32 protein-coding genes are annotated in these 41,591 nt (G+C 50.2%); 23 read left to right on the top strand and 9 right to left on the bottom strand.

Features of this window, described 5'->3' with window-relative positions; genetic code table 11:
- Nucleotides 1-121: 121 nt before the first annotated feature.
- From FC99_RS02675 to FC99_RS02655, 5 genes are all read left to right on the top strand, one after another.
- Entirely contained in the window at nucleotides 122-1,204 is a 1,083-nt protein-coding gene (locus FC99_RS02675) for a hypothetical protein (RefSeq protein ID WP_048734640.1), read from the top strand.
- 85 nt (nucleotides 1,205-1,289) lie between these two features.
- Nucleotides 1,290-2,387 carry a hypothetical protein gene (locus FC99_RS02670; RefSeq protein ID WP_048734642.1) on the top strand — a complete coding sequence of 366 codons (1,098 nt, stop codon included), beginning with the start codon at nucleotides 1,290-1,292 and terminating at the stop codon, nucleotides 2,385-2,387.
- Between the two features lie 230 nt (nucleotides 2,388-2,617).
- Nucleotides 2,618-2,947: a PadR family transcriptional regulator gene (locus FC99_RS02665; RefSeq protein WP_048734645.1), complete on the top strand. Its 330-nt coding sequence runs from the start codon at nucleotides 2,618-2,620 to the stop codon at nucleotides 2,945-2,947.
- A complete protein-coding gene (locus FC99_RS02660; protein ID WP_048734648.1) occupies nucleotides 2,940-3,275 on the top strand; it encodes a DUF1048 domain-containing protein in 336 nt (111 codons plus the stop codon). The genes FC99_RS02665 and FC99_RS02660 overlap by 8 nt, the downstream gene beginning before the upstream one ends.
- Before the next feature lie 159 nt (nucleotides 3,276-3,434).
- Nucleotides 3,435-4,640: a helix-turn-helix domain-containing protein gene (locus tag FC99_RS02655; protein WP_235805852.1), complete on the top strand. Its 1,206-nt coding sequence runs from the start codon at nucleotides 3,435-3,437 to the stop codon at nucleotides 4,638-4,640.
- A gap of 88 nt (nucleotides 4,641-4,728) precedes the next feature.
- On the opposite strand, the gene yicI is transcribed toward FC99_RS02655, so the two are convergent.
- Nucleotides 4,729-7,017, bottom strand: coding sequence for an alpha-xylosidase (gene yicI / locus FC99_RS02650; RefSeq protein WP_048734655.1), 2,289 nt, complete (start codon nucleotides 7,015-7,017; stop codon nucleotides 4,729-4,731).
- Nucleotides 7,018-8,218: 1,201 nt separating this feature from the next.
- On the opposite strand from yicI, the gene FC99_RS02645 reads away from it, so the two are divergent.
- From FC99_RS02645 to FC99_RS02625, 5 genes are all read left to right on the top strand, one after another.
- Nucleotides 8,219-9,505 carry a PTS transporter subunit EIIC gene (locus FC99_RS02645; protein WP_235805851.1) on the top strand — a complete coding sequence of 429 codons (1,287 nt, stop codon included), beginning with the start codon at nucleotides 8,219-8,221 and terminating at the stop codon, nucleotides 9,503-9,505.
- A complete protein-coding gene (locus tag FC99_RS02640; protein ID WP_048734657.1) occupies nucleotides 9,495-10,400 on the top strand; it encodes an alpha/beta hydrolase in 906 nt (301 codons plus the stop codon). Before FC99_RS02645 ends, FC99_RS02640 begins: the two co-directional genes overlap by 11 nt.
- A gap of 11 nt (nucleotides 10,401-10,411) precedes the next feature.
- Nucleotides 10,412-11,278: a LysR family transcriptional regulator gene (locus FC99_RS02635; RefSeq protein ID WP_235805850.1), complete on the top strand. Its 867-nt coding sequence runs from the start codon at nucleotides 10,412-10,414 to the stop codon at nucleotides 11,276-11,278.
- 347 nt (nucleotides 11,279-11,625) lie between these two features.
- Nucleotides 11,626-12,471, top strand: a complete 846-nt coding sequence (locus FC99_RS02630; RefSeq protein ID WP_048734659.1) for a sulfite exporter TauE/SafE family protein — start codon at nucleotides 11,626-11,628, stop codon at nucleotides 12,469-12,471.
- A complete protein-coding gene (locus tag FC99_RS02625; protein ID WP_048734662.1) occupies nucleotides 12,471-12,845 on the top strand; it encodes a DUF1634 domain-containing protein in 375 nt (124 codons plus the stop codon). Before FC99_RS02630 ends, FC99_RS02625 begins: the two co-directional genes overlap by 1 nt.
- A gap of 350 nt (nucleotides 12,846-13,195) precedes the next feature.
- Here FC99_RS02625 and FC99_RS02620 read toward each other — a convergent pair whose 3' ends face one another.
- Nucleotides 13,196-13,954 carry an NADP-dependent (R)-specific alcohol dehydrogenase gene (locus FC99_RS02620; protein ID WP_048734663.1) on the bottom strand — a complete coding sequence of 253 codons (759 nt, stop codon included), beginning with the start codon at nucleotides 13,952-13,954 and terminating at the stop codon, nucleotides 13,196-13,198.
- Between the two features lie 211 nt (nucleotides 13,955-14,165).
- Here FC99_RS02620 and FC99_RS02615 point away from each other — a divergent pair, with 211 nt between their 5' ends.
- A complete protein-coding gene (locus FC99_RS02615) occupies nucleotides 14,166-15,389 on the top strand; it encodes a multidrug efflux MFS transporter (RefSeq protein ID WP_048734665.1) in 1,224 nt (407 codons plus the stop codon).
- A 10-nt stretch (nucleotides 15,390-15,399) separates the two neighbouring features.
- Nucleotides 15,400-16,074, top strand: a complete 675-nt coding sequence (locus tag FC99_RS02610) for a GTP pyrophosphokinase (RefSeq protein WP_048734669.1) — start codon at nucleotides 15,400-15,402, stop codon at nucleotides 16,072-16,074.
- A 636-nt stretch (nucleotides 16,075-16,710) separates the two neighbouring features.
- Here the strand turns inward: FC99_RS02610 and FC99_RS02605 are convergent.
- On the bottom strand, nucleotides 16,711-16,908 hold the full coding sequence (locus FC99_RS02605) for a YjzD family protein (protein WP_048734671.1): 198 nt from the start codon (nucleotides 16,906-16,908) through the stop codon (nucleotides 16,711-16,713).
- 367 nt (nucleotides 16,909-17,275) lie between these two features.
- On the opposite strand from FC99_RS02605, the gene FC99_RS02600 reads away from it, so the two are divergent.
- Complete coding sequence (locus FC99_RS02600; RefSeq protein WP_048734674.1) at nucleotides 17,276-18,472, top strand: cation:proton antiporter; 1,197 nt, start codon at nucleotides 17,276-17,278, stop codon at nucleotides 18,470-18,472.
- A gap of 102 nt (nucleotides 18,473-18,574) precedes the next feature.
- The gene (locus FC99_RS02595; RefSeq protein ID WP_048734675.1) at nucleotides 18,575-18,760 is read left to right on the top strand and encodes a hypothetical protein; all 186 of its coding nucleotides are present in this window, start codon (nucleotides 18,575-18,577) and stop codon (nucleotides 18,758-18,760) included.
- 578 nt (nucleotides 18,761-19,338) lie between these two features.
- On the opposite strand, the gene FC99_RS02590 is transcribed toward FC99_RS02595, so the two are convergent.
- A complete protein-coding gene (locus FC99_RS02590) occupies nucleotides 19,339-22,047 on the bottom strand; it encodes a YfhO family protein (protein WP_048734677.1) in 2,709 nt (902 codons plus the stop codon).
- 1,088 nt (nucleotides 22,048-23,135) lie between these two features.
- On the opposite strand from FC99_RS02590, the gene FC99_RS02585 reads away from it, so the two are divergent.
- The 5 genes from FC99_RS02585 to FC99_RS02560 all read left to right on the top strand — a co-directional run bounded on the left by FC99_RS02585 (nucleotide 23,136) and on the right by FC99_RS02560 (nucleotide 31,154).
- Nucleotides 23,136-23,828, top strand: coding sequence for a response regulator transcription factor (locus tag FC99_RS02585; protein WP_048734679.1), 693 nt, complete (start codon nucleotides 23,136-23,138; stop codon nucleotides 23,826-23,828).
- On the top strand, nucleotides 23,818-25,173 hold the full coding sequence (locus tag FC99_RS02580; protein ID WP_048734681.1) for a sensor histidine kinase: 1,356 nt from the start codon (nucleotides 23,818-23,820) through the stop codon (nucleotides 25,171-25,173). The genes FC99_RS02585 and FC99_RS02580 overlap by 11 nt, the downstream gene beginning before the upstream one ends.
- A 504-nt stretch (nucleotides 25,174-25,677) precedes the next feature.
- Nucleotides 25,678-26,643, top strand: a complete 966-nt coding sequence (locus FC99_RS02570) for a LacI family DNA-binding transcriptional regulator (RefSeq protein WP_048734684.1) — start codon at nucleotides 25,678-25,680, stop codon at nucleotides 26,641-26,643.
- A 206-nt stretch (nucleotides 26,644-26,849) separates the two neighbouring features.
- Nucleotides 26,850-28,223, top strand: coding sequence for an SLC45 family MFS transporter (locus FC99_RS02565; RefSeq protein ID WP_048734685.1), 1,374 nt, complete (start codon nucleotides 26,850-26,852; stop codon nucleotides 28,221-28,223).
- A 675-nt stretch (nucleotides 28,224-28,898) separates the two neighbouring features.
- Entirely contained in the window at nucleotides 28,899-31,154 is a 2,256-nt protein-coding gene (locus FC99_RS02560; RefSeq protein ID WP_048734687.1) for a glycoside hydrolase family 65 protein, read from the top strand.
- Nucleotides 31,155-31,715: 561 nt separating this feature from the next.
- On the opposite strand, the gene FC99_RS02555 is transcribed toward FC99_RS02560, so the two are convergent.
- From FC99_RS02555 to FC99_RS02545, 3 genes are all read right to left on the bottom strand, one after another.
- The gene (locus FC99_RS02555) at nucleotides 31,716-32,150 is read right to left on the bottom strand and encodes a hypothetical protein (protein WP_048734688.1); all 435 of its coding nucleotides are present in this window, start codon (nucleotides 32,148-32,150) and stop codon (nucleotides 31,716-31,718) included.
- A 428-nt stretch (nucleotides 32,151-32,578) separates the two neighbouring features.
- Nucleotides 32,579-32,848 carry a 30S ribosomal protein S14 gene (rpsN, locus tag FC99_RS02550; RefSeq protein WP_048734690.1) on the bottom strand — a complete coding sequence of 90 codons (270 nt, stop codon included), beginning with the start codon at nucleotides 32,846-32,848 and terminating at the stop codon, nucleotides 32,579-32,581.
- A gap of 381 nt (nucleotides 32,849-33,229) precedes the next feature.
- Complete coding sequence (locus FC99_RS02545) at nucleotides 33,230-34,261, bottom strand: aldose epimerase family protein (RefSeq protein WP_048734691.1); 1,032 nt, start codon at nucleotides 34,259-34,261, stop codon at nucleotides 33,230-33,232.
- A 289-nt stretch (nucleotides 34,262-34,550) separates the two neighbouring features.
- Here FC99_RS02545 and FC99_RS02540 point away from each other — a divergent pair, with 289 nt between their 5' ends.
- Nucleotides 34,551-35,360: an alpha/beta fold hydrolase gene (locus tag FC99_RS02540; protein ID WP_048734693.1), complete on the top strand. Its 810-nt coding sequence runs from the start codon at nucleotides 34,551-34,553 to the stop codon at nucleotides 35,358-35,360.
- Nucleotides 35,361-35,408: 48 nt separating this feature from the next.
- Here the strand turns inward: FC99_RS02540 and FC99_RS02535 are convergent, their stop codons facing one another.
- Nucleotides 35,409-36,227 carry a Cof-type HAD-IIB family hydrolase gene (locus FC99_RS02535; RefSeq protein WP_048734694.1) on the bottom strand — a complete coding sequence of 273 codons (819 nt, stop codon included), beginning with the start codon at nucleotides 36,225-36,227 and terminating at the stop codon, nucleotides 35,409-35,411.
- A gap of 269 nt (nucleotides 36,228-36,496) precedes the next feature.
- On the opposite strand from FC99_RS02535, the gene FC99_RS02530 reads away from it, so the two are divergent.
- From FC99_RS02530 to FC99_RS02520, 3 genes are all read left to right on the top strand, one after another.
- On the top strand, nucleotides 36,497-36,880 hold the full coding sequence (locus FC99_RS02530) for a MarR family winged helix-turn-helix transcriptional regulator (protein WP_048734697.1): 384 nt from the start codon (nucleotides 36,497-36,499) through the stop codon (nucleotides 36,878-36,880).
- A gap of 148 nt (nucleotides 36,881-37,028) precedes the next feature.
- Complete coding sequence (locus FC99_RS02525) at nucleotides 37,029-38,888, top strand: glycoside hydrolase family protein (RefSeq protein ID WP_048734699.1); 1,860 nt, start codon at nucleotides 37,029-37,031, stop codon at nucleotides 38,886-38,888.
- 649 nt (nucleotides 38,889-39,537) lie between these two features.
- Nucleotides 39,538-39,963, top strand: a complete 426-nt coding sequence (locus FC99_RS02520) for a Spx/MgsR family RNA polymerase-binding regulatory protein (protein WP_048734701.1) — start codon at nucleotides 39,538-39,540, stop codon at nucleotides 39,961-39,963.
- 212 nt (nucleotides 39,964-40,175) lie between these two features.
- Here the strand turns inward: FC99_RS02520 and manA are convergent, their stop codons facing one another.
- Complete coding sequence (manA, locus tag FC99_RS02515; RefSeq protein ID WP_048734703.1) at nucleotides 40,176-41,150, bottom strand: mannose-6-phosphate isomerase, class I; 975 nt, start codon at nucleotides 41,148-41,150, stop codon at nucleotides 40,176-40,178.
- Between the last annotated feature and the right edge of the window lie 441 nt (nucleotides 41,151-41,591).

Raw genomic sequence — 41,591 nt, 5'->3', positions numbered from 1 at the left:
GTACGGTGGTGTGAGAGGTCGGTAGCCGAAATAATCGGCTACCTCCTACTCGATTGTGGTACGCTTAATGCAGTAAGCGACTGCCACTTGTAGAAATTAAATTAAGGGGGATGCGTTAGTGATGAAGCGGGTTAGCAGATGGCTAATCGTCATCGCATGTTTTGTGGGCCTCGTTGGGGGTGTGACGGCCCACGCCATGGTTAAACAAAAGGTACCGGCATTGCGCCCAGTGGGACGCCTGCGGATGCTGAACGATACACGGGTCCATTTTGTGCATGCGCCCAAGCACTACGCGCACACAAAACATGTGGTGACCCATACTATCAGGGCATCACGGGGAACGGCCGTGACGTTTAAGACCAAATATTTATTGCCACAGCCGGGATATCACCACCAGGCCTGGGGGAATCCTCAGAGCTTGGCGCTGACTGGACGATATTTATACGTGGTTTATTGTCCGACGGCTTGGCACAACCGGGGACGAATCGTGCGCTACGACGTTAGGAAAATAGCCAAGCTAAAGGCGACGGCAACTGCACTCCAACACACGTATGCCAAGCACGCAACGGCTAAAGAAAAACAGCTGCGCAGTGCTATCAAAGTTGGCCCGGTCATTACCACAGGCCACGGGCAATCCTTAGCATATAATTGGCACAACCATCATCTGTATATGTGGTGTGACCGCGAGAAAAAGCCAAGGGTGCCGATCAATCAGTATGGGTATATCCAACAAATCAGTGCCAGCAGTTTAAAGCCGGCCTATCAAGTTCGCTTTCGCTTGCGTCGTGGGCGGTATGCCGTTCCCGGTGGCCACGTTTTAGCTTTCGATAAAGCTGGTCGCGCCTACTTCTGGTCAAATCCATCCGGGTATCGCGCTAATATTTATCAGGGACGAATTTCGCGGCACAAGGTCTCCTTTCGCTTGACCCATCAGGTCTTGCGGCGGGGACCCGGGACTCACGTGCAAGGAATCGCGGTGAATCCACATAATAATCGGTTGTATCTGGTCGCCGATGGCTCGATTGCCAGTCTGCCGGTGCGAAGATTAACGGGCCGAGGACATTTAAATGCCAAGCAGGTCCGCTGGACACGATTCGCGTCACGCCGGGAGTTTGAGGGCTTGGCGTTCACGACTAGGGGGCACGGTTATCTGCTGACTAATCACGACCCAGAGATTCTGCGGGGAAATCGAACGAGTTGGTAAGTTCAGAACGTTAAAAAATGAGTTTTACTCCTCAATTGACGGGGCTAGTGATAGACTAGCTGAAAAGATTGGGGGGTTAGGGATTATGCGAAAGTTAGCAATTATTGGGGCGTTACTTTTCAGTGTGGGGCTGGGGATGACGCCGTTAGTTCCAGCACACGCTATCACGATGGTCGACCAGACTAAGGCGGCACTGACCACGTCAAAGCAACGGTCGTTAGATGACAGTCAGGTTCACTTTGTGCCAGTGCCAAGCAGTTATTCGTCGGCGGCAAATCCGAGTGGAATCAATACCATTGCCAGTGATCAGGGTAGCCCCGTCACGTTCACCACGAAGTACTTATTGCCGATTCCTGGCTATCAACACCAGGCTTGGGGTGATCCGCAGAGTATGGCGGTCGTGGGCCAGTACCTCTACGTGGTTTATTGCCCAACGGCTTGGTATAATCGCGGGCGACTGGTTCGGTTCGACATGGCAAAACTGACGAGCTTAAAGGCAACGCCGCAGCAGATTCAAAGCATCTACCGGACGAAGACACCGGTTACGACTACGACCAAGGCGATTCGGGCGGCTATTAAAGTTGGTCCAGCGTTTACCACGGGGCACGGTCAGTCACTCGCTTATAACTGGAAGGACCATCAGCTTTACATGTGGCAGGACCGCGAGTCCGCACCGCGGGTTCCCATCAGTCAGGCCGGGGTCATTCAGCAGTTGAATCCTAGCAGCTTGCAGCCGGTTCGGTTGATTCATTTTCGCTTAAAGTCCAAGAGCTTGGCCGTTCCTGGCGGCCACGTGCTCGCCTTTGATCGGCAAGGCAACGCCTACTTCTGGACGCGACCCAACGCCACCGAGGTCTACCTATACCGCGGTCGTATTGGGCGCCGGCACGTGCATTTCCATCTGACCAGTCAGGTCTTGCAACACGGGCCCGGTACCTGCGTTCAAAGCATGGCGTACAACCCTAACAACGACCGGCTTTACTTGGTCGCTGACGAGTCGATTGTCAGTCTTCCCGCCAGCAAGTTGGCCGGCGATGGTAGTCTGACCAGCGGGGATGTGAAATGGACGCACTTTGCCTCCAAGCGTGAGTTTGAGGGACTATCATTTGGGGATGATGGCCAAGCATACCTGTTGAGCAACCATCAGCCGGAAGTGTTGGTTGGAAACACGTTGAATTGGTAAACCAAATAAATTAGGTCGCTTTCTTTTGATGAAGGCGGCCTTTTTTTGTTGTTAATAGAGTTTTCGTGGGATAGAGTCTATTGGAAATCAGCTATACAACAGCAAGTGAAGTGACGATATCGCAGATGCAAACAGCTTACATTTTCTAAGTCCAAAGGAGTTGACAGCCCAACTACTTTGTAATACTATATAGCAGTACTCGTTAATACGAAGTAGTTAGGAGCGACTATATGAAAATTGCAACGGAACTGCTGAAGGGCGTGCTCGAAGGCATCGTCCTCCAGCGAATCAGTACGGGTGAAACGTACGGCTACGAGATCACCCAGTACCTGAACGCCCATGGCTTTGAGGATGTCGTCGAGGGGACGGTCTACACAATTTTAATGCGACTGGAGAAACAGCACCTGGTTGCTATTGAAAAGAAGAAATCAGACCGTGGCCCCGCCCGTAAATTTTATCGACTCAACGTGGCTGGCGAAGACCGACTCATTCAGTTTTGGCAGCAGTGGGCCTACGTGAATACCCAGATGACGCAATTAAAGGAGAGTAGACATGATTAATTACATTAAAAAGATGTGGCAAGATAAGCGCGATTATCGTGAATTCAAACGGCGGGTGGCGGCCTTACCAGCGCCCTATGCACAAGCCATGAAGTCGTTGGAGAAGTACTTGTGGAATTTGGCCGGTGGCAATGGCGAGGCCATGTATACGATCTTGAAGAATGTGCTAGATATGTTCGAATCGGCAGCTGCGGATGGTGTGAGTGTGGATCAGATCGTTGGTGACGACCTTGCCGCCTTTGCGGACAACTTACTTGAAGAGTTTCCGGAGGCGACTTGGGTCAATCAGGAGAAAAAGAAGTTGCAACACAAGGCATTCAAAGATTAAAGTAGCAGGAGATCGTTCGATGAAACGGTCTTTTTTTATAAAAATAGATAACACCTGATATAATTAAATTTATTAAGCAAAATAGTGGCTTTCCCCGGACGGTTTCGTTAAGATAGTTAATATCAGAACTCGCGGAAAAGGGGGCGACGGACGGTGGCAATGAGAATTGTGTTTTTAGTGCAACGCCATGCAGACAAGGGACATCCAAGGATTCATAATATGTTTGTCATCGGGCAGCCGATCCTTCTAACTGGAGATGAAGGGATCCTGACCTATAACAAATCAATGGCCGGATGGGGGCTAGTGACAACGATTACGCTTGACGAACATCGCCGATTCGTCATTGGATTTTCAACGGACAAAAGTATGGTTCTGAATGAAAAGAACGTGGCCACCTATGAGCAGGGGGCAACCGACGATGATCTCAAGCAGATTCTTCGACATCAGGGGTACCGCTTACCTCCAACATCAGCCGCGGTAGACCAGCAGCTACCCCAGCAATTGCGACAAGTCTTGCCAACAATTACCTGTCTGGATAGCTTGCCCGAGGAATATGTGGTGGTGGACTGTGAGTTTGGCATGCTCTTTCATACGCAAAATACCGGGAGTCAGATTATTCGTGAGCAAGCAGTGACGTTGGGGGAGAAGGCCGGAGTCTTCCAGTTAGGCGCATTGGGTTACGCGGGAGGTCAAGCGCCGATATTAAAGTTCAACCGCTACGTGGACAATCCGGCATTTACACCTGAAATGAAACTGCGCGGGTTAAGAGAGACTGGCCTGACACTGGCGGACTACGAACAGCAAGCGGCACCATTAGCCGTATTGCAGGCCTTTATTGATCAAGTTCTCCGGCACCATTACCCGCTGGTATTCTGGGACCGGACGAACGATCTGCGCTTGTTGAGGAACCTATTTGCTGTCCATTACGACGCCTTGTCAGCGGCAGAACAACGGGTGTTAGGGGAACCCTTAGCCATCTTTGATGGGAGTGACTACACTAACCGGGTTATCACTCGGAGCAATCATCAGCGGGAAAGCGTTCACCACTATTTACCGTTAAATGGCGTTGCGGGGCTGCTGAACGTCTTTAACCCTAAACAGCACAACGCATTATGGGATGCGCAAACGACGCACTACGTTGTCCGAGAACTTGCTAAAATCCAGCAGATGGAACCGCGGATTCTGGCAGCACCACAAGTCGGCACGTCGCAACCAAAGATGGGTAGCATGCCAGCTAAATCACCGGCGGCGTTTCAGGAGCTAAGGCTGGCTGGACGGACGTATAGGGAGATTGCCACCCGGTTCGGCGTTAGTACCAGTACGGTTTGGCGAGCAGTCAAGCGCGGCCAGAAGCGCGTTAATTAGATGGAGACGACAAAAAAGCACCATCAACGACTCACTGGTCGTTAATAGTGCTTCCTCATCATTTAATAGATAACGTTAACGTCTTAGATTACAGGGTGATCGTTGCGTTGGCACCATCTAAGGCAGCCTTCGTAACTTTACCGTCTTCGTGGACGTAGATAGTAGCAGAGCCAGTCAGACCGGTCGTCGTAACCTTCAATTGGTTACCGCTGCGGTCAACAGTGACCTTACCAGCATCCTTACCCTTTTGGTTAACAACGGCAACGGACGTTGAACCTTCATGCATATCGTACAAATGAATGTCCAGATCCTTAGTGAAGTCGTAGTCAGCGTGGACGGCCTTAGGGTTCCGTAAGAGGATCGTGTTGTCACGAGCCAATACAGGAAGGTCTAATTCGCCGTAGTCTTTGCTGATCCACTTACCTTCAGCAACGTTGTAGGTTTCACTGTCATCAATGATGCTCGTCCACTTGCCGGCTGGCAGGTAGAAGTTGACGTGGCCTTCCTTATTGAAGATAGGGGAGACTAACAGTTGGGTCCCAAACATGTATTGGTTGTCCAAACTGTGAGTCGTCAGGTCATTGGTGAAGTCGAACCACATTGGCCGCATTAATGGGTTACCATAAGCGGTATTGTGGGCAGCCTGCGTGTACAAGTATGGCATTAAGGACAACTTCAAGTTGACGAACTTACGAGTGTTCTCAACGGCTTCGTCATCGAAGTTCCATGGCACACGGTAAACGTTACTCCCATGGTAACGACTGTGAGAAGACAACAGACCAAATTGTGACCAACGCTTGTAAAGGTCTGGCGTAGGCGTGTCGGGTCCATCTTCGAACCCACCAATATCATGGCTCCAGAATGCAAATCCAGAACTTAAGAAGGACAAGCCGGCGTGTAACGTATCGGACATGTTCTTGAAATTAGATAAGGCGTCACCACCCCAGTGAACTGGGTACTTTTGAGAACCGACAGTAGCGGAACGAGCAAAGACAACTGCTTGGTCCTTACCCTTGTCTTCAGCAATAGTGTCAAAGACAGCCTTGTTGTATTGCAGGGTGTAGTAGTTGTGTTCGCGCTTAGGGTCTGAACCGTCAAAGAAGACAGCGTCGTCTACAGGAATCCGTTCACCGAAGTCGGTCTTGAAGCAGTCAACTCCCATGTCGAGCAGGGCTTGTAACTTGCTCTTGTACCACTTAACGGCGTCTGGGTTGGTAAAGTCAACGAAGGCGTTACCAGCTTGCCAGAGGTCCCATTGCCAAAGGTTACCATTTTCACGCTTGATGAAGTAACCGTTCTTCTTGCCTTCTTCAAACATCTTACCTTTTTGGGCGATGTATGGGTTGATCCAGACACAGACCTTGATTCCACGGTCATGAATCTTCTTGATCAGGCTTTCAGGGTCTGGGAATTCATCGCGATCCCATTCCATATTGCTCCATTCAAAGCCCTTTTGCCAGAAGCAGTCAAAGTGGAAGACATCTAGTGGAATGTGACGTTCTTTCATGCCATCGATGAACTTCAAAACAGTCTTTTCACTGTAGTCAGTGGTGAAGGAAGTCGTCAACCACAGACCGAATGACCATGCAGGTGGTAATTGCATGTTACCAGTGAGTTCAGTGTAACGATGTAAGATTTCTTGAGGAGTTGGTCCGTAGATGACGTAGTATTGTAAGGATTCGCCTTCAGTACTAAATTGAACGGCATCGACGTTTTCAGAGGTAACTTCGAAGTCGACCGTTTGTGGTTCGTCAACGAAGACACCATAGCCAGCATCCGTTAAGTAGAAGGGGATGTTCTTGTAAGATTGTTCAGAAGCAGTCCCACCATCTTGGTTGGTGATCTTAACTTCTTGACCGTTCTTAATGAAGTTCCCGAAGCGTTCACCTAAACCGTAAACCTTGTCCTCAACGCCAACAGCAAGTTGTTCGCGCATGTAATGAACATTGGTATCGTGGTTTAAGATTTCACCTTGAGCCTTGTTCCGAGAAGCAGTCAATACTTTACCGTTAGCCGTGAATTCCATATCGAAGTCTTCACGCAATGGCAGAGTAACCGTTAAATCGCCACTCTTCAATGATGCTTTCTTTTCCGTAACGTCAATATCAACGTCAGGATCTGAGTTGTTAAGCTCGTATGAAGGACCTTTGGTATCTTGATCAAAGTGGGTCAGCTTAACACCAATCACATTTTCAACGGGGGAGGTGAGCTTAATCGTGCTCATCCCGAGGTTTAATTCGTCTCCCCGCGTCATAATCCGTTTGTAAGGTGCGAAGACGTTTAATGCTTTACCGTCTTTTTCGGCTTCGAATGCTTCGGCCGGTGAGTTAACATCGTACTCGTCACGAGTTAACCAATAACCATTAGTAAACTTCAAAGTAGCCACTTCCTATTCATAATATTTGATAACTTAAGTAAGACTCAATATCACGTTCAACTAGCGTGATATCAAGGATGAAACCACCATAACAACATAGTAGTTAGAAAATTTAAACACCTGACAGTTCGGCATACGGTTTGTTGGAACCGCATACATATTTAAGAAGGTCAAGCACGCCTAAACGCTAACTACCCCCAACCAGTTCGTTCAAGGAATCCTTGAGCAAACCTTATACATTTGTTAACGTGTGAGCCAATCACCAAGTGACGGGTCATACGCCTGAAGCTTGTCCAGAAGTTATCTCGCAACTGATTACGGATTGAATGCAATCGGCAGCAAGATAGCGATACCGGCAATCCTTGGCACGCTTTGCGTGGAAGAATAGCAGATACGTTAGAAATATAAAAACAAACCGTGCGTAAAATTTCCAGTAGCCCAACCGAATCTTTCACGCCATGAAAGCAACACGTTAGTTTAACGCTAATGACTTAGCTGATGAAACCAATTTGTTTTCACCGCCTATAATTATTTAAGTCGGCCAACCAAAGTTGGTTGGTTGTTTACTCCAACATACTAACACGTTTTGAAAACGCATACAAATGGTAAACGGTTTTACGTGGTCTATTTTATTTCCGTTTTATTTTGCGTTCTCTCGAATGTAAGCATACCACATAGAGTGTTCGATAAGCACTTCCGTTGGTATCATTGAGGTTTGACTGGCGAGGAGTCGAGCAGTGAGATGTTCGGTGAAATTGAACGACAATCGGAATAGGGGAGCGCGGGTTGGCGGAATAATTTGCTATTTCTACGGCAAAAAATGGCAGAGAGCTAGTGCGATTTACGCGTCCCCCTGGCCTTAACGTTTGCAGCTAAAGGCTGAAAGATGAAATACCTGTTTCGTCCCAATATTGGTAAGCATTCGCGCCACTAAATTAGTGCCAATTTGCCGCACTCCGGCTGACAGGAATTCCGCCTGCTGTGGGAACGCTTCAGACTGGAAAACCACCAGTCTTCTCGCTCGCTTTGAATCCACGAAGACCGCGTGTCTCCAAAGTTGCCCGTGGAGGTAGCGTAAACTGACGGTCTCAATTTCGACGCCGTTTACTTAAATATTGTAAAAGTTATAAGGCGTTTGGGCCGAGTTGCGGGTGTCGCGTGAGTATAATGAAAGCAAAACGGAGTGAAGGGGTGAAACACCTTGCGAAAATTATGGGGATTAAATCAACGGCTCAACCAATGGCGCGCGATGCGAGCAATTAAAGAGGCGTTACGGGTGGTTTACCCGTTTATTTTACTGATGACGGTCGTCGATGTTCTAGGTCAAAGTGTTTTAGCCAAGGACGGCTTTTTCTTTCAAATTTATCATATCGGCAGTTGGTTGCCAGCAATCGTGGTTTGGCGGGTGGCGTTCCAGGTGATCAGTATCGTTATTAATGGGCTGGTTGCCGTGATGGTGGCGTTTATGATTGCAAACTATCTCGCTAAAACCTACCGTAGCGACTCTTTAGCCGTCGGCATCATCAGCGCGTTATCCTTTTTAACGTTAAACGTGAACTATCAGGCGCTGGGGCGAAAGACGACCGGAATGTCACAATTCATGGAAGAAAACTTGGGCCCGCAAGGTATCTTTCTGGCAATCGTTGTCGGGCTCGGCGTCGGTTGGGCCGCCAGTCAGCTCATGACTTGGTTTAGTCGGTGGCGATTGCGTCATCCGCAGTTTGGTCAGCCATCTTGGACCGGCCGGGTCGTGTGGCCATTGACCGTGGTGCTACTGGTCATGGTGGCCATAGGGTACGGGCTAAGCCTGTTGACGCCATATGGAATCAATGGGGTCGTCTATCAGGCCCTAAGCAATCTGGTAGCTAATCCAGGGCATCAGGGCGTTGTGATTGTGACAGTCACCGCCGTCAGCAATTTTTTGTGGTGGATCGGATTCGTTGGTCCCGTGAGCCTAGCCGGTAACAGTTCCGTGACGTCATTACAGAATTTATCCTACGCCATTCAGCATGGTTCCGGCTGGGGCGCTCCCCATCTAGTGACCTTACATACCTTGGGTGACGCGTATGCTAACTTTGGGGGTGCCGGGATGACCCTTGCGTTGGTGATTGCCATCTGGATTGGATCGCGGCAGGTTAGTTATCGGCGGGTCGCAAATCAGACCTTCCTGCCTAACTTGGTCAATTTGAATCAGCCGACCTTGTTGGGCCTTCCCCTGTTATTTAACCCCGTCTTACTAATTCCCTTCCTGGTCGCACCAGCCGTCAACATTACGTTGGCTTGGTTTGCCTTGACCTGGAAATTAGTGCCGCCAATCGTGTATCCCGTACCACGGACAACGCCGGGGCCACTGATCGCCTACTTGGGCACTGGTGGTGACTGGCGGGCGTTGGCGCTGAGTCTTGTGTGTCTGACCGTGTCCGTCCTGATCTACTTGCCGTTTGTCCGGCTGCTCAATCATGAAGGGGGCGGCGACCATGCGGCGTAATTGGTGGCGGTGGTTGGCAGGTCTCTTGGTGGTGCTAGCAATCTTTTTGCCAAGCATGACGTGGATGCGCCACCAAATCACCCAATATAAGACAAATTATCGAACGCCGTTGGACCCGACCATCATGGTGCCAGGCTCCAGCGCCAGTCAAAATCGCTTTGACGCGTTGATCAAGGAGTTGCGCAAAGAAACGAAGACCGCCCACAGCGTGCTGAAGGTCAAAGTTGCGGAGAATGGCCAACTTTCCTATACTGGCTCGATTCGGCGGGGGGACAATCAGCCTTTTATCGTCGTGGCCTTTGAAAACAATCGTGACGGGTACGCGAACATCGTGAAGCAAGCGCAGTGGCTGAATATTGCGGTGAAGGACCTGGTCAGAACGTATCATTTTAACCATTTCTCCACGTTGGGGCATTCCAATGGGGGACTGATCATGAGCCTCTTCCTGGAACGTTACCTGAGTCAAATCAAGGATGTTAGCGTTGAACGGCTGATGACGATTGCCACGCCGTACAACATGGAGTCCGACAGCACAACGACGCAGACGGCCATTTTAAAGGAATTGATCAAGTACCGGAAGCAGTTGCCCAAGTCACTGACGGTGTACTCCGTGGCCGGTACTGAAAATTATTCGAGCGATGGGACCGTTCCCGCTAATAGTGTCAATCAGGGGAAATACGTCTTTCAAAATCAGGTTGCGCATTACACCCAGATCACGGTGACCGGGGACGACACGACGCACTCGGCGTTGCCACAAAACAAGCAGATCGTTCTGCTGATTCGGCAATACCTCTTGCAAGAAACGTTGCCAGTCAAGGATCGGTATCAAAATCAGGTACAGAATCAGGTGGACAGCCGCAACGCAACCGATGATCCGGGGTTACCTGAAAAATGAAGTAAAGGCAGGTGGCGATTGTGAACTTTCGCCAATTAGAATACTTTCTGGCGGTGGCGAATGCCGGGCAAATTACGGCGGCCGCCCGCCAATTACATATGGCGCAGCCGCCGTTGAGCTATCAGTTAAAGCAACTGGAAGCCGAAATGGGCGTGACGTTATTGAACCGAACCGCTGGTGGGACAACGCTGACACCAGCTGGTAAGCTGCTGCGAGATTATGCGCAGCAGTTACTGGATCTACGTGACCGCGCGGATAGTCAAGTGCGGTCGCTGGGGCAGGGCTTAGCGGGCGTCCTTTCGGTGGGCGTCATTTCCTCGTCGATTGGGGCCACTCCCAACGCCAAACTGCGCACGTTGACGCGACACTACCCGAAGGTTCAGATTCGATTGTTTGAGGACAATACGTACGGTCTGATTGACCGGTTGGATAAGCATTTGATCGACGTCGCCATTGTGCGAACGCCGTTTACGGCTCCGGGACTGACTAGTAAGGAATTGACCACCGAGGCGATGGCGGCGGTCGTGCCGCAGAAGTACGACCATTTTCAGGGTGCCACGTTACGAGTGGAAGACTTGGCGACGGTCCCACTGATCATCTATCGCCGGTTCGAACACCTCTTTGAAACGACCTTTGCCGAAAAGGAGATGACCCCGTTCATCGCTTGCACCTGTGATGACGCGCGAACTGCCGTACAGTGGGCGAATAACCGAATGGGCGTGGCCATCGTGCCGCAGTCGGTGGCGGATGAGGTCGGTGGACTCGGCACGGTCGTTCGGCCAATTCGCTATCAGCCGTGGCGGACAACGCTAAAGCTGGTTTGGTCGGAGCAGATTACGCCGAGTCCGTTGTTGCAGCGGTTTATCGATAGTTATTGAGGCCAAAAAATTGCGACTGGAATATATTTGAAATACAAAACAGACGGTCTTTCCATATTCTTTTTGTATGGGAAGGCCGTCTATTCTTGTAACCGGTTTAGTGGTTGCTAGGTTGCGGCTATGGGCAAGGTGGAATGGTATCGGTATCGGTAAGTCGTGAAATCAATATTAAATGAACTCATTCACAAGCAAGCGAATAGGACTAAGTTAGCACTGATTTAACTGAACCGCTCATTGTGATAAAAGTTCAACAAACGAACGTGATCGTGACCGCGGAAGGTTGCCCCTGGCCGCAGAAAAGATGATAATCAAACTTGTAATTTGGTTCATGAGGAGGAAAAATCGCTATGATTCAAACAGCCTTAATCATGTTGGCCGTTGGTGTTTTCGCCGGGATTGCCGGGTCAATTCTGGGTATCGGCGGGGGCATGATCATCACGCCAATCTTGACCCTGGGAATGGGATTGAATATTAAATACGCCATTGGGGCCAGTATCATTGCCGTCATTGCCACGAGTTCTGGCTCAACCATTGCCTATTTACGCGACAATGTGTTGAACTTACGGGTCGCCATGTTTTTGGAAATTGCGACGACTACCGGGGCAATCGTCGGGGCACTACTGACCGGGGTGTTGGACCCAAAGTACCTGTACCTCTTGTTCGGGTGCCTGCTAGTCTTCTCCGGGTGGAACATGTACCGGAAGCTGCGGCGCGGATCAGAAGTCTTACAGCGGGTCGAACCGGACAGAATTGCGTCTAAGCTGAAGTTAAATGGAACCTACTATGATAAGGCCGAAGCGAAGAACATCGACTATCAGGTAGAAAATGTGCCAGCCGGGTTCTCCGTTATGTTTGGCGCCGGCGTGGCTAGTGGGCTTCTCGGAATCGGTTCCGGGGCCTTTAAGGTCATGGCCATGGATACCTTTATGAAGATGCCGCTCAAGCCCTCCAGTTCAACGTCCAACTTGATGATGGGGGTGACCGCTGCGGCCAGTGCGACCGTGTACTTCTTTAACGGCGCCATCTTACCAGGAATCGCCGTACCCATGGCGTTAGGTATCTTAGTCGGGGCAGTGATCGGATCACGGATCATGCAGATTCTGCCTGCCCGGTGGATTCGTATCGTGTTTATTCCAATCATTTTGTACATTGGGTTGCAGATGTTGTTTAAGGGATTGGGGGTTCACTTCTAATGGCACAAAATAAAGCGACAGCAAACGAAATGGCTCAAGTGGAAACGGTCATCGGCCGCATCTTACAGGTTGGCGTCATCTTTTCCGCTATCGTCATGTTGATTGGCCTCGTGATGTTTCTGGTCACCGGTTTTTCCGGCTATAATGGCAGTTATGTTCCCCGGCGCATGGGGCAGATCTTGGTGGGCACCTGGCAGTTGCGGCCGTATGCCATCATGATGTTAGGCGTCTACTGCCTCATCTTGACTCCCGTCTTGCGGGTCGTGGTTTCCATCTACGCCTTCTACAAGGAACACGATCACCTGTACGTGGCAATTACGACACTGGTCTTATTTATTTTATTGGTGGCACTGTTCATCGGTATCAATGGTTAAGCAATTTAGTAGAATAGAAGATTAGAAATCCTCCGCGGCAATTGGCTGCGGAGGATTTTTAAAATCTGAAGGTTGGTGTTGAAGACAGACGTAAATTAGCCGCACTCCGGTTGCCAGGGACTCCGGCTCTGATTGGGCCTTGCCGCAACGAATGTCGAATGCCCCGTTTACACTAAAATTTGCTGGCGGGCTAATAACAACTTTTACACTCACCTTTCTGGTTGACAGAAGACCGTTGTGTAAGCCGAGGAGTCACCAAATATGGGCTCAGGCGATGTCAACTTAAGATAACGAAAAAAGGTCGCCAGCACCCAGCCAGCGACCTTCTAATTTTAAAAGTTAAATGCGGTTTATTGTGCGGTGTAACCACCGTCGACAACGAATTCAGCACCGGTAGCGAACTTGGATTCGTTGGAAGCCAAGTAGATGCAAATGTAGGCGATATCGTTAGGTTCACCGATGTGGCCCATTGGCGTCTTAGTCCGGTCAGACATAGCGGCTTCGGCACCTGGAAGGTCATCAACTAATGGCGTCTTGATGTAACCTGGGTGAACCGTGTTGACCCGAACGTCGTAGTCCTTCAAAGCACAGTCAAGAGCGGCCGACTTGGACATGATCCGAACGGCACCCTTAGAAGCGTTGTAAGCACCCAAGTTAGGGTCACCAACGAAGCCTTCGATAGAAGACATGTTGATGATGGAAGCACCAAGGCCCTTGTTCTTCATCCGCTTGATTCCAAGACGAGTACCGAAGAAGACACCGTCTAAGTTGACGGAGAGTTGCTTACGCCATTCGTCAGTAGTGGTTTCTTCAACACTCTTGTTAACGGCGATTCCGGCGTTGTTCACAACAGTTGAAACGGGACCGAAGGCTTTTTCGGTAGCATCAAATAATTTTACCCAGCCGTCTTCGTCTGAAGAGTCGTGCTGGAAGAATTGGATGACGTCTGGTGTGCCGACGCTCTTTGCAGCTTTTTCACCAACATCGCTGTGGCGACCGGTGATCATAACCTTGGCGCCTTCTTCAACAAACTTGGTAGCAATGGCTAAACCAATACCAAGAGTACCACCCGTAACGATTGCAACTTTTCCGTCTAAACGATGAGCCATTTGAAATTACCTCCATAGATTAAAGTGAACTGTCTCACATGTATGAGCCTATTATGCAACTTATTTACAAAAATGACAAGTGATTTTGTAAATCTTTTTCAAAAGGCCTAGACAGCTTCGCTTTTTTAACGCTAACGGACTTGCCGGGGTATGCTAAACTAATAAGTAATGTTATAGAAAATGGGATTGAGAAAGAAGAGGCGATTACGTCGTGGGAACACGAAAGTCAGAGCAGTGGCGGCGCAACCTAGCTGTTCTGTGGTTAGGAACATTTATTGCGGGCATGGGCTTTAGCGAAATCATGCCGTTTTTATCGTTGTACGTGGATGACCTGGGCACCTTTACCAAGGGCCAACTGACCATCTATAGTGGGGTGACTTACGCGGCAACCTTTCTGGTGATTGCGCTGGTCTCACCGTTGTGGGGGAAGCTGGCTGATCGGAAGGGGCGGAAACTCATGCTGCTCCGTTCCTCTATGGGGATGGCCATCGTCATCGGCTTGATGGGGTTTGTTACCAACATTTGGCAATTGATCGGTCTTCGTTTCCTGCAAGGGTTCTTTGCCGGTTACATTCCTAATGCCAGTGCCCTGATTGCTGCGGAGACCCCGCCGGAGAAGAGTGGAAACGCACTGGGCATCCTGACGACCGGTTACGTCAGTGGTAACTTGATTGGACCAGTCCTCGGTGGGATTCTAGCGCAAGTCTTTTCCATTCGGTGGACATTTTTACTAACTGGGATTTTTCTGATTATCGTGTTCTTCTTGAGCGCGACCTTAGTGCACGAACATTTTACGCCCATTACCAAGGAAAAGCAGGCACAGGCCGGCAGCTTCTTAAAGCAAGTTGAGAATCCGACGTTGATTGTGGTCTTACTAGTTTCAACGATGATTATTCAAATGGGAAATAACTCCATTACGCCAATTATCAGTCTGTATGTTAAACAGTTGATGAACAATACTGGGCCGATTACGTTGGTTGCCGGAATCATTGCGGCATTGCCAGGACTCTCGACGTTGTTGGCCGCCCCGAAATTAGGGGAGTACGGTGACCGTCGCGGAACGCAACGCGTCTTGGTTTTTGGGTACGTCTTTGCCGTTCTGATGTATTTTCCACAAGGGTTCGTATCCAGCGTTTGGCTACTGGGAGTCTTCCGCTTTATGATCGGGGTTTCCGATGGGGCGTTGTTCCCAGCCGTGCAAACGATGTTGACCAAGAACTCGCCGCATTCCTTGACGGGGACGGTCTTCAGTTGGAACCAGTCATTTCAAGCACTTGGCAGTATGTTTGGGGCCATGCTTGGCGGTTTAGTGGCCAATTGGTTCAACTATAGTGGGGTCTTTACGTTTACGGCGATCACGCTGTTACTGAATTTTCTACTACTGTGGTGGCTAGTGCCGGACATTCGGCATTGGCGCAGTCGGCAGACTAATTAGGAGAGGAATAATGACGAACACGAATTTACCCGCACAGAGTTTACCAACACAATTTCCAAACGACCCAACGTCGCTGGAGGCCATTGATCGATTCCGGTCGTTGATGCTGAATTACAACAGTGCTGTCCAGGTCGTGACGACCAAGATTCACTATCTCGACCAGGAATATCAGATTCAACACGGCCACACGTTGGTCGACAGTCTGCAGTCACGAATCAAGTCACCAGAAAGTATCTTGGAGAAGGTCCAACGCAAGCACTTTGACTTTAATTTCGACACGCTGCCTAAGCAGATGCACGATATCGCTGGTATCCGCATCATTGTCCGGTTCGAGGACGATATGGTCGCCATGGAACGCCGCTTGGCCAAGCAACCGGACATCAAAATTTTACGGCGCAAGGACTACGTGACAAATCCCAAGCCCAATGGATATCGCAGCCTGCACCTGATTCTAGCCGTCCCAGTCTATTTGGCTGCTGGCGTGGTCGAGGTCACGGTCGAAGTCCAGATCCGAACGATTGCGATGAATTTCTGGGCGTCCTTGGAGCATGAACTGAGTTATAAAAAGAACGTGCAGCACCAAGACGAGCTGCGCCAGGAACTGATTTCTAAGGCCGAGCTGGTCCACCAACTCGACCAAGACATGAACGCCATCAAGAACCAGATCCGCGCGCAGGATAACTAAAAAAATTGATTAAAGGTGGCCGCACTCCGGCTGCCAGGGACTCCGCCTGCCATGGGGAACGTCTCCAGCCTGAGAAGCGGGCTTCCGACTCGCCTCAAAGCCACGAAAGACGCGTGTCTTCGAGACGTCCCACGCTGTAAGCCGGGAAAGAACCCCGGCAAACAGCGTCGACACGGCTAGCTACGTCCCTGGCCTCCTTCGGCTCAAGTTGATCTCTGTCGCGACAAAGGTGGACCTAGTGACATTCTGGCGGTGTTAGTTAGTCAGCTAACTAGTTCAGAATACGTTGCCGGAGATTATCGTGTAAGCCGAGAGGTCGGCAGATATGGGCTCAGGCGCGTCGTTCTGCTTGGTCGACGGTGTCTTTCCGCCGGCTTAGCAGAACGACCAATCTTGGAGACTCGGTTTTTTCGAGGCTTCGAGTTGTGTCCGCACCGTTCCAGCCCATATCTGCCGACCGGTAAGGCGACGGGACCGCAAATCTTAATCCCTGGCAGCCGCAGTGCGGTAATTTATACGCAACAAAAAAGGCTGGACAGTTCTTCGGCTAACGAAGAGTTGTCCGGCCTTTTTAGGTGAAATAAAAACCCTGGCAGCTGCCAAGGTTGGTTGTTTAGGTCATGCTTAATGAACTGCTTATTTCTTCGAAGTTTGGTCGTCACGACTGAGTAAGAACCACCCATTGACGGCGATCACGCCAACAATTGCCATCATGACACCAATTTGCATAGGTTGCCAGGTCATCTGTTTCAACGTCCCACCGATATAACCAATAACTTCTCCGAAGATAACCGCCCAGAAAATCACGACTAAATTAGATTCAAGCCATTTCACACGCGTCACCTCACAATCGTTATTAGTTTACCACGATTGCCGGTCAACAGGTAGTTAAGTTTTGGCGAGAACTTTTTCCAGTCGAAAATATCTGTCCTTATAGAAGACAACGGTACGTGGTTCGACGGTGAAGCGTGATTCTGGGCAATTGCTTTAGCAGGCAGCAGGGCGGCACAATCAAGCTGCGCCAGTAAGTTAACCAACGAACCGACCAGAACGGGAAGCTTGCTTTGTTGAAAAAGTTCCCGTATAATATAAACTAACTAAATTAATGATGGTTGAAGCGACTGCTTTCAAGAACAGCGTCCTCCTTGGGTTGGGGGGACCGTTTTTGGCGGTCGCTTTTTGTTTGCAAAGGAGGAAACGTGTGGAACTATTAAGAGATTTAACATTAATATTATTAGCAACAACGATTGTGGGCCATTATAGCACCCGAATTGGGATTCCGGCCGTCATCGGCCAACTGGTCGTTGGGGTGTTAATGGGACCGGCCGTTTTGGGCTGGCTTCATTTGACCCATGACCTGGAAAGCTTTGCGGAAATCGGGGTCATCGTCCTGATGTTTATCGCCGGACTGGAAAGTGACCTGCAGCTGCTGAAACGCTACTTAAAACCCAGCGTATTAGTCGCCATTATGGGGGTCCTGATTCCAGTGGCCGGAACGTATCTGGTTGGGATCTTTTACCATTTAAACGTGACGGAAAGCATGTTTCTCAGCGTAATCTTCGCGGCAACGTCCGTGTCGATCTCTGTGGAAGTGCTGAAGGAAATGAACGCCTTGAATAGCCGCGAGGGGACCACAATTCTGGGGGCCGCGGTCGTCGATGACGTGCTGGCCGTGGTGATTTTAAGTGTGCTGGTCAGTACGACGGGGACGGCGGTCGCTGATGGCGCTGCGGCGTCCAGCAGCCTCCTTTTGACAACACTTGAACAAATCATCTACTTCGCAGCCATTTACTTCGTTGTGCGGTGGGTGGCACCATACCTGGTCAAAATTGGGAACCGCCTGATGGTTCCGATGGGCGCGACGCTAATGGCCGTTATCCTGTGTTTTGGGATGGCATACGTGGCCGAATTAGTGGGTCTAAGCAACGTTGTCGGGGCGTTCTTCGCCGGTATCGCCATTTCCCAAACGTCGGCGAAATCGACCGTGGACCGGCACATTGAGCCAATTGGCTACGCACTGTTTATCCCGGTATTCTTTGTCAGCATTGGCCTCAACATGGACTTCAAGGGTCTGGGCAACCAAATCGGCTTCATCGTGGTCTTAACGATTGTTGCCGTGCTGACCAAACAGCTGGGTGCCGGTCTGGGTGCCAAGCTGGCTGGCTTCCACTGGGGCAGCTCAATGGCCGTGGGGGCCGGAATGGTCTCCCGAGGCGAAATGGCGCTGATCATCGCGCAGATTGGGTATCAGGCTAAATTAATGTCGCCGGTCCGTTATTCGGCGATTGTGGCAGCTATCATTGTGGCCACGCTACTCGCACCGTTCCTCCTGCGCTTTTACATGGATCGCGTACGCAAGGGGCAGGTCGATAAGTCGAAGGTTCGGCCCGCAGAATAGGCGCTAAGTTAAGTGACCGAACTAAGTCGTCTTAACCGATAAGGAAGTTCACCCGTTTGACTACTTGTCCCGTATAATTGAAGGCAAAAGGGGGCGGCTTCGATGATTTTTAATCGACGGTTCTATCGTAGCTTGTCGTTTTGGCTGGGGCTGATCTTGATCGTCTTAAACGCCGCGCTCGGCTGGCCGGTTCAGATCCACAGCCTCTTCTGGTGGGGAACGTTAGTCATGTTAGTGGCGGGCCTGGTCTTCTTAACGACCGACCTGATCCGCGACGTCACAAAGTAGCTCAGAACAGCGTGGTGGTCATCACGCAAGCAATCGGGAAACACTGAAATTAGGTAACAAAAAATCGGCCAGTGAGCCGATTTTTTTGTGGATAGAATTTAGGCAACCTAGTATGGTCTTCGCCTTACCGGCCGCCAGTTAAGTAGAACGACGCGCCTGAGCTCGTATCTGCCGACCTCTCGGCTTATACAGTGTTCTTAGGCGGTGAAGATAATGCAGACGTTATCGATTGGACTGAAAGCGCTAAGTCTCCACGTTTTCCGACCATTGTCGTGATAAAACACGATTGGCGCCGGAGGAGGACAGGGATGTAGCCAGCCGTGAAAATAGTGGTCGCTGTGAGCGACCACTATGGGCGACTTTTAAGACGTGTTTTTACGGCTTAAAAGCGAGCGAGAAGACTGGTGTTTTTCCAGTCTGAAGCGTCCCCACAGCAGGCGAAATCCCTGTCATCCGTAGTGCGGCAAACTTACACTAATTTAATGGTGCGAATGCTTACCGATACTGAGGCGAGATGGGCATTTCATCTTTCGACCTTACAAAAAGGACGGTAACCAGCGTCACCGTCCTCAGGAAATTTATTCTTTATGATGATGTTTGCCCACAGGTCGTAACCATTCGACCGTGAACCAGAAGAGCAGGAACAGAACACCACTGAGCAGGCTGATCAAGGCCCCAATCTTGAGCCCTGGCGTCTGGTAGGTCAGGGTGACATGATTGTTACCAGACTTCAGCGGTACGCCGATCATACCCTGATACGTCTGTTTGACGGGGATCAGGGATTCGGCGTGCATGACGGACTTGATGGCAACGGGCTTCCCGTTGACCTTGGCCGTCCAACCGGGGGTATCCGGAATCGAAACGTACAGCAGCTTGCGGTCGGCCGTGCCCGTGACGTCGCCGGAGAGCCAAGTCACACCACTGTTGACGCGTAGCTTGTAACGTTGCTGCTTCAGGCTAGCGACCAGCTGCAGGTATTTCGCCTGATTGAGCGTGGCAAACTGGTTGCTGTAACCCGCTGCGGGTTCCTGCGTCACGTAGCTGATGGTCATGACAGTCCCCTTGGTGTGCTCACCGAAGTTGATGATGTAGCGGAAACCGTCGGCGTTGACGAGGGGTTTCGCTTTCTTCCCGTTGACCCTTAAACTCGAGTAGGTCAGCGTATCGGATGGCGAATAGCCGTGTAGCAGGCCGGTCGCGTTGACCCGGACGGTAAATGTTTGGAGATACCGTGGTCCTGGCAACTGTGTACGCTTGGGAATGGCGGCCAGGTCGCTGACACTTGCTCGTTCCGTGGTTACCTTGAGCACGGAGACTGGTGCCAGCGTATCCTTGGGTGCGCCAAGGGCAGTGAGGACGCGTTGCTGATTGGTCAACGCCTGTTGGTCAGCCAATTTTAACTGGGCCAACTTGTCTGGCACGGCAAAGCCGATACCCGCGTAAGAGTTGAGCGCGTTGACAGCTGGTTTCTTATTCGCATTCAGCCGGTATTTAATCCCGAACAGTGTGTCGGTCAGGTGGGTGTAGCCCTGAGAACTGATCCGGCGAACGTTGGGACTAAAGTAACCTAGGTCGTGTTGGAAAACCCGTGCCTGTTCAATCAACGTCGAGCTATACGAGCTGTTCCCGGCATATCCATAGAGTAGCGAATCGTTGTAGTGATTATATGCGCCACTATAGGCCGCGCCAATCTGGGAATGAAGGAACTCGATGCGGTGCAGGTTTGGTTTACGCCTAGTGGCCGTGACCTTGCTCAGCATGGCGGCATCCTTCTGGTAATATTTTTCAAATTGGGTTTGCGACCCGAAGCTAATGCCATGCGTGGCTGCTAGGAAGTTGCCACCCAATTCAAACGAAATAATTATTCCCATGAGGCCAATGCGAATCGGTCGCCATTCGCTTATAAATAGCAACATCGTGTTGACCAATAAGAGGGCCAAGGACAACCACAGTAAATGAAACTCGGGTTGGCTTTGGAGGTAGAGGTCGTTGTTGTAACTAGGCAAGGCCCGCGCCCAAATGCGGGGGATGACCTGTGCGGACAGGTAGCCGATGGTCAATAGCCCGGCCGCCCAGACCAGTGCGAGCACCTTTTGCGGGTCGTTCATGGTCTGCGACGGGCGCGTTTGCCAAGCACGGTAGGCCGCCGTTAACGCCAAGAATGTGAAGAAGTAGACGTTACGGAACGGGAAGCCGGCCGGTTGTTGGAACATGTGCCAAGCGGTGTTGAAGAGGGTGATGAGTAACCCCAATCCCATGGTGATGAGCAACCACATCGTCCGCCGCTTTTCGACCGCGAGGATCTTGGGTGACACGAAGTAGACGATTAAAAGTAAGAACATCAAGGTACCCATAAACAGGCTTGGTGCGTGGTACAGGTGCGTGACGTAATTACTGCTGCCGAGGCCAAACTGGGCCAGAACTTCTGGTCCAAAAAGCGGTGTCGGCAGGTAGTTATTGATGAAGACGGTACTCTTTCCCGTCAGTAACATCCCCAGCGCCGTTGGGATCAAGACGATCATGGCCATGCCCCCGGCGAGCACCGACCCGATCAAGAACTGCCGAATCGCCGCCCAGTGCATCCGCCAAACTTCTTTAAACGGCGTCGCGGTCGGCTGATGTTCAACGACTAAATAGATGAAGTACATGACCGAAAAGAGACAGGTCATGTAACCCATATAGTAGTTGGAAATGATGGTTGCGGTGAGGCTTAACGTGTAGAGGCCATAATGATGCAGGCTGACTAACCGATGCAGCCCTAACGCAACCAGTGGTAACCAAATCAAGGCGTCCAGCCACATCATGTCGTAGAAATACATGGCGGTGAAGCCACACAGACTGAATGCGGTGGAGAAGAGAATCAACGACCAGCCGCTTCGTAAAAAGGCGTGCCGGATGAAAATAGCCATGGTCAACCCAATCGTGCTGATTTTTAATATGATGATCCAGGTGACCGCCAGCGGGAGTTTCGCCGCCGGAAAAAGAAAAATTAACAAGTTAAACGGACTGATCACGTAGTACGTGAGTAGTGGAATGATCCCGCTGCCCGTCCCCAATGAAAATGAAAAGAGATGGAACTGTCCTGTCGTGACGGTCGACCGCAGATATTCCAGAATCGGAACGTACTGTGCCCCCATGTCACTAAACATCAAATTTCGGTTGCCGAATGGCGTGATCTTTAGTTGCCAGAAGATAACGACCATGATGGCAAGTGGTACGAAAAATGCCCCCAAATACACCCAACGGCTGACTCTTAGCGCCGCGAGGGTGTTTCGCTGCTGCTTCATGAAAACCCCTCCGTTAATGACAATCAAGATGTCTGTCCTTAATAGAATACCATGCAGACTGCTTTGACAAAAGTCTATCGCACTTTTCGAACAGTTCCGTGAACAACGGGTTAATCTTGGCAAAAACTTAGCCTTTAGTTAGGTGACAAAACATAAGCTTTACGTGGTGGTGAGGATGGTGTGGAATTACCGCACTGCGGCGGCCAGGGATTCCGCCTGCCATGGGGAACGCCTCCAGCCTGAGGAACGGGCTTCCGGCTCGCCTCAAAGCCACGAAAAACACGTGTCTTCGAGGTCGTCCCACGCTGTAAGCCGGGAAAGAACCCCGACAAACAGCGTCGACACGGCTGGCTCCATCCCTGGCCGCCTCCGGCTCTGATTGGCTTTTCCAATTTAGAAGGTTTAACCCAAATCGTAGTTGGTTTTCCAAGACGAATTTATGCCGACTTTGCGGCGATATTAAGTTATTCAGCGCCGCAAATTTTTTTACATATCGCGCTATGGATGGCGGGGGAGCTTAAGGTTCCGTTATCGTTGAGCCTGTAGACTGTAAATTTAAATGGAAGTTTAGCCCACTTAACGGTCATTAATTGATGGAATGAAGTGGCGAAAAGTATTTACCTAGTTTAGTCGTTAATGTCCAGTAGAACTGGGTGAAAGCAATTGTGTCGTGACTAGTGTTGCGGACATGTCTATACTGTAGTAAGAGTACGAGTAATTTTTGACAGCACATGATAAGAACTAAAATTAATTATTACAAATAGAAGTAGTAGTCAGAAATAATTAAGAGATATCCCGCTGTAGCTGAGAACTCAGTTACTACGAGAAAATATGCTGAATTTTCTGGGGGTGCTCGTCGTAGTCGTAGGCTGGTAGGTACGGAGTTCAGTGTCGGTGGCGTTAGTCGGCGTTTTTTGAGCCGGCTTACACCACTGGCCGAGCTTGAAGACTCGTTTTTTGAGGCTTCAAGTCGCCCTGGAGACCGCTTCTTAGGCTCCAGGTCTGCCTCACAGAACGGAGTACCTACCAGCCGGAGACGAAGACCAACCCAAGAAAAAATTCAAGAGATTTTAAAGGAGGAGTGCCCGTTGCCGACCACAGCGAAAGTTTTAGTTGTCGAAGATGAGCGTGAATTATCCGCAGACATTGTTGAATTGATTAAGCCGATTTGTGAAGTTACAACCGCTTACGATGGGGAACAGGGAGAGTTCTTGGCGAGTCAGGATGTCTTTGACGCCATCATTTTAGATCTGATGTTGCCCGGCGAGAGTGGGTTGGATCTGTTGCTGCATATTCGCAGTCAGGGTGTGAAGACCCCCGTACTGATTTTGACTGCCAAAGATACGATTGCGGATAAGTTGCGGGGCTTTAACGATGGTGCCGATGATTACGTGACTAAGCCATTTCACCGTGAGGAATTGTTGGCGCGGATGAAGGCGTTGTTGAAACGGACCGGCCATCTAAATGATAGCGATACGATATCTCTAGGCCAATTAGAGATCAACACGAGCAAACATTTAGCAACGTTTAACGGTGACCCCTTGACGCTTAAGGGCCGGGAGTTTGATCTGCTAGCCTATCTGGTAGCCAATCCCGGAACAATCATCACCAAAGAACAGATTTTCAATCGCCTCTGGGGCTTTGACTCGGAGACTAGTCTCTCCGTGGTCGAAGTGTACATGAGCAACTTGCGAAAGGAGCTCAAGCACGCCGGTAGTGACCTGTCGTTGCGGACTATCCGCAATGCCGGGTACATTGTGGAGGCCCCAGATGAGCAATAAGGTCAATCGGGATCAGCAACGACGCCTGTTTCTTAGCAGCTTTATTGGGTTCACTATCATCTTCTTACTGCTGGGCGTAATTGTGTTCGTGCTATTCAGGCGGGCCATGCTGACCAGTACGGACCAGGCCTTACGCGTAGAACGTTCGGCACGATTGGCGGGGCCCCCCAAGCAAAACGCGAATAAGCTCCAACCATTTTCGCAGCGTAATCAGCAGGCGATGCAGGCACAAAAGCGGACAATTCATCCGTTCATCACGACCACGTTGATCTTTGACGATGCCGGGAAAATCATGAATGAATCTCAACTGGGGTCGCGCTATGACACGTTGCGGGGAATCACCTTGAACCGCTCACAGGTGGACCAGCTGCATACAATCGTAGTTGGTGGCAAGTACAATTTCCGAACATTACTGGTGAAAATTCCCAAGAGTAACGCGGATAAATCGGTGGCCGGTCGCTACCTGTTGATTATGGAAAATATTGACCCGCAAAAGGCCGCTATGAGTAACTTTACGCGGGTTATGCTGATCACGGTGGGGGTGTTCTGGCTCCTGTCGATCATCATGAGTATGTGGATGTCGCGGCTGACCATGCGCCCAATTCTGCGGTCGTGGGGTCGCCAGACCGAGTTTGTGGGAAACGCCGCGCATGAGTTGCGGACGCCGCTGACCATCATTCAAAATAAGTTGGAGATTTTACTGACCAAGCCGAACGATAAGATTATTGATCAGGCTGAAAATATCGCCATCGCCAATAGCGAAAGTCAGCGACTGCAGAAGCTCACGCAGGACCTGTTGGCGTTGGCTCGTTCCGACTCAAATACGCTCCAGACGAACTTCGAGGTGACCCATGTCGCGTCATTTTTAACGCATACGGTCGAACCGTACACGGAGATCGCCGCGAGTCAGGGGAAGAAGTTAGTGTTAGCGCCAGTGACGGATTTTAAGACAACACTGGATCAAAGCTTGATTCATCAGCTCATGAATATTTTGATCGATAATGCGCTGAAGTACTCGCCGCGTGACAGCACCATTACCATTTCGGCCAAGCTGGTCGGGCGGAAATGGCAACTGATTGTGGCCGACCAGGGGATTGGCATCAAGACCGGTGACCGCAAACGGATCTTTGACCGGTTCTACCGTGTCGATACTTCGCGTAGCCGTCAGACGGGCGGTAACGGTCTCGGCCTGTCGATCGCCCACTGGATCGTCAATCTCCATCACGGGGCGATCACGGTCAAGGAAAACCAGCCCCGGGGCAGCCAGTTCGTGACGACCCTGCCACTGAATCCCAGTGCGGGCATCACGACGCGTCATGGCAAGACGCAAAAGCGAGAAGAATAAATTGTTTGGCAAAACTAAGCGTTGCTATTGTCCGATTTAGGATAGTGGCAACGCTTTTTGGCCATGGGATTTGATGGCATTCTAACTGGATCAGTTCACCCAATGATATTGGGATGGGACCACCTGCTCAGTACGTAATTGAACGGAGTTAGATGGACTGAACGTCTGTCATAGCTGGGGACAATCAGAGCCGGAGGAGGACAGAGATGCAGCCAGCCGGGGAATCCCTGGCAGTCGGAGTGCGGGTCAGCCACCGATTTGGCCAAAGGAGCTTACCGAACAAAATGGGGGTCAATCGTTCGGCCCGTATGGGAAACAGTTTCAATGGGGGCGCTTATATGGTAAGATTTAAGGCATTAAGAGCACGGCGGGCCAGCCAGTCAGTTTAAGCGCAACGGCCCGAGTTTCAGCCGTTTATCAGGCCATGGGGTAACGGGGATGATGTGGTTATCTCGTGGTCAACGGTCGAAACTGTCTAAGCGTATAAGGAGCTTCGAAATTAAAATGTTAACTATCCGTGATATTGCTGCCAAGGCGGGGGTGTCGGTCTCGACTGCCTCGCGGGCACTTAATAATAATCCGCGCATCAGTCAGGCGACCCGTGAACGCATTCAGGCGTTGGCCACCGCTGAGGGGTATTTACCAAACTATAATGCTAAAAACTTAACGTCCGGGGAAGCTAACGCCGTCGGGGTCGTCTTTCCCACTGAAGACCACAGCTTACCCGAGAACCCATTTTACATTGACCTGTTGCGCGGTATCAACGCGGAACTGGTCGAGCGGCATTACGTGTTGTCCGTGGCAATCAGTAAAACGGCCGAGGATCTCTTGAAGAATGTGAAATCAATGGTCGCCCAGGGAAAAATCAAGCGGTTCGTTCTTTTTTACGCGCAGAAGGACGACCCCATTGCCAACTTTTTGCGGCAAAATCAGTTGCGGTTCGTTACGATTGGTCAGCCCGTCGACAATGCCAATGACGACTTTGTCGATAACGATAACCTGCAAGCCGGCATTGGGGGCGCCAATTTTCTCTTGAATCAATTGGGCGTCAAACACCCCGTCTTCGTTGAGTCCATCCACGACTGGGCGTATGAAGAGCAACGCCGCGCCGGTTACGAGCGGGTCGCCGCTAGCTTCAATGTGGAACCCTTGACCTGCAAGTTGGGGCCACTCGACCGCGTCAGCCGCTTCATTAAGCAGCATCCAGAAATCGATGGCATCATGGCGACCGACGATTTCAACGCGATTGAATTTTATCGGTTGGTTCGTGAACAGTTCGGCGTGCGGCATTTCCCAATCGTCAGCTTTAACCAGTCGCTGCCAGCTGGATTGACCGATGCTGATTTACACTCGGTCAATTTGTTCCCGGAAAAGATGGGGTCGGCGACGGTGGCGTTGCTATTCAGCGACCGTGAGCCGTTGGAAACGAGTACGCCTGGTCAAATCAAAATTCCGTACGAAATTAAATAGATTTTTAGGGTCGGTCCGATTGGCGATAAAGTCAACGGACAGGCCTTTTTTAATTGTCACGAATTGGAAAAAGTAGACCAATTTTTGAAAAAAAGATTTGCGCAAACGGTTGCATTAAAATGAAAGCGGTGCCATAATAACACATGTACTTAAGTGATTTGCCATTATAGTTTAAAAGATATGAATTAGTTTGAGGAGGTAGTCGTATGTCAGAAAACACAGCTACAGCAACCACTACACCAACTGAAAAGCATAAAAGTGGTTTGCCAACACTGTCTGCTAGCACGATTTGGATGATCAACTTTGGTTTCTTAGGTGTCCAAACCGCCTTTACATTACAGAGTTCCCAAATGAGTCGGATTTTCCAGACCATTGGGGCTGACCCGAACAGTTTAGGGTGGTTCTTCATTTTGCCACCACTGGCAGGATTAATCGTTCAACCAATCGTGGGATATTATTCCGACCGGACCTGGGCACCAAAATTTGGTGGTCGCCGGTTGCCTTACCTGTTACTAGGAACCATCGTCGCGGTTATCGTGATGTGTCTGCTGCCAAACTCAGGAAGTATGGGCTTTGGTTACGCGTCCCTCGCGGCCTTACTATTTGGGGCGATCACCGTGGCCTTCCTGGACTTGTCATCTAACGTTGCCATGCAGCCATTCAAGATGATGGTTGGGGATATGGTCAACGATGACCAGAAGAGTTACGCTTACGGGATTCAAAGCTTCTTATCCAACACGGGTGCCGTTTTAGCCGCCATCTTACCATTCTTGTTTGCTGCGATTGGGATCGCCAACACGGCCAGCAAGGGGGTCGTTCCTGCAACGGTTAAGGTTGCCTTCTACGTGGGGGCCGTTCTCTTGGTCATCACGAGTTTGTTCACCATCTTCCGGGTCAAGGAATACGATCCAGATACTTATGCGAAATACCACGGGATCACCAAGGAAGATAACGCTGAAGGTGGGAACTGGTGGACGTTACTGAAGTCCGCTCCAAAGGTCTTCTGGACCGTTACGCTGGTTCAATTCTTCTGCTGGGTTGCCTTCCAATACCTTTGGACTTATTCAGCCGGTGCCATTGCTTCTAACGTTTGGCACACGACGAACGCCGCTTCTGCCGGTTACCAGGCTGCTGGGAACTGGTACGGGGTCTTGGCTGCCGTACAATCTATCGCGGCCGTTGCTTGGTCTTACCTGTTAGCTAAGTTACCTAACAAGGTCCACAAGTTGGGTTACGCTGGTAGCTTGGGCTTAGGTGCTCTTGGATTTATCTCCGTCTTCTTCCTGCACAACCAATACGCCTTGATCGTTTCCTTCATTCTGGTCGGTATTGCTTGGGCGGCGATGAACACTTACCCATTGACCATGGTTACCAACGCCTTATCTGGTGCGCACATGGGGACTTACTTGGGCTTGTTCAACGGGTCGATCTGTTTACCACAAATCGTGGCTTCCTTAGCCAGCTTCGCCCTGTTCCCATTATTGGGTGGTGCCCAAGCCAACATGTTCTTGTTAGGCGGGATCATCATGGCCATTGGTGCCTTATCCGTCTTCACCATCAAGGAAACTTACCGCGCTTAGCATGAATTGAAAAGAAAATCACAGACGTTAACATTAACTGATACGAGTTGTATGGGTCGATGTTAGCGTTTGGTCGTCACAAGCAATAAGAAATAAATTAGTGAAAATTGCCGCACTCCGGCTGCCAGGGATTCCGCCTGCTGTGGGGAACGCCTCCAGCCAGAGAGCGGGCTTCCAGCTCGCCTGAAAGCCGCAAAAATCACGCGTCTCTCAGGTCGTCCCACGATGTAAGCCGGGAAAATACCCCGACTAACATCGTCGACACGGCTGGCTACATCCCTGGCCGCCTCCGGCTCAGATTGACCATTACCACTACAGGGTTAAGGTCGTTCGTGCTTGTCATGTGACACTTGCAAGCTGAGCGATAGGGATGGTCGTTATTGTTGCCAGAGAGCAACAGTGTAAGCCGAGAGGTCGCCAGATATGGGCTCAGGTGCGTCGTTCTGCTTAGTCGGCGTCCCTGGCCGGCTTAGCAGAAGGCCAGCCTTGGAGACTCGCGATTTTCGAGGCTTCAAGTTGTGCCCGCACCGTTCCAGCCCATAGCTGGCGGCCGGTAAGGCGAGGAAAACACTAGACTGTCTCTCAACAAATGAATAGGTTTGTCGTACTTGAAACTTACAATAAGAACTGTGTTAGCAATCCGCAGTCGAATCGTAGAAAAGGAGAATGTTTAGCATGAAACGAATTTTTGAAGTGCAGCCGTGGAACGTTATTACCCATACGTTTGACCCCAAAGACAAGCGCCTCCAGGAATCCATGACCAGTCTTGGTAATGAATACATGGGGATGCGTGGTGACTTTGAAGAAGGTTACAGTGGCGACTCCCTCCAAGGAATCTACTTGGGTGGTGTCTGGTATCCAGATAAGACCCGGGTCGGCTGGTGGAAGAACGGTTATCCTAAGTACTTTGGGAAGGTCGTCAATGCCGTCAACTTTATCAAATTACCGATTGAAGTCAATGGTGAGCCCATCGACCTTGCCAAGGACCAAATCAGCGATTTCACGCTGGACCTCGACATGAAGACGGCCGTTTTGACCCGGTCATTTACCCTCGAACGGGGCGAGACGCGGGTGGCCTTCAAATTTGAACGGTTCTTAAGCGTTAGTCAGCAACAACTTTCCGTTCAACGGGTCAGCGTCAAGAACCTCAGCGATACCAACGTTGATATCACCATCAAACCAAGTATTGACGCCGATGTTAAGAACGAAGAAGCCAACTACGACGAACGTTTCTGGGACGTCTTAGCGACCGACCAACAAGCCGACAGCGGGAGTATTGTTGCCAAGACCACGCCGAACCCATTTGGCACGCCTCAATTCACTTCTGGCATGGAAATGCGGATGGTCACGGCTCTCAGCAATGTCGCTGTGACCCAACCGAACGACAAGGAAGTTGTGACGGCTTATACCGGCAACTTAGCGCCCCAAGCCGAAACACAACTGGAAAAGCGCGTTATCGTCGTGACCTCGCGGGATTACGATACGCAAGAAAAATTGACCGCCGCGATGCATGACTTGAGCGCCAAGGTTGCCCAAGAAAGCTATGCCGACCTGCTACAAGCGCATACCGATGTTTGGGCTGCCCGTTGGGAAAAGTCCGACGTTATCATCAAGGGCGACGACGAATCGCAACAGGGGATTCGCTTCAACCTGTTCCAGCTGTTCTCCACCTACTACGGGAAAGACTCGCGGTTGAACATTGGGCCAAAAGGGTTCACTGGCGAAAAGTACGGTGGCGCGACCTACTGGGATACCGAAGCCTTCGCCGTTCCCGTTTACCTCGGGATCACGAATCCAGAAGTGACCCGTAACCTATTGATGTACCGCTACAAGCAACTCGATGGCGCCTACATCAACGCCAAGGAACAGGGCTTAAACGGGGCCTTGTTCCCAATGGTCACGTTTGACGGGATCGAATGCCATAACGAATGGGAAATTACCTTTGAAGAAATTCACCGGAATGGGGACATTGCGTTCGCCATTTACAATTACACGCGGTACACCGGTGATACCAGCTACGTCTTGCATGAAGGGGCCAAAGTTCTGAGCGAAATGTCTCGCTTCTGGGCCGACCGGGTTCATTTCAGCAAGCGTAACCAGCAGTACATGATCCATGGGGTCACGGGCGCTGATGAGTATGAAAACAACGTCGACAACAACTGGGACACGAACATGTTGGCCCAATGGACGTTGAAGTACACGCTGGAAATCTTGGGCCAAGTCGACAAGGAAACCGCCAAGAAGCTTAACGTTTCTGACGAGGAAAAGGCCAAGTGGCAAGACATTGTTGACCGGATGTACCTGCCGTATGATAAGGACTTGAATATCTTTGTTCAACACGACGGCTTCCTCGACAAGGATATCGAACCAGCCAGCTCGATTCCTGCCGACCAACGGCCAATCAACCAACACTGGTCATGGGATAAGATTTTACGGTCGCCTTACATCAAGCAAGGGGACGTGCTCCAAGGTATCTGGGACTTTATCGATGATTACACGCAAGCACAAAAGAAGGCTAACTTCGACTTCTACGAACCACTGACGGTTCATGAATCTAGCCTGTCACCAGCCATTCACTCTGTCTTGGCTTCCGACTTGGGTTACGAAGACAAGGCCGTTGAACTGTACTCACGGACGGCACGGTTGGACCTGGATAACTACAACAACGACACCACGGATGGCCTACACATCACGGCCATGACCGGTGGCTGGATCGCCGTTGTTCAAGGCTTCGCTGGCATGCGGGTTCGCAATGGCAAGCTCCACTTTGATCCGTTCTTACCTAAGACTTGGACCAGCTACACGTTCCGGCAGGTCTTCCATGGTCGCTTGATCGAAGTCAGCGTTCACGCTGACGGGCCACACTTCAAGTTGATCAGTGGCGATCCCCTCACCATCGACGTCGCCGGCGCGGATGTTAACTTGAAATAATCACTTGGGTTGTGACCGTCTCCGGCTGCTGGGCACGCCATCCTGTGAGGCAGACCTGAAGCCTCGAAACCCGCGAGTCTACAAGCTTGGTCTTCTGCTAAGCCAGCGGGAAAAATCACCCACTGACTAAGCAGAACGACGCGCCTGAGCCCATATCTGCCGACCTCACGGCTCAGATGGTCGGTTTCACTTCAATTTAATACCGGTCGGAGATCATTCTCAGGCTGACTTGAAAAATCAGATACAACATGAATCTTGAATCGGTCAGGGCTGACAACGATTTGAGTCGCAGCTTAGAAGAAAAAGAAACGCTTCATCAACGAGTTAGGTTGGTGAGGCGTTTCTTTTTGTATGTGGTGGTTGCTATTGAAATGGTTGAATTGATTGTCGTTTGGTTGCCATCCGCTGGGAATGAGTGGTGGCCAGTAAGTTGGTCCGGGCTTGTAAGTAGCATGCGCCAGTACGTAAGGTGTAGCTACCCGTTACCGCAAGCGCCCGCTCGAGATGTTTCGTTGCCAGTGGACGAGCTGTTTAGAAAGTTTCAGCATCAATCCAATTAATTTAGAAGTCCTTTGGCAGATTCTCTTGTTGCTGTTGCTTGGCCTTGACGAGGGGCGCGTCTTCGTGCCAGAAGAGGAGCCATTCGCCGCTGGTGGTCAGACTTTCTAGTTCAAGTTGGTTGTCGATAAGTAATTCCTTTTCGACCCGTTGCTTGAAGGTCGCAATCATGACCTGAAAGACTTGGAAGGTCTGGTTGATGTCGCCACCACCCATATCGATCATTTCGACGTGGAACTGGTTGCGGATTTCATTTTCGATGGTGCGCAGTTGCCGTTCGGTCTGGCGCGCCAATTTAGGCTGATTGTGGACATCGAAGGCCATGGCGGGTTCGACGCCTACAAACTGGGCGTTGATCTTAGGTGTTTCGATGCCATATTGTGACGAGTCGCCGCCGAACAGGTCGAACTCGCGGATAACCGTTAAAACTTCATTCATGTTAGAAAACTCCCTTTAAGTTGATTGGATGGGGTGGGCTACTGATCGTCCAGAATACGACCCAACCAGTGCCCAACAAGTTATGTACCATACTAGTCACCATTATACACGTGGCAGATAAGGCGGGGAAATTAATCAATAGAAAACCCGCAACAAACGGCTAAATCAAGGTCGTTGGTTGCGGGTGATTTGGGTTGTGTTTGGCACGGCCAGTTGCGGAATATGGGCGACTGTTCGTGGTGGAAATGGGTGCTCTCAGGGCTGATTCCGCGGGGTGTCAGGGGAGAGCACTGAGGTAACGTTGCCGAAACGTGTTCCACAAGGCAACTCCCTCCGCTTAACCCCAAGTAGCACCGAACCGGGTTCCCCGGTTGGGCACTACTTGACGTTAATGCTCAGGAGTTAACCGCCTTGTTCCACACTCTACTCTACCAACTAGCCTTCTTAACACCCGGAATCTTCCCGGCATGCGCCAGTTCCCGGAAGTTCAGCCGTGACAGGCCGAATTTGCGCATGTAGGCGTGGGGCCGGCCATCTAGGTGGTCACGCCGGTGGATACGGGTTGGTGAAGCATCGCGGGGGAGTAGAGCCAGTGCGGCGTAGTCGCCGGCGGCTTTTAGCTCTGCACGGCGTTCTGCGTAACGGTCAACGGTTGCGGCGATGCGTTTTGCTTTCGCAATTTTTGATTTCTTTGCCAATGAATGAAGTCTCCTTTGAGTAATAGATGATGAAACGAGTTGTGAGACACCCAGTAGTGAACGCCTCGGTTTTTAGAGTCGCTATTCAAGCAGTTTAAATGATAATAATTACGTTTTACTAACTTAGCATGTGCGCTGAGAACTGTCAATTATCTCGACTCGGCGGTTAGACGGTAAAATAGTTTAGGGGTTGGGTGATTTTTAGTGTACTTCTCAAAAATCGTATGATAGACTAATTGAAGAACTGTGGTTTTACTATTAGCTAGTTTTAATGTTTAGGTTAGATAAGGTTGACATTATCACGGTTGACGTCCTAGTGAACATGATAATAACGACAAAAAGAGTCTGGGATTTTGGTCCCAGACTCTTCACTTACACGAATTAGTAGGTAATGTCGTATTTGATCTGGTAGCTCTGCGTCTTGCCAGCAGGTAAGGTGATGTCGCCAAATTCCGGATGGTTCGGTGAGTCTGGCAACGTCTGTGGTTCGAGGGCGACTCCCATGTAAGGTTGGCCAGCACCGGCAGCAAGCTTCATATTTGATGTGAAGGAGTTGGCGGTGAAGACGACCAAGGCGTTGCGGTCGGACTTGATGGTCAACGACCGGTTCGATTGGGGATCAATCAGCTTAGCAATCGTCTTGTCGGCGGCTGGAGTGACGTGGTAAACGTCATCGAAGCCCTTTTCGGGGATGTCTTGCATGCCGCGGATGGCTTGACCGAGGTTTTGACCTTGGGCGAAGTCAAATGGCGTGCCAGCGTTAGCGACCATTTTCCCGGTTGGCAATTTTTCGCTGTCGAGGTCCAAGTGTTCCTTACTGTTGACCTGAAGGGTTTGACCAGAGATCAATTGGTCATCGCTCAGGTTGAAGTAGCAGTGAGACGTTGGGTTAAACAACGTGGTGTCAGTCGAATTGGCTTCGAAAGTCAGGGTGACTTCATCGTGGTTGTCTAACGTGTACGTCATCTTGGCGGTCAAGTCACCCGGATAAGAGTCGTCGCTGGACTTAAACGTGTGGGTCAACACGATTTTAGCCAGTTCAGGGTCACTAGCATCTAACTCGCCGGCCCAATTGACCGTGTTGAAACCGTGGGGACCACCGTGAAGCGTGTTACGGCCTTCGTTGGTGTCAACGTTGTAGGTCGTGCCGTTCAGTGGGAAGGTCCCCCGAGTGATACGACCACCCGTCCGGCCAATGCCCATGCAAACGTAGAAGGGGTTGTCCAAGTAGTGGGCCATCTTGTGGTAAGACAGGACCAGATTCTTGTCGCCCTTGTTGGTGGGCACGGAGAGGGCGTGTAACGTTGCTCCCCAGCTTAAAACGGCCAGCTTAACGCCGTTGTCGTTTTCAATCGCATACTCAGTCACAGCTTGATCTTGATACGTATCCCAATGTTTCGTCGTTGTTTGCATAGTAAGTCCTCGATTTCTAATGTAATAAAGCGTTTTCATATTTAGTTCCATTATAAATTTTTATACGGACAACTGTCAACTGAACTTCCGATAAAAATCAATAATTGACGGACGGTTTTGGACAAAATTAGTCAAAATGATGATGATTACGCCGTTTTGCGATTATTGGTTTGTGCGGATAAATTTTAGTGAACAAAGGTTAACTAACATAAATGTTGACTGAACTAATTTTCACTTGTACGCAATCGAAATAACTGGCATAATAGGTGAGCTACTGGGGGCGTTTAACATGATCAAAAGATGGCAGGTGGCAGTGACACTAGGCCTGACAAGTTGGCTAGGTTTGCGGTGGGCAACTCGGCCGGGGCGGCCAGAATCCTTGGCAGTCCGGCGACCAGATGTCCGCTATGCGGCGATACCGACCTTATTTATTCCGGGTTGGGGTGGTGGCGCGCTTACCTATAACGGCATGTTGCACTGGTTCGCTCGGCACGGCTATGGTCACAAGGTCGTCACGATTCGCGTCGACTGGGCCGGCCACCGTCATTTTTCTGGGAGATGGGATGCACAGGCGACTAATCCCCTGATTCAGGTGTTATTTGACCATAGCCTGACGCGTGACTATCAGCCGCAGGTCCAGTGGATCACGGCCATTCTCAGGGATCTTTACCGGGAGTGTGGCGTTCGCCAGTATAATCTGGTGGGCCATTCCTGGGGCGGCAGTGCGGCGGTGAACAGCCTGGTCTTGCACGGGCCTGCGCCGGATATTCCCCGGTTAAACCGATTAGTGCTGCTCGGGACACCGGTGAATGAGAGAACGGCGCGGCACCCCGTGGATGCCACGTTTGAGCGTCTCAGAGCCGCCCGGCATCAGTTACGGGCCAACGAACAAGCCCAGCTCTTTAACGTCTATGGCACGCTCCCTGGGCGCCGTACGGATGGGTCCGTTCCGGTCCAACAGGTCACGGCTTTGCGGCAAATTGTTGCCGGCAGCGCAGTGCGTTACCACGAACAGCACATTGCGGGTTTAGGTCATGGTCGATTGCATTCTGCCCGCCGGATGTATCTGCTGGTGGCCCGGTTACTGTGGGTGAATTAAAAAAGTCACCGGCCAAATTAGGCCAATGACTGAAAGGTTTAGGTGACTTTAAACTTCACCTGCTAAAATAGCATCGATAACGTCTAGTACACCATCGTGATTGTTGTCGGTAGGGGTCACCAAATCGGCGACGTTGCGGACGGCTTCAGCACCGTTACGCATTGCGATGCCGAGGCCAACGTGGGCGATCATTTCTTTATCGTTTCCGTTGTCCCCAAAGGCGGCGACTTCACTGGGATCGATTCCCCAGGATTTGGCGAGTTGCGTCACGCCGACAGCTTTATTCATGTGTGGTGCGATGATGTCGATACTGCCGAAGCCACTGGGAGTCGCGTGCACCTGACCGGCAAACCGGGTGTTTAGCTGGTCGACGACGTGCTGGACCGAACCGTGGGGCCACTCGCCGTTGACCTTGTAGATGGTGTCGTTGACATCGCGCAGATCATCGACCGTGACCAGGTTGTTAAAAAAGTAGTTCTGGGCATCCAGGTCGAGTGGCTTACTGTCACGACTCACGTAGGTCCCATGAGCGCCGGATAACCGGAATGCTTGGGGCCGCAAAGAGTCGTCGCTCATCAGGGCGTCCACGACAGCGTGGGCCACGTCGGTAGGGACCGGCGCTTCGAACAACGTCTGGTGTTGGTCGACAATCAAGCCACCGTTCTCGGCCACGAAGGACTGAACGGCAGGGGTGGCGGCGAAGATTTTGTGTAGGTGGCCAATGTGGTTGCCACTAGCGACCGCGAAGCGAATGTTGGCGGCCTTTAAACGGTCAAGTTGCGCCGCAAATCGCTGGTGGTTGTATTGTCGCTGGTCGTTTAGAAACGTTCCGTCGACGTCGGTTGCAATCATTTTTATCTGTGTCATACCAGTCTCCCTCGATTAATTAAAGTTTAAATATTGTTAACTTTAATCATAAGGGGTTGCTACGGGGAATTCAATGCCGTAGTTTGGTGTAAATATAACAAATTGATTGCAATCACTAGTTTTTTCATTCGTAATGCTATAAACTATTAATGAATCGGTAACATAAAGACTGAAAATAAGGGCTATAATAAATGGTTAGCGGGTCAGAATAGTAACAGCTACTGGTTCTGGTCCCTCTAGTCTTTAATGTGGAAAGGAAGAGTAATTCAATGACGCAAACTAACGATTTAAACCAATCCTTGGAATGGTTCTCACAACTCCAAAAAATTATGCGGCCAGTCACGACTATCAAAACGGAGGACATCACAATCTCCCTGGAACAATTTAATCTGTTACACGCCATCACCGATCAACGTGAAGACTTCACGCCGACGAAGTTTGCCGGTCAGATCGGTGTGTCTAAGTCGATGATCTCTGGTCAGATCTCGCGGTTACTGCGGGCTGGTTTTATTGAAAGCATCGCGTCACAAGTGGACCGCCGTCAACATAATCTAAAGTTGACGCCAGAAGGTGTTAAGGTTTACACGCAAGTCCGTGGCCAAGTGGTTACGCGGTTAAACGGGTTGCATGACGATATCGCCAAATTAATGTAAAGCCAAGTTAATTTACAATTAAAAAATGATTCCCCTTTACGTCCGGAATCTTTCAATCGTGTGACAATTAGGTTAAGATGACCCAACGCTTTCATCTCTTAGCTTATAATGGAATCGATGGAAGAAATTTGGAACTGGAGGGGATTTTTTGAAATTGAGGGCAAAATTTGGCCTGTTCGTGTCCGTTGCTGTGGGAGCAACGTTACTGGGACTAAATGTTAATTCAGTAACACCACGACTAGCCACTGGGGAAACTGTTGCTTACGCTGATACCACGGTCAACGCCGTTCATCAAGGCATGACCGGTGATTCCAAGACGAGTAACAACGACGCTCTACAGAACTTGATCGACAAATGGGACAACGGTGCCGTAACGGTGCACGTGCCAAAAGGGACCTATGTGTTTGATGCAGGTAACATCGTGCTGCATTCAAATATGACCTTTAAGTTTGATAAGGGAGCCGTCTTCCGGATTACGGACGGCAACCGGGTGAACTTCGTCTATCCAAGTCCGGAAGCGGGCTACGATGGCGGGATCAGTAACGTTACTTGGAAGGGCGCCACGTTCCAAGGGGACAATATGGAAGCTGGTCAAAGTGTGTTCACGCAAAGCATTCACCATGCGAAGAACATTTCGTTTGACCAATGTGTGTTCGATAACGCCGAATCGCCAACTGGCCACTACATCGATATCGATGGGAGCCACGACGTGAACATCACGAACTCCGTGTTTACTGGGTTCAATGGTTCCCAAGACTTTAAGGAAGCCATTCAGGTCGACTATTCGAACAAGAAAGCCATGTCCCATAAGAATCCTGGCGACAAGTACGATAACCTGCCAAGTTACGATGTGACGGTCGACAACAACCAATTTCTACCGGTTTCAAAGAAGTCCGGGCAGGTTGACTCCTACGCGCCCAACCCAATTGGTGAACACGCCGTTTATGGTCACGGAGCTGCCGGAATCATTCACAACGTCTACTTCACCAACAACACGGTCGTTGACCCTAAGCCACTATTAGATGATGGGGTCGCAACGATTCACTTCAAGTGTGTTTCCAACCTGTGGATCACGGGGAATAAATTCATTAACCAACACGTGTTGGGTTCTGGGAACTACATTTACCTCTATAATTCTGAACCTGGTTACCAAATGTCGAACTTAAACATTACAGATAACACGTTTACCAACGTTAATCCAACGAAACAATACGTTTATCTCGATACGAAGGATACCACTAACCCGATGACTGATGTGACGATTCAAAATAACGACGTCACTACCCAACATAAGGGCTCGACCTTCGTGGACAGTAACTTCCCACTGACCGGGTCTGGGATGACCATCGATAAGAACAAGATTACCGTGGGCAAGGTCGTTTCAACGGACGTGACTTCACAACAGACGATTACCGACACGACGGTTGATAACACGGCATCAAGTAATAGCAAGCCAAAGCCTAAGCCAACGACCTCACAAAAGTTGAAGAAGCGTAAGCAGACCAACAAGAATGAACAGTACGTGGCTGGGCTAGCAACGCAACACGCCGAGTTGGCAAGCAACTACAAGACGTATTCACTTTATAACCATGTTCGGGGACACAAGAACTGGAACATCATGAAGTTTGATTGGAAGAGTCTAAAGAAGAAGCGGGTCTACATTGATATGCGGGCCACGGCCGATACCGGTAAGTGGTACCGAATTCGTCTTAGCAAGAATGCAACGACGAAGTACTGGATTCGTGCGGGCGCCTTGGACTTTGACCAGTTTGACAATGAAGTTTACGATCGTGACCTGAATTTAATGAAGATCTACCCCGTTTACACGCGGCCATTCAATGATCCACTCTTAGCTAAGCAAAAGGGGACCACGGCCGATATCGCAGAACGGCGCATGACAATCACGCACCGGGTTAAGCGGACGGATTCTAAAGGCAATGTCACTACCTACTACCAGATGGCCAATGGTCTCTGGACGCGGGCACTGGCCTTTGACTTAGATTCATAGAGATAAGTTCGCATGAGTTCGGGATAAAACTCCCAACTCACGGATTGAAAAGGACTGCTCTGAGAAATCATCGATTTCTCGGAGCAGTCCTTTTTTGAAACTATGAGTACACGGTAGATGCTTGTTATCGATATTGAAAAATATATCCCAATTAACGAACGATATTACTAGCGAGAAGTCTGGCCACATTTCGTCTACTGCGTGCACAAGACGTTCTATGCCAATTCTAATATTTCATAGGCGCTTGCCGGGCAGCCAGTTCCGTTTAGTCAAAATTAATCAGTTTGTTCAGTAACAACTTTTTTGGCGAAAAATCGTAGAATTGATTTGCGTCAACTGAAAAAATAATGTAAGCTGTTACAATACTAATAGAACAACATTTGGTATCTTCAAAAAAAAATCAAATTTCGGTCGCAAAACCGGTGCATTCACCTGTTAGAGTGAAGTTAAACCCAGAGAGTTGGGGTTTATAGATAATCGCTAACCAGTTAATTTCTTGAGAAAGTATTAAAAGGTGACTGATACTGAGAGTTATGGGTTTCATCATTTCCTAATGTGGTGTACAATGATTAACATAATTAGCACTCAAACAAAAGAGTGCTAATCTGAAGTACCTCATCGAAGACAGACAAATGGAGGGCGATTCTATATGATCAAAATGTACTTTCACGCTAAGACAACGGCGGTTACTAAAGCTATGAAGTGGCTTGCCAACCACGATGCCATTTTCACCGCCCGTGACATTAAAAAACAACCATTAACGAGAGACGAGATTCTTTACATGCTGTCTCTGACTGAAGAAGGGACCGATGACCTGATTTCAACGCGGTCTAAGGCCTACAAGGCACTTCCTGCTTCCGTTCAAGATATGGGGATGAACGAACTCGTTGATCTCTTGCAAAAGAATCCGGGGATCTTAAAGAACCCAATTGTGGTCGACCGCAACAAGTTGGCGACCGGGTTTGACCTCGAAACCATTCGTGAATTCGTACCTGCTGCTTACCGGAAGAAAGAACTGGCTAGTTTCTTCAAGATTCTAAACGGTGGCAACAAGTTGGGCGTTTCACCAGCTTAATAGAAGACTATTGATTAAAAGAACGTGGGCACAAGGTGGTTAGTCGATGAGCATTAACGTCGCTGGACGAATAATCCCGGTTTGGGATGGTTTGTCTAGTGAGGTTAAGTGGAGTTGACGGCCTTTTGGCCCACGTTTCCGTCATATAAATTCGGAGATACCAAAGCGAGTCGGGGATTTTGTCCTAGACTCGCTTTTTTTATTATTTCTAATTAGACGATCTTCGGTCCCGGTGTCGACGCAATGATTTCCAACGCCTCGCCGGTGACCGTCCAGTGTTGAATTGTGGACGGCAGGATAAGGTGGTCTCCTGTCTTCAAGGGATAGGTGGTGTCATCAATGGTGAGACGCCCAGTCCCATGGAGTACAGAGACCAGTGTGAAGCTCGTTTGCGGCTGATCAAAGTGGCAGGACCCGGTTGGCAGGAGCCACTGATAGACACCGAAGTAAGGGCTCTTGATAAATGTTGTGAGGGTCGCGTCTTCCCTGGTTGTCGTCGTGCGTTTCAACTGGGGATCGACCTGAGGAACACTGATCACGTTAAGGGCATCGGCGATATCGAGATGTCGCTTCTGGTGTGTCTTGGGTGAGACGCGGTCGAAGTCGTACAAACGGTAAGTCGTGTCGGAACTCTGCTGCGTTTCGAGTGCTAAGACGCCCTTGCCTAGGGCATGAATGGTGCCAGCGGGGACGTAGACAAATTGACCAGCGTGAATCGGAATCTTCCGGAGCAACTTATCCCAGTCTCCCTGGTCGACCCAATCGTTGAGTTGCTGGCGGCTGGTCGCGTTGTGGCCGTAGTACAGGACGGACCCCGGTTCCGCCGCAATGATGTACCAGCATTCCGTCTTCCCCAGCTCGTGGGCGTGGGTTGCCGCGTACTGGTTGGCGGGATGAACCTGGATGGACAGATTATCGTGGGCATCCAAAATTTTGACTAGGAGGGGAAAAGCACCACTGGTATCCTTGTTGCCGAAGAGTTCGGCATGCCGGTGCCACAGGGTATCGAGCGCCATGCCGCTAAAGGGACCGTTCATGACGTGGGTCAAGCCATTGGGATGACCACTGATGCCCCAGCATTCGCCGGTCTGGACCGAGGGAATGTCGTAGTTGAATCTACTATGTAATCGGGTACCGCCCCAGATTTTTTCATGAAATACGGGACGCAGAAATAAGGGTTCGTTCAATACTGTCAGACTCCTTAATTCAAGATTGACTTAACCAATAACCTGTTAATTAGTTGGTTTGCCTTACTGAAAAGTCTAGTTGTTTTGCGGGTCTTTGTAAACGGTTGCATTAGTTGGCAATTCTTGTTTTAGGTGTTCAGACCCAGTAGTGGTGGTCTAGTCTGTCCTAAAGATTATAGAAAAACGCGTTGAAATTGTCTCGGTGACGAACAACTTCAACGTGTTTATTGTCATTACTAAAGGTTGAAAGATGAAATACCTGTTCTGCCCCAGTATCGGCAAGGATTCGCGCCATTAAGATAGTGTGAAATTACCGCACTCCGGCTGACAGGGATTCCGCCTGCTGTGGGGACGCTTCAGACTGGAAAGTCACCAGTCTTCTCGCTCGCTTTGAAGCCACGAAGACTGCGTGTCTCCAAAGTCGCCCGTGGTGTTAGCTGA

Source organism: Levilactobacillus koreensis JCM 16448 (assembly GCF_001435525.1).
GTDB classification, from domain to species: domain Bacteria; phylum Bacillota; class Bacilli; order Lactobacillales; family Lactobacillaceae; genus Levilactobacillus; species Levilactobacillus koreensis.
This window is presented reverse-complemented; position numbering and strand designations above follow the sequence as displayed.

Bases quoted from the DNA above. Each gene is read 5' to 3' on its own strand.
- FC99_RS02675 (WP_048734640.1), top strand. From the start codon at position 122: ATGAAGCGGGTTAGCAGATGGCTAATCGTCATCGCATGTTTTGTGGGC.
- FC99_RS02670 (WP_048734642.1), top strand. From the start codon at position 1,290: ATGCGAAAGTTAGCAATTATTGGGGCGTTACTTTTCAGTGTGGGGCTG.
- FC99_RS02665 (WP_048734645.1), top strand. From the start codon at position 2,618: ATGAAAATTGCAACGGAACTGCTGAAGGGCGTGCTCGAAGGCATCGTC.
- FC99_RS02660 (WP_048734648.1), top strand. From the start codon at position 2,940: ATGATTAATTACATTAAAAAGATGTGGCAAGATAAGCGCGATTATCGT.
- FC99_RS02655 (WP_235805852.1), top strand. From the start codon at position 3,435: ATGAGAATTGTGTTTTTAGTGCAACGCCATGCAGACAAGGGACATCCA.
- FC99_RS02640 (WP_048734657.1), top strand. From the start codon at position 9,495: ATGCGGCGTAATTGGTGGCGGTGGTTGGCAGGTCTCTTGGTGGTGCTA.
- FC99_RS02630 (WP_048734659.1), top strand. From the start codon at position 11,626: ATGATTCAAACAGCCTTAATCATGTTGGCCGTTGGTGTTTTCGCCGGG.
- FC99_RS02625 (WP_048734662.1), top strand. From the start codon at position 12,471: ATGGCACAAAATAAAGCGACAGCAAACGAAATGGCTCAAGTGGAAACG.
- FC99_RS02620 (WP_048734663.1), bottom strand. From the start codon at position 13,954: ATGGCTCATCGTTTAGACGGAAAAGTTGCAATCGTTACGGGTGGTACT.
- FC99_RS02610 (WP_048734669.1), top strand. From the start codon at position 15,400: ATGACGAACACGAATTTACCCGCACAGAGTTTACCAACACAATTTCCA.
- FC99_RS02595 (WP_048734675.1), top strand. From the start codon at position 18,575: ATGATTTTTAATCGACGGTTCTATCGTAGCTTGTCGTTTTGGCTGGGG.
- FC99_RS02590 (WP_048734677.1), bottom strand. From the start codon at position 22,047: ATGAAGCAGCAGCGAAACACCCTCGCGGCGCTAAGAGTCAGCCGTTGG.
- FC99_RS02580 (WP_048734681.1), top strand. From the start codon at position 23,818: ATGAGCAATAAGGTCAATCGGGATCAGCAACGACGCCTGTTTCTTAGC.
- FC99_RS02570 (WP_048734684.1), top strand. From the start codon at position 25,678: ATGTTAACTATCCGTGATATTGCTGCCAAGGCGGGGGTGTCGGTCTCG.
- FC99_RS02565 (WP_048734685.1), top strand. From the start codon at position 26,850: ATGTCAGAAAACACAGCTACAGCAACCACTACACCAACTGAAAAGCAT.
- FC99_RS02560 (WP_048734687.1), top strand. From the start codon at position 28,899: ATGAAACGAATTTTTGAAGTGCAGCCGTGGAACGTTATTACCCATACG.
- FC99_RS02555 (WP_048734688.1), bottom strand. From the start codon at position 32,150: ATGAATGAAGTTTTAACGGTTATCCGCGAGTTCGACCTGTTCGGCGGC.
- FC99_RS02545 (WP_048734691.1), bottom strand. From the start codon at position 34,261: ATGCAAACAACGACGAAACATTGGGATACGTATCAAGATCAAGCTGTG.
- FC99_RS02540 (WP_048734693.1), top strand. From the start codon at position 34,551: ATGATCAAAAGATGGCAGGTGGCAGTGACACTAGGCCTGACAAGTTGG.
- FC99_RS02535 (WP_048734694.1), bottom strand. From the start codon at position 36,227: ATGACACAGATAAAAATGATTGCAACCGACGTCGACGGAACGTTTCTA.
- FC99_RS02530 (WP_048734697.1), top strand. From the start codon at position 36,497: ATGACGCAAACTAACGATTTAAACCAATCCTTGGAATGGTTCTCACAA.
- FC99_RS02520 (WP_048734701.1), top strand. From the start codon at position 39,538: ATGATCAAAATGTACTTTCACGCTAAGACAACGGCGGTTACTAAAGCT.